This is a genomic window from Corynebacterium pseudodiphtheriticum DSM 44287 (genome assembly GCF_000688415.1).
Lineage (GTDB): Bacteria > Actinomycetota > Actinomycetes > Mycobacteriales > Mycobacteriaceae > Corynebacterium > Corynebacterium pseudodiphtheriticum.
In genome coordinates, this window is record NZ_JIAH01000005.1 from 461372 (window position 1) to 506402 (window position 45031).

A 45031-nucleotide genomic window follows, 5' to 3' on the forward strand; every position below is an offset into this window, starting at 1 on the left:
AACACCGCACTTAGCATGATCCCACCACCTGGGATTTAGCTGGTTTAGATAATTGTTCGTGCGGGACGTCGATACTTCGACTCGGAGGCTCCACCATCATCCTTTCTGCGTGTGGCAATCAGTCCAATAAATACGACCAGCGTACACCTTGGTTGGCAGCGCAAACAACTATTAGGCTGGTGCTATGCATTCGCAGTCGCCCAGTTCGCCGCCTAGTTCGTTACCTATTGCCTCGGCCCGTCAGCTGTCTAGTCAGTTGTCCACTCAACTCACCTGTGAGTCTTCTGCACCATTCGGCTTGTACATCCACGTCCCGTTTTGTGCTACGCGCTGTGGCTATTGCGATTTCAACACCTACACCCCGCGTGAAGCGGGCGGTGCAAACCCAGAAGGTTATTTGGATGCGTTGGATGTCGAGCTAGACCTGGCCGCCCAGCGCGTTAATCGCCGTGCGGACACAGTTTTTATTGGAGGCGGGACTCCGTCGCTGTTGGGCGCCGATGGGTTGAGCCGAATCTTGACGACGGTGCGCAACACTTTTGGTCTTGCCGACGGTGCCGAGGTCACCACGGAATCTAACCCGGAATCGACCTCGCCCGAGTTTTTCGCCGGGCTGCGCGAGGCTGGTTATACGCGCATTTCCTTGGGCATGCAGTCTGCTTCCCATGAGGTTTTGCAGGTGCTCGAGCGCGCCCATACCCCGGGCCGTGCGTTTGCTGCGGCTCGTGAGGCGCGGCAGGCTGGTTTTGAGCATGTCAACCTGGACATGATTTATGCGACGCCTACGGAAACCGATGATGATGTTGCCCGCACCTTGGATCGGGTGATCGAGGCCGATGTGGATCATGTTTCGGCTTATTCGTTGATCGTGGAAGACGGTACTGCGATGGCCCGTAAAGTCCGTCGAGGTGAGATCCCGTCCCCCCAAGAAGACGTGATGGCTACTCGCTACGAGATGATTGCGCAGCGCCTGGCCGAGGCCGGCTTGGAGTGGTACGAGGTGTCGAACTGGGCGCGACCTGGTGGCGAGTGTCAGCACAATTTGATTTATTGGCGCGACGGCGACTGGTGGGGAGCAGGCCCGGGTGCGCATTCACACTTGGGCATGCAGCGTTTTTCCAATGTGAAGCACCCGAACCGATATTCCGCGGTGCTTGCCGACGGCGAGTTGCCGATCAGTCAGGTAGAAGACCTAACCCCGGCTGATCGTCACACGGAGCTGTTGATGTTGGGCTTGCGACTGCGCGAAGGCATTGACTATTCGGCGGTTGGTGCCGGAGCTGCAGGCGTCGTCCAGAACTTTGTGGACCGTGGCTTGCTGCATTTCCCGCAGCCAGGGTGTTTGGCGTTGACGGATGCTGGTAGGTTGCTTGCCGACGGAATCATCACGGATATTTTGGTCGCCGAAGATGACACTACAGCGGATAGGGAAGCGAGGTCCTGATGGCTGGTACGACAGAAACGCGCCGGGCGGAAGTTCTGCGTGCGATCGTCACGGATTACATCGCGTCCCAGGAGCCTGTGGGATCCAAAGCACTGGTGGATCGACATCAACTGGGGGTTTCTTCGGCAACAATCCGTAATGACATGGCCGTGCTGGAATCGGAGGGCTTTATTGCCCAGCAGCATGCGTCGTCCGGAAGGGTGCCGACGGAGAAAGGCTACCGACGCTTCGTTGATGGTTTAGGTGAGGTCAAGCCGATGTCGGAGGCGGAAAAGCGCGCGATTCGTAGCTTCCTCGAAGACGGCGTTGACCTGGAAGATGTGCTGCGGCGCTCGGTGCGGTTGTTGGCGCAGCTGACCCGGCAAGCGGCGGTGGTGCAGTTGCCGACGCTGAATGTTTCGCACGTCAAGCACGTGGAGGTTGTGGATCTGACGCCGATGCGCTTGTTGTTGGTGTTGATTACGGATACTGGCCGGGTTGACCAGCGCAACGTGGAGTTGGATGCCCCGATCGGGGAGGCTGAAGTACACGAATTACGGCAACTTTTGAACCGTGCGCTGGCACGGGTGCCGGTAGGGCAGGCGGCAAACCGGGTGGCTGATTTGTTGGAGCATTCCCCGGCGGATTTGCGCCACCACATGATCCGCGTGGCCACGGTGTTGATAGAAACTTTGGTGGATCAGCCTAATGATCGTTTGCTGATGGCGGGTGCGTCGAACCTGACTCGGGGCGGTAGGGATTTCCCGCAGGGGCTGCCGCAGATCATTGACGCACTGGAAGAACAAGTGGTGATGTTTAAGCTGTTAGCGAACGTGCCACAGCTGGGGAACGTCGATGTGCTCATTGGTCGCGAAAATGAGGACGAAGAACTGCAGCAGGCGTCGATCGTTACCGCTGGTTATGGCAATGAATCCGCCACACTCGGCGGGCTTGGTGTGGTGGGCCCCACATTTATGGATTACTCGGGAACAATTTCTTCGGTTCGTGCTGTTGCACGGTATGTCAGCCAGATTCTGGCAGGCACGAATTAGCCTGTAGGCTGGTAGATCGATTAATGCACAAAGATGCATGTGCATGTGCAGTTGCAGATGCAGCGAGAAGCAGGTGCAGCGACAAAACAGAAAACCCTATAAACCAACTGACCCGAAGGAATCGATACAACAGTGGCTCGTGACTATTACGGAATTTTGGGAGTATCCAAAGACGCCAGCGAGGCGGAGATTAAAAAGGCGTACCGCAAACTCGCCCGTAAATATCACCCGGATGTGAACCCGTCCGATGAGGCCGCCTCGAAGTTTTCCGAAGCGACCGACGCTCACGACGTTTTGATGGATCCAAAGAAGCGCAAGATCGTCGACATGGGTGGCGATCCCATGGAGCAAGGAGGCGGAGCCGGGGGTGGTGGTGGCTTCGGCGGCGCCGGCGGCTTTGGCGATATCTTTGAAGCCTTCTTTGGCGGCGGTGCCGGGGGCGGTTCCCGTGGCCCGCGTTCGCGTGTGCAGCCGGGTAACGACGCGCTGCTGCGTACCTCGATCACGCTCAACCAGGCCTATACAGGCATGAAAAAACAAGTCACCGTGGACACCGCGGTGTTGTGTGATCGGTGCACCGGTTCCGGCTCGGCTGATGGTGAGAAGCCAGTGACCTGCGAGGTATGTAATGGTGCTGGTGAGATTCAGGAGATGCAACGCAGCTTCTTAGGCAATGTGATGACCACGCGTGCCTGCCACAACTGCCAGGGCTTTGGTGAAGTTATCAAGGATCCGTGCAATCACTGCGGCGGTGATGGCCGCGTGAAGAAGCGCCGTGATCTGACCATCAATATTCCGAAGGGCATCGACGACGGCATGCGCATCCGTATGGCAAGCCAGGGTGAAGTTGGTCACGGTGGTGGCCCCGCTGGTGACTTGTATGTGGAAGTCCGGGTGAAAAAGCACGATATCTTCACCCGCGATGCCGATACGCTGCACCTGTCCATCATCGTGCCGATGGTCGATGCTGCATTGGGCACCACCTGCAATGTGGAAGGCCTGGACGGTGAAGCGATCGAATTTGAGATCGCAGCCGGAACTCAGCCGGGTGGCCAGATTGTGAAGGAAGGCAAGGGCATGCCGCGCGTGCGGACCGACGGGCAAGGCAAGATGATTGCCCATGTTGACGTCGCCGTGCCGACGGACCTGGACAAAAAGACCCGCCAGTTGCTGGAGGAAGTCCGCGACAAGCGCGAGGAATCTTCGCGTGTGAATTCCGAAGCCGACGGCCATTCGGACGGATTGTTCAGCCGGTTGCGTGGACGCTTCGGATTTTAAGTTCGGCTTCTAGCGCACAAGGTTTTTGCCATGTCACTCCCGGTATTTTTTGCTTCCGCGCCGTTGCCACAGGTCGGTGAAGCCACGGAGCTCACTGGGCCAGAGGCCCGCCACGCCGTCACGGTCAAGCGTATCGGGCCTGGTGAGCGTATACAGCTGATTGATGGCGCGGGCCGCTGGGCCGAAATTGAGGTCACCGAAACAGTCGGCAAAGATCACCTGACTGGCGTGGTACTGACCGCTGGCGAATGTGAGCGCCCGGAACCCTACGTCATCGTCGTACAAGCAATCCCGAAGGCCGAGCGCAGTGAGCTAGCCGTGGACTTGGCGACGCAAGCCGGGGCCGACGAGATCATCCCGTGGCAAGCCGCCCGCTGTATTGCGAAGTGGCAGGGCGCGAAACGCAGCAAAGGTGTGCAGAAATGGCAGTCCGCGGCGGCTGCGGCGGCGAAACAATCGCGCCGGGTGACAGTGCCGGAAGTCTGGGAGCCGGTGAGCACCGCGCAGCTCGCGCAGCTGATCGACGGACACACCGCCGTCGTTTTGCACGAGGAAGCCAGCCAGCCGCTAGCCCAGCTGGCTCCAGAGTTTTCCGGGACGGTGTTTCTTATCGTCGGGCCAGAAGGCGGCATCGGCGATGACGAAGTAGCACTACTGCGCAGCGCCGGTGCGCAGCCAGTGGTTCTGGGGCCACAGGTGTTGCGCACGGCTTCTGCGGCGATGGTTGCGTTGTCCGTCATCGGTGCAGCCACTAGCCGCTGGGGTGGGTAACCCATGCGCTTATGAATTCTTATGAACTTTATGAAGTTTATGAATTTATGCGCTGAAGTGGGGAAACGGTGGCGAACAAGTGTTCGTGTGTCGCCAAACTATCCAAAAGTAAACGAATACAAGCTCAAACCGGGCGAGACCTCGACCTCCAGGATTCCTGCTTGTGCTTGGTCGGATTCCAGAAGATTTACTGTTCCGTCGTCGGTAACAGTGAACTCTTTCCCGTTGGCCTTGATGGTGCCCGTGCCAGACACCACTGCCTGCACCAAAGCTGCGCGGTAATTCAGTCGGATCTTGGCGTTGTCACCTGCCGTGATGTTTTCTCGGTCGATGGTCCAGTCGCCTTCCAAGGTGTATTGACCGATCTCCGGTTCTGGTCCAGACAAGGTGCCGGACTTGTAGGCCGAGTTGGCGTAGTAACGGGCACGCTGGCTGCCCAAATAGGTTTCTGGGTTGCGTTGCTGGGTGGTTTCGTCGTCGGAATCTTCCAGTGGGGCAGGAAGCTCCACCGATGGATCACGCTTCTGTAGTAATTCGCGCACGAGCTGCTCAGTGCGGGCGTAGGCACCCTCACCTTCGTGGATTTCCCGTACGGTGCCCTCAGCGTCGACAAGATAATGCGCTGGCCAATAATGGTTGTTGAAGGCCTTCCAGGTCGCGAAAGAATTGTCTTGGGCGACGGGGTAGTTGATGTTTTGCTCGGAAACCGCCTGGCGCACATTCGCGGTTTCCCGCTCGAAGGCATATTCCGGGGAGTGCACACCGATGACGGTGAAACCATAGTCGCGGTAGTGATCATAAAGTTTAGTGATGTGGGTGTTTGCTCGCTGGCAGTTGATGCAGGCATAAGCCCAGAAATCGATCAACGTGACATCACCAGAGGTACGCGGGTCGACGGGGGCGTCCGTGTTCATCCAGTTTTCCAGACCCACCAGCTCCGGGACGGTGCCGCAATTGCCAAGCTCACCGTTGCCGCGGCAATCTTCTAGTGAATCTGAACCCTCATTTTGTTGTGCCAGTTGTGCGGTGACCGTCTTTTCGGCATCGCCAGTCCAGTTAGGAAGCTTTTGTTGAATCCAGGCCGGTGCGCCCAGTGCCAGGGCACCGGCCATGGTGATGACGATGACGCCAGCGGTCGCGCGGAAGATGCGTTGACGCGACTGGAAGAAATCTACGCGCTTGCCCACTTGCTGGCCGCCCAGAGCGAAAGCCAACAGCGGGATGGCTACGCCAATGGCGAAAGAAACACACAGCACAGCGATGCGGGCATCGATTTCGCCCGTAGCACCCGCCACGGTGATTGCAGCCAATACTGGACCGGCGCAGGGCACAAAGACCACGCCCATCGCCAGGCCGACGGCGAACCCACCCTTATCGCGGGCGCGGGCCTGCAACTTGTGCGCCCGCGGCAGGAACTGGAACGGCCATTCCAATAGTTCCTGTAGCTTCGGGAAGATCATGCCCAAGCCGACGAGCACGAGTAGGGCGATGCCGAGCTTCCACAAGATATCCGCGGGTAATCCCAGGGCGTTGAGCAACGTGGTGGCAAAAAGCGTGACGACGGTAAAGCTGGTGACCAAACCGCCGATAACCAGCCATGGTCGAGATTTGGAGCCTTGGGATACCGCCAGCACAAGCGGCAGGATGGGCAATATACACGGTGAAATACCGGTGATTAGGCCACCGATAAAACCGATGGCGATGGTACTGAGCATGATTGTGCAGCCTTTCTCAATGGGGTACTCGCGCATTGGCGTCTGCGTAATACGTGCGAGCCCGCAATTTCTCGGTCATTGTCTAATCCGGAGCGAAGCGCTGGAGCGGATTGGTCTTTGGTGGTGTTGATCGTGTGATAAAAATTTTTTATTTTTTCCAATCCGGTCAGGCAGGTGGTTTCGCAGTAGTAGTTGAAGGCAGAAAAACTGCTGAAACCACTAGCTTTGAGGAGAACCCAATGCCTGCACATACTTCGATGAAGAAATTTTTAATCACCGTCGCTGCTGTTGCGATGAGTACGGTGGGCCTGGCTGCGTGCAGTAATGATTCTGCTGAGACTCCGACGAAGTCCTCAGAAACGAGCACTGAGATGACTTCAGAAAAGATGAGCTCAGAAAAGATGAGCGATGAGAAAATGTCTGACGATAAGATGCAGCACGACAAAATGGAAGGTGATTCCATGATGGGCGGTGACGGTGACAAGATGGAGCACGACAAGATGACTGGCGACAGCGACAAGATGGAGCACGATGACAAGATGAGCCAGTAGTATGTAATGCTGTGTCTAGTTGCAGCCCCGAAGAGCATGCTCGCCTCGACTCGCTCGTTGCGGGCGTGGCCAGCGGGGATCAGCATGCCTTTGCACAGCTTTATGATGCGCTTTCGCCGTTGGCCTTCGGTGTGATCATCCAGGTTTTGGGGGATAACTCGCTGGCAGAAGAAGTGCTTCAGGAAGTGTTCGTGGAAGTCTGGAATAAAGCAGATAGCTTTGATCCAGAGCGTGGTCATGCTCGCACGTGGGTGGGCCGGATTGCACATTCTCGCGGAATCGACAGATTACGCGCTCATAATGCTAGTGTTCGACGCGATGACGCCGAGTTTGTGCTTGGCGAGCGCATCCGAAGCATCGATGTGGAAAACGAAGCACTCGCCAATGTGGAAGGCAAGCGCCTGAGAGCAGCCGTCGACACGATTGGGGAGCCGCACCGCACGGCCGTGTTGCTGACCTTTTTCGACGGGCTTAGTCACGCGGAACTGGCAGAAACCACCAATGTTCCATTGGGCACCGCCAAAACGCGGGTGCGTGATGGAGTACGCAAATTAGCAGCTGTCTGGGGAAGGGGTGAAGCCCACCATGAGTGATCGCACCGTGAATAACACGGATGAATTCGATGATGAGACTTTCGAGTCCTTTCTCGACGCTGTCCCGGAACATACCCCACCGCCGGAAATAAAAAACCAGCTGCTGGCGAAACTTGGCCATTCGAATGCGGAAACAACCAACGTGGTGCCGTTGCACGCACGGACACAACCAGCGCAAACAGTGCAGAACCGTGGCCGCACCGCTTCGGAGACGTCGAGAAAACCCTGGGCGGTACTTGCCGGGGTCGCGGCCGCGGCACTGCTGGTGGGTATTACGGTGCTTACCCCCGTGCTCAACAACACTGCGGATGATGCTGGTGAGGGCGCCATTGTTGCGGAAGAAACTCAAACCACGCGCGACGTACCGTCGACGGATGGGCATGAGCAGATGCATGAGATCATGTCCGCTGCAGACATGGTCAGTGGTGCCACTACTGCGGAGGGAGCACGTCTAAAAATTGTTTCTTCCAATGAGGTGGGCAAAGCCGGTGCGATGGTGGATGGCCAGCCGGAACTTGCCGACGGCATGGGCGCGCAAGTTTGGGCCGTCGACAAGCATGGGGTGGTTCGTTCTGCCGGCGTTATCGGCCAGGATCCACACCAGGATGTATGGATGCCGTTCGACGCCGCAGCGCACAAGGTTATGATCACTGAAGAGCCTGCTGCTGGTAGCGCTAGCCCGAGCGGGCGGATGCTTGCCGAAGTTGAGTTGGAAGCCTAAACCCGGAACCGGAAAGCGCACAAGCAGAGAGCACAGAAGTGGAAAACTTCGTGGAAAACTCGTTGCAATTGGTAGGCTAGCGACGTGCACATTCAAACCCGCAAGATCGACCTGGACCCCGTTCACGCACGCACAGTATTAGGTAATACTGATGAAAACCTGCGCGTGCTGGGCAATCATTTAGACGCGGATATTTTTGCCCGCGGCACAATGGTGAAAATTACCGGCCCGGATTATGAGGTTGCGCGCGCCGTTAAGGCCTTCCATGAGTTGGAATCCATGGCCCGACGCGGGCATACCGTTAGCCCGGATGGTGTGAAACATGTGTTGTCACTGTTGAGCGAAGATTCACCGGTATCCGTTGCGCAGGCACTCGGCGGGAGCATTGTCTCGCGCCGGGGGAAAAAGGTTCGCGCGAAAACCGTTGGTCAAGCCGAATACGTGGACGCCATTGATGAAAACACCATTGTCTTTGGTTTGGGCCCGGCTGGTACGGGCAAAACCTACTTAGCGGTGGCAAAGGCGGTGCAGGCACTGCAGAACAAGCAGGTACAGCGCATTATCCTGACCCGCCCGGCAGTGGAGGCCGGAGAGAAGCTGGGGTTTTTGCCGGGCACGTTGAATGACAAGATTGATCCGTATCTGCGCCCGTTGCACGATGCTTTGCGGGACATGCTGGATCCAGAGGCTATTCCCCGTTTGATGGAAGCAGGGATCATCGAGGTGGCGCCGTTGGCGTATATGCGTGGCCGTACGCTGAACGACGCCTTCGTGATCTTGGATGAGGCGCAAAATACTACTGCGGCTCAGATGAAGATGTTTTTGACGCGTTTGGGCTTTGGTACCACCTTTGTGGTTACCGGCGATGAATCGCAGGTGGACTTGCCGCGTGGGCACAATTCAGGGTTGAAGACCGTGCGTCGTATTTTGGGCGGGGTCGAAGGGATTCACTTCGCTGAACTGGGAGCCGGCGATGTTGTGCGCCACTCGCTGGTGGGTCGCATTGTGGATGCTTATGACTATCACGAGCAGGCGGAAAGTTAGCTGGCTAACCAGCGGGCTGGGCAACTAATTAGCTCAGCAACTAGTTAGCTAGGCAAGAAGCGCACAGAGAAAGCACTGAGGAACCCGCATATGAGTATTGAATTTTTCAACGAATCTGGCTTCGATGGCATCAATGAGGACATGCTGCTGGATGTTGCTGCGTTTTCCCTGGCAGCCATGGATGTGAGCCCGGACGTGGAAGCCACGATTACGTGTGTGGATGAAGACACCATTGCTGAACTGCATATGCATTGGATGAACCTGCCAGGCCCAACGGATGTGATGAGCTTTCCGATCGATGAGCTGACGCCGGGGTTTCATACCCCACGGCCGGATGGGGAAGCCGTGGGCCCGGCGATGCTCGGCGATATTGTGCTGTGCCCGGAATTTGCGCAGAAGCAAGCAGATGCGGGCGGGCATAGTCTGGCGCATGAGCTAGCTTTGCTGACTACCCACTCTTGTCTGCATTTGTTGGGCTATGATCACGGCACTCCGGCAGAAGAAAAAGAAATGTTCGCCCTGCAAAACGAGATTCTCGCGGACTGGTACGACGACGTCTCTCGTCGTGGGAAGAAATTCCCGCCGAAGCCGACTGGCCCGCAGGCCTTCCCGTCGGCAGCGGATCGTGCTGATTTGGATGAGCAGTTGGCTAGCCAATCGCTTGCCGACGGCCACATCCCAGCCATTGCGCAGCCACAGGAAAAAGCAAGCGAGAAGCCTAATGGTGAATCCCGTGGCGCAGGCGAAGAAAACTAATCAAGCAGTATTGCAAGCGAATATTGCATTAGAAGATTGCAATAAAAGATTCTGCGCTATTTCAGGTTAAAGAGGTAACCGCTTATGAACATGAACACCGTGTTGTCGATTCAGTCGCACGTGAGCTTTGGCCACGTGGGTAATTCCGCAGCCGTATTTCCCCTACAGCGCGCTGGCTATGAGGTATGGCCGGTACACACTGTGAATTTTTCTAATCACACTGGCTACGGCGACTGGGGCGGTCCGTTGCTTCCCGCTGAGCAGGTTGCTGATGTTATCAATGGCTTGGAGCGCCGGGAAGCTTTCGACAAGATCGACGTGATCCTGTCTGGTTACCAAGGCAGCCCAGAAATCGCTGGCGTGATTACAGATGCGGTGCAGCGCATTAAACAGCAGAATCCGGATGCGTTGTATGCCTGCGATCCGGTCATGGGCAACGCGAAATCCGGTTGCTTCGTGGATGATTCGATCCCGCCGCTGCTGCGCGACAAGGTCATCCCGGTAGCGGATATCGCCACCCCAAATCAGTTTGAACTCGGGTACTTGACTGGCAAACCGGTAGAAACTTTTGCACAGGTGCTGGAGGCAGTGCGTGCGCTACAGAAAATGGGCCCGCGGGTGGTGCTGGTGACTTCGCTGGTGCGCCCAGAAAACCCGGCTGATGTCATCGAAATGCTCGCAGTTGATGGTGACGAGGCCTACCTGGTGCAAACCCCGTACCTGGATTTCAAACGGAACGGATCAGGCGATGTTACTGCGGCGCTGTTTAGCGCTCACTACGCCTACCATGGCGAGGTTTCACAGGCCCTGGAGGCCACCGCGGCTTCGGTGTATGAGTTGCTCGAGACCACTTACAAGCGCGGTTCTGCGGAACTCGACCTGATTTTTGCGCAGGAGTGTTTCGTGCAGCCCAAGCAGTATTTTGACGTCACGGCCGTAGACAATTTACCAGCAGGTGAGAAATAAATTATGAGTCTGGATAGCTACCTCGATGTGCCGGAAGGCTTCCGTTCTGGTTTTGTCAGCTTCGTTGGGCGCCCAAATACCGGAAAATCGACGTTGACTAATGCCTTGGTGGGGCAGAAGATCGCGATTACCGCCGACCAACCAGAAACCACCCGGCATGCTATTCGCGGGTTGATTCACCGCGATGATGCGCAGGTCGTGGTCGTAGATACCCCAGGTTTGCACCGCCCGCGCACGCTGTTGGGCGAGCGGCTTAATGAGCTGGTGAAAGACAATTATTCGGATGTCGATGTAATCGGTTTTACCGTGCCTGCCGACGAGAAAATCGGCCCCGGCGACCGCTGGATTCTGGAGAATATCCGCAATGTAGCGCCGAATGTACCGATCATTGGGATTGTCACCAAGCTGGATAAAGTGGGCAAGGATGCCGTCGGCAAGCAGCTTATTGCGCTGCATGAAATGCTTGGTGGTGACAGCGAGGTGGTGCCGGTTTCTGCGACGGAACGTACGCAGATTGATGTGCTGACGGACGTGATCGTGCAGCAGCTGCCGGAAGGGCACAAGTTTTATCCCGACGATCATATTACGGATGATGACAATTTCACCCGCATTAGCGAGCTGATCCGGGAAGCAGCTTTGTCGGGCTTGCGTGATGAGCTTCCGCACTCGGTTGCCGTGGAGATCGACGAGATTCTTCCCGACGAGGACCGCCCGGGTGTGAGCAACGTGCACGCGGTGTTGTATGTGGAACGCCCTGGCCAGAAGAAGATCATCGAAGGCAAAGATGGTCGCCGTTTTGGCCGCATTGTGCATAACGCGCGCAAGCAGATTATCGAGCTGTTAGGGCATAACGTGTTTTTGGATTTGCGCATCAAAGTGCTGAAGAACTGGCAATCGGATCCGAAATCGCTAGGTCGGCTGGGCTTTTAGACTGTGGCGCGGAGCAAGCCTTACCAGGAAGATGCCTTGGTCGTGCGCACCTATGATTTTGGCGAAGCCGACCGCATCATCGTGCTGTTGACGAAGCAGCACGGGGTGGTGCGCGCGGTGGCCAAAGGCGTGCGCCGGGCGAAATCACGTTTTGGCTCGCGCTTAGCACCGTTTGTGCACCTGAATGTGCAGTTGTACCCGGGCCGTAGCCTAGCGACCATCACTGGTGCGGATACCGTGGCGTTTTTCGCTACCGGCATTATTGACGACTATGAGCGTTATACCTCTGGTTGCGCCATGCTGGAAGCTGCCGAGCGCTTAGCCCAGCCAGCAGACACGGCGATGTTTGATGCCTTGCTGGAGGCCCTGGGGCTGCTTGCCGACGCCCGGGACCCGATTGCGGTACTGGATTCTTTTTTGTTGCAAGCAATGGATTTTGCCGGTTGGGCACCGGTGTTATTCGAGTGCGCCCAGTGTGGTCGCCCCGGCCCGCACCATGCTTTTCACCCTGGGGTCGGTGGCGCGTGCTGCCACGAGTGTCGCCCGAGCGGCTCGGCGGATATCAATGAGGAAGTGCTGCATTATATGTGGCTGCTTGCTGGACGACACTGGGAGAAAGCCGCAGAAATTGCTCGCGCACACCCGGATTATTCCAGCACTGCTCACCGGCTGGTGCGTACGCATTTGCAATGGCACATGGAGCAGAACGTAAAAGCGTTGCACATCATGGAACAATCGCTGTAGCCAAGCATTCCTTGCGCGCTACCCGCGCACTAGACTGTGATGCGATGAGTATTTTTGACACGGACCACCAGATCCCGCAGCAGTTTATTCCGCGTCACATTGCCCTGGTCATGGACGGAAATGGCCGGTGGGCGCAAGAGCGTGGCATGGAGCGCACCGAAGGCCACAAGCGTGGCGAAGCAGTGCTCATGGATGCCGTTGACGCGTGCCTGGAACTGGGGGTGGAATATCTTTCTGCGTACGCGTTTTCGACGGAAAACTGGCGCCGTTCCGCCAGCGAGGTGCGCTTCCTCATGGGCTTCAATCGAGATGTGCTGCGGCGTCAACGTGATGTGTTGCATGATAAGGGTGTGCGCGTGGTCTGGGCGGGGCGCCGTCCGCGGCTGTGGCGCAGCGTAATTAACGAGTTGCGTGCGGCTGAAGAGCTGACGAAGAACAATACTCGGATGACATTGGTCATGTGCGTGAACTATGGTGGTCGCGCTGAGCTTGCCGACGCTATGCAGTCAATGGCCCGGGATATCGAGGCCGGTACGTTGCGCGTCGGGGAGATCAGTGAGAAAACCATTGGGCGTTATTTGTATGATCCCGGAATGCCCGATGTGGATTTGTTTTTGCGCCCGTCGGGGGAGAAGCGGACCTCGAATTTTCTGCTGTGGCAATCGGCGTACGCGGAGATGGTGTATCAGGATAAGCTGTTTCCGGATTTCACCCCGCAGGATCTTTACGACGCCGTGGCGGAGTACGCGCGGCGTGACCGCCGCTTCGGGGGAACGAAGTGAATCCGGACAGCAGTGGTGGTCGGAGGCGACCAGCACTACCAGGACAGCAGGTGCAACATGCGCAGCAGGCGCAGCCGACGCGGAGAATGCGACCACAGCAAGCAGGACTACAAGCACAGTCTGTGTCTGCCGCCGCGCCCTCCGAGGAACAACTGGAACGCTGGCGTCGCTATCTAGCTAATGAGCGCTCGGAGGCAGCGGTGTATAAAACATTGGCTGCCCGGCAGAAGAACCCGGAAGATCGCGAGATTCTCAGTAAGATCGCGGAAGCGGAATCGCGGCATCAGCGTTATTGGCTCGATAAGCTCGGCGATCAACTTGGCGCACCGCGGAAAGCCGATTTTAATACTCGTTTATTAGGCTTTTTGGCGAAAGTTTTTGGTTCCGTGTTTACGCTCGCTTTGATGCAGTCTGCGGAATCGCGCAGCCCCTATCTTGCCGACGAAGACGCCTCTGATCAGTTGGCAATGGATGAAAAGGTCCACGCAGAAGTGGTGCGTGGCTTGGCGACGCGTTCGCGCGAGCGAATGTCAGGGACTTTCCGTGCTGCGGTGTTCGGTGTAAACGACGGATTGGTATCCAATTTGGCGTTGGTACTGGGGGTTTTAGGATCCGGTGTCGGCAGCACGGTGGTACTGATCACTGGTGTTTCCGGATTGCTCGCAGGCGCATTATCCATGGCAGCCGGTGAATTTATTTCTGTGAGGTCGCAAAATGAGTTGTTGGGTGCTTCCACCCCGCAGACGTCCTCGTCAGCGATGGCAGCCAACGTGGACGTGGAGGCTAATGAGTTGGCCTTAGTCTTCCGGGCCCGTGGCATGTCGGAGGCTGAGGCGCAGTACAAGGCGGATCAGCTGTTTGCGCGGATCTCCCATTCTGCAGAAAGTTATGCAGAAAGGTTTAGCGGTGGCGGGCACAGCCCGGAAAACCCCAGTCCGGAAAATCACAACCTAGAAAATCCCGGCTCGGAAAACCCGAGCACGAAAAGCGCCGGCCCGGAAAATCCGAGCGCGGAGGTCCGTGGTGGGGAAGCAGCAGAAGATGAGGAGTTCGCGGAAGCGCACACGCCAGGCGGTGCATGGGAAGCGGCTATCTCCAGTTTCTGTTTTTTCGCCGGCGGAGCTCTGTTACCGATCTTGCCTTTTATTTTTGGTGCCTCGACCACCCTGGGTGCCGTGATTGCTGTGGTGCTGGTGTCGCTAGCACTGCTGATCACAGGTGCGGTAACCGGGATCTTGTCCGGGAAACCGCCGGCCTGGCGCGCGTTGCGACAGCTGCTGATCGGGCTGGGTGCAGCTGGCATCACTTATTTGTTAGGCCTGGCCTTCGGCGGAGTGGTTGGCTAAAGCTGCAAGTCCGTCGCATGCGGAGGCAAGCTCGCCGCACGCTAAGACAGAGTCCGACAGAGTTGCGTACCGTGCGATAGCTACAGCACGATAGCGACGGTGGCTACCGCAACTATTTGTTGTTGCCGTCTTTCTTACTACTGCAGTCCGCACAGATGCCGAAGACTTCGGCATCGTGGCCAGTGAGCTGAAAACCGTAGTCGGCCACTACATCGCGTGCCCAGCTTTCTACTGGGCCGCCGTCGATTTCTTCGGTGCGGCCGCATTCGGTGCAGACTAAGTGGTGGTGATGATGATGAGATTCGCAGCTGCGGTACAGAGTTTCGCCGGATGGCATGTGCAGCACATCGACGGCATCGATTTCTGATAACGATTGCAGGGTGCGATAGACCGTCGTTAAGCCAACCTGGTTTTCGCGGTGCACTAATTCATGATGAATGGTTTTCGCGGACGCGAACTTGTCTAGGTCGTTTAACACCTGAATAACGGCGGTTCGCTGGCGAGTATTACGCGCGCCTAGTTTCGGGATGGCGGACTGTACGGAAGACATTGCTCCAGTCTATTTAAGGAGCGATGCTAGCCGCAATGGCTGCGATGTTGAGGGCTTCACGGCGGGTCAGTTGGTAGGTGACTTCGCGTCCACAGGCGTGAGAGCTGACCAGACCGGATTGCTTGAGGATGCGCAGGTGCTGGCTTATCAGTGGTTGCGAGCGTCCTAGTTCGCGGACGAGTTCATAGACACAGCAGTCGCGCTGGCTTAAGCAGTGCAGGATTTGCAGGCGTAGCGGGGAGTTGAGTGCGCGAATAATAGTCGCAGCAGCGGTGGTGTTCGCGATAACGTCGGTAGGCATCACGAGTCCTTCCTGGTGGTTCTTATCTGCCGACACCGATGTGACGAGAGATAGCAATCCCGTGCATAATGGGATCGATCTTCAATAAAAGTTATCTTAAATCTTAAGACACTTCAGACGCCTGAACAAAACTAACCAAGTGTTACCTTATATTTGCAGGGGGTTCGGGTTTTCGTCTCCACCCCCATACGGGGATATTTATGTATCGGGAAGGCGGCCCCGGCAAACCCGCCCCCGGTAATCCGCGCCTGGAAAACCCGCGCTCGGTAGCCCTGGTCCGGCAACGCTGGTTCGGCAGTGCTGGTTTGGCAAACTCATATCGGCGTTGTGCAGCGGCGGCTTGTCTGGCGCCGCGGACGCAAACACAAGAATCGAGAAGTTCGGCAGTCTGGACTACCTAACTCAGGTATGTTTTCCGATGCACGGTAGGATGGCCTGCGAGAACCGACTTATCCCCTACCAGAGGAGTCCTTTTACAATGGCGAATGTCATCGACACCGTCGTAAACCTATGCAAGCGTCGCGGCCTGGTCTATCAAGCAGGTGAAATCTATGGCGGCTCGCGCTCGGCATGGGACTACGGCCCGCTCGGCGTCGAATTGAAAGAAAACATCAAACGCCAGTGGTGGCGTCACATGGTGCAATCCCGCGATGACGTCGTCGGCATTGACTCTTCCATCATCCTGCCGCGTCAGACCTGGGTCTCGTCCGGCCACGTTGAAGTGTTTACCGACCCGTTGGTGGAATCGCTGTATACCCACAAGCGTTACCGTGCTGATCATCTGCTGGAAGCCTATGAGGAAAAGCATGGCCACCCACCAGAAAACGGCCTGGCAGATATCAACGATCCAGAAACCGGCCAGCCAGGTAACTGGACTGAGCCGCGCGCGTTTTCTGGATTGCTGAAGACCTTCCTAGGCCCAGTCGACGACGAAGAAGGCCTGCACTACCTGCGCCCAGAAACTGCGCAGGGTATTTTCGTGAACTTCAAGAATGTGCTGACCTCTTCGCGCATGAAGCCACCATTCGGCATCGCGAATATCGGTAAGTCCTTCCGTAACGAGATCACCCCGGGTAACTTCATCTTCCGCACCCGCGAGTTCGAGCAGATGGAGATGGAGTTCTTCGTCGAGCCTGGCACCGATGAAGAATGGCACCAGTACTGGATCGATGATCGGCACCAGTGGTACATCGACCTGGGCATTAAGCCAGAAAACCTGCGTTTGTACGAGCACCCACCAGAGTCGCTGTCGCACTACTCCAAACGCACCGTTGACGTGGAATACGCTTTCGGTTTCCAGGGCTCCAAGTGGGGCGAGTTGGAAGGCGTGGCCAACCGCACTGACTACGACTTGCGCGTGCACCAAGAAGGCTCGGGCGAAGACATGTCGTACTACGACCAGACCAAGGAAGAGCGCTGGATTCCGTACGTGATTGAACCTGCCGCTGGCCTGGGTCGTTCCATGATGGCTTTCCTTGTCGACGCCTACCACGAGGAAGAAGCACCTAATGCCAAGGGCGGAACCGACAAGCGCGTCGTGCTGCGCCTGGACCGTCGCCTGGCTCCGGTCAAGGTAGCGGTTTTGCCGTTGTCCAAGAAGGAAGAATTGACCGGCCCAGCCAAGGAATTGTCGCAGAAGCTGCGCCAGCACTGGAATGTTGATTTCGATACTTCCGGTGCTATCGGTCGCCGCTACCGCCGCCATGATGAGATCGGTACGCCGTTCTGTGTGACCTATGACTTCGATTCTTTGGAAGACGGAGCCGTCACCGTGCGCGAGCGCGACACCATGGAGCAAGAGCGCGTGGCCATCGAGGATCTGGAATCCTACTTGGCTGCACGCCTGGTCGGTTGCTAAACGCTTATAGCCCCGTAAACGGGGCTCGATAGAAAGGCACGCGCATGCGCTACACCAGTTGGGACCGTAATGACCGCAATACCCCGGTGTTGCTGGAAGAAGACGGGCCAAACCGTCTGGGAGTGTTCAGCGATGAGCTGGCGCAGCTGGACGGGGCCAACTGGCAGCTGCAGGTAGAGCAGTCTCGTGGGATTGAAGCCGTGGATGCTGAAAGCTCGCAGCTGAAGCTGTCTGTCGAAGGCAACCTAGCGCGTGCATCGCGTTTGCTTGCCCGCGTGGGCAAGCGCGAATTTACCTTGATCAATGAATCCGGCAAGAATTGGATCATTGACGACGAAAACGGCAACAAGGTTGCCCAATTCAGCGGTGCTAACCGGGGAGTGCGCCGCGCCATCTTGGAATTCGATGGACCTACAGCTGCTGGGGCAGCAGCCAGTGGACCAGCAGGTGCTGGGGTAGGAGCCAGTGGGGAAGAAACCCGTGGGGCAGAAGCATTGAGCCGCGACGAAATCATCGCGCTGAGTTTTAGCGCACGCATGATCCTGGAATCACGGCTGTCGTCGTCGGCAGTAGGCATCATCGCCACACTATTGTTATGCACAATCGTGGCGATCCTGGCCTTCTTGTTCTAGAACGAGCCGCCGGAGTGACCGCCACCGAAGCCACCACCCCCACCAAAGCCTCCGCCGCCACCGAAACCGCCGCCGAAGCCACTGCTGCCGCCGGATCCGCCCAAGATGGACCCCAGCACCATTCCGGTTAACAAAGAACCGGTGGAGCTGCGACCACGGCGGTAACCATAGCCACCGCGTCTGGTGGGGCCACCGGGGCCGCCAAAACCACCGTGCTCATTCATCGACCGCTGGTGGTCTTTCACGTCGTCTTCAGCGCGCTTAATCGCGGCTTGTGCCGCCTGACCGGCGCCACGGGCAGCCTCAATGCCTAAACGCGCATCCGTCTGACGCAACTGCAGGGCCTCGGCGTGCATGCGTTGGGCGTCGGCAAGCGCGGTCCGAGCCCCGGATTTCACGATTCGTCCGCGGGAAGAAATCAGATCCTCTGCAGCCTGAATTCGCGAATTCGCAGACTCTAGCTGTTGTTGCAAAAGCTGCAACGTGCGCTGGTGATCGGCGGATTTCTCGCGCACCCGGTCCAGCTTGTCGTCCAGTTCGGTATCAGCATCCAGTAGTTGGTTGTAGCTGCCCAGCGGATCACTGTCTTTATTTTCTTTGGCGTGCGCCAGCGCTTGTTGTGCGTTGTCGACGACGGAATCGAGCCGGTCCCAATCTGCCGGAGTACCATCGTGCGAGCCGCGTTGCTTCAACTGCGCCGCCTCGTCGATTTCTTCTTCTACTTCAGCAATCAGATCGTTGATACTGGATTTCGCGGTAGCAATATCTGAACGCGCGTTTTCCACGCCGTCGAGAAGCCGGGTGGTGACCTCCAGCGCATGTTCTGTTTCGCGGATGGTTTCTACTAATCCCTGCTGCTGACCAGCCGGCTTATCCTGCAGCTCGTTAGCGTGCGAGAGCAAATCCTCGGCTTCTTCCAAGGAAACCTCGGCCATCTCTGGGTTATCTGCGATGGTATGCAGTACTTCTGGAGAGTAGCTTTCCCGCAATGAGGCCATGGTGGATTGCGCGCGCTGCAACTGGGAGCGTGCAGCGACGCTGCGCTGGGTGAGCTCGGCAATCTTAGAATCCGCCTGCGCCAGCAAGTTGCGCATCTCCGCGAATTTTTCGGCCTGGGAATCCAACTCACGGTCGGCCTTGCCACAATCAGAGATGATTTCCACCAACCGTGCACGACGCTGATCTTCCGGCAGAGTGTTATGCGCGTCCAACTCTTTTTTCGTGCGGAAGGCGCGCTGCATGACAGATTTAGAATTGTTCATCGCGCGCGTGAATTGTCGGACACGGTCGGCACCGAATTCTGCGGTTGCCAAGTCCAGTTCTTCCTTCGCGCGCCGGATGGACTCATCAGTCGAGGTGATTTCTTCATCGGCGCGCTCTTCCAACGTCGCCACCGGCAGGCGCAGCAGCGAGCTGGTGTCGTCCGGAGAAATTCCGCGCGCATCGGAGAGCAGCTGGGAGGAATTTTGTTGGGTTTTCCGGCGGTTGTAATACCACACACCACCGCCACCTGCGACGGCTGCGAGACCACCGGCTGCAAGCCAGCCTGCCCCAGACGAGTCACTGCCGCCAGCATTACCAGCGCCGCCAGCAGAACCCGTGCGCACGGCTTGTGCAGCAGCGAGCCCGGCGCCGGCGAAGTTGTCGTTAATCAACTCGTCGTACGCGGCGGCGGAAGCAGCATCGAGTTTGTTTTGGCTCCAGGTGCCGCCCGGCGAGGCGTAGACATCGTATTGTCTGTCGTCCACGGCAATGGCCAGCACACCGACGTTGCTGCCCTGGCCGCCACCGTTGGCCGCGGCTGTGGTCTCTGCGTATTCCTGCGCGCTCATCCCGCCGAAGGTGTCGGTGTAGACGATATAGAACTGAATGCGATCCGACTGTTGCAACTGTTTGAGCTCGTCGTTAATTGCTTGCTCGTCGTCCGCGGACAGGATGCCGACGCCGTCGACCAGCTGGCTATTGAGCCGCCCCGCATCGACGGCCTGGGTAAGAACCGTGGTGTGGGCGGGTAATGGGCGCTCGGCGGTTGCTGCTAGGTGTGTTTCGGCTAACGCGGGGGATTCGGTGGCAGCGCTGGCGTCGGCAGCACCCATGCCGAACGACGCAGCCCAGCCTGTTGCCGCGAAAGCCGCCGCAATTCCAGCAGTAGTTCGAAATCCACCGCGGGCACCGGAGCCGAGCAGACGGCGTCGAAAAGCGATGGCCGGACGGGCACCGGAAGCCTGCGCGTGCGCTGTAGACGTTGAAGACTCGAGAGAAGTTGAATTCTGCCGCATGGCGACGATGATACCCGCGAAGCCAGGACGGTTAAGGCAGACTAGAGGGCGTGAATTCACTAAAAATTGCACGGAGGGGCCTGGCTGCGCTGGCGGGTACGTCGTTGCTAGGGGCGGTTGTACAGGCCAGCCGGGTGCTCACCGTGGCCTATCGGCGCCGTTACCTGCCGGTCTACGATCCCGAGGCCATCGTGGTTTTAGGCACTGCGCAGTACAACGGAACCCCGTCGCGGCAATTCGCAGCGCGTCTGGAACAAGCGGTGTTTGCTGCGCGTATTTTCCCCGACGCTCAGGTGTTCTGCGTGGGCGGCGCGCTGCCGGGCGATACCGAAACTGAGGCTGCGGTTGGTGCAAAATATTTGCAGGCACGTGGGATTGTCTGGGCGGAAGGCATTGGTGTGGGCTCGGATACTGCAGCGAGCCTGGCGGCGACGTTCCACCGCTACCCGGAGCTGCGGGGCCGTGATGTGTTGCTGGTGACTGATCCGAACCATAGCGCGAGGGCGGAAAAAATCGCGCGGCGTTTTGGTGTGTTACCGCAGGCTTTTCCCACACCGTATTCACCTTGCCAATTTCCGAGCTTGGCTTGGTGGAAATCGTTGTTACACGAGATCGGCGGGTTGACCGTGGCGGATGTGCATGTGCTGGCGGGAGCATCGGCGGCGGTTAGGCTAGAAAGTGTGCTGCGGAAAGCGCAGGCGCTGGTGTGGCCCTCGCGGCGCATGCGCCATGAGTATTTGCGTGCACAGCACGAGCATGAGCATGAGCATGAGCAGGCGCGGGTGCAGGTGCAACAGCAATGCGGAGAAAACGGGCAGGAGAGTAGCCAGTGACAGCAGCCGGGAAGGTCTACCGCTACGGCGTCGCAGATACGCAGCGTCGTTATGCAGAACAGGCGAAACAATCGCACTTGTCGACGGCTACTACCACCAGCACCGGTAGTTTGCTGGATCCGGCGAGCGTAGAAAACGCAGAACAGCGTGACGAGTTTTCCCGTGATCGTGCCCGCGCGCTGCACTCGGCTGCGCTGCGTCGGTTAGCGGATAAAACCCAGGTGGTGGGCCCACGCGATGGGGATACTCCGCGCACTCGCCTGACACATTCCCTGGAGGTTGCGCAGATTTCCCGTGGCATCGGCGAAGGCCTGGGCCTGAACCCGGATTTGTGCGAGATGGCAGGGCTCATCCACGATATCGGCCACCCGCCGTATGGTCACAATGGTGAGACCGCGCTCAACGAGCTTGCCGACGAATGCGGCGGCTTCGAAGGCAATGCGCAAACCTTGCGGATTCTGACGCTGTTGGAACCGAAGATTCTGGACGACGCTGGCACAAGCCGCGGGCTGAACCTGACCCGGGCGGCACTTGATGCGGCGTGTAAATATCCACGTACCAAGACCAATGCGGATGGCAGCACCAACCGAAAATATGGCTGCTATGACGAACAAGCCGACGTGCTCGATTGGATCCGCGCCCATGATCCGGCGGGAAACCACCGTAGCGGCCAGGCGCGGCCCACGATGGAAGCGCAAACCATGGACTGGTCGGACGATATTGCTTATTCCGTGCACGATGTCGAAGACGGCGTGGTCGCTGGGCGCGTGAACCTGGCGGTGCTGTGGGACCTGGTGGAGTTGGCCGCGTTGTCCGAAAAGGGAGCCAAGGCTTTCGGCGGGGATGCCGAAGAACTTCTCGACGCCGCCGGTGCGCTACGCGAATTGCCGATCATCAATGCCGCAGTAGATTTCACCCCGAGCCTGCACGGGTACGTACAGCTGAAAGCCATGACTTCCGAGCTAGTAGGCAGGTACGTTGGCGCGACTATTGCGGCGAGCCGGGAGCACAACGCGGAGCTCGTCGGCAAGGGCGAACTAGGGCGTTACCAGGGTGAACTGCTGGTTCCGCGACAGGCAGCCGCCGAGGTGAAGTTATTGAAAACCCTGGCTGTTCTGTACGTGATGGATGAGCCCTCGCACTTAGCGCGACAAGACCGGCAGCGCGAGCGGGTCTATAACGTTTACGACTATTTGGTGGCTGGCGCGCCGGGGTCGTTAGACCCGATGTTTGGGCTGTGGTGGCGGCAAGCAGAGAACTCAGCGCAGCGGCAGCGCGTGATCATTGACCAGATTGCCTCGATGACGGAATCGCGGTTGGAACGCTTGGCCCAGCAGGCCGCGCAGCTATCCGGGTTTTTGCACTAGCACTAGCGTGCTGCCCGGCTATCCGCGAGCAGTAGGCCCACTCTTGATGGCCAGTATCCTCGAGCATTCGGCCCAATCCTGGTGGCCAGCTACGCTGTCGCGCCCGGAAAAGGTAGTCTTTGGGCATGGCTCAAGGACGGATCCCCGATAGTGATATTCAGGCAATCCGCGAACGTGCAGCTATCGACGAGATCGTCGGCGAGTACGTACAACTAAAAAACGCGGGGCACGATTCACTCAAGGGGCTGTCGCCGTTTAAAGACGAAAAGACGCCGTCGTTTCATGTGCGTCCGCAGCGCGGCTATTATCACTGCTTTTCCTCCGGCAAAGGTGGCGATGTTTTCAGCTTCCTGATGGAAATGGAACAGCTGACATTCCCGGAGGCTGTGGAAGCCGTCGCGGAAAAGATCGGTTATCACATCACGTATCAGGGCGGAACCACTGGTGGTCGGCGGGAAAAACCTGGCACCCGCCAGCGCCTGATCCAGGCCAATCGTGTGGCGCACGAGTTTTATCGTGAGCAGCTCGAAACCGAGCAAGCGCGCACTGGGCGGGAATTTTTGCTGGACCGCGGGTTTTCCCGCGAGCAGATCTACGAGTTTGAAATCGGTTATGCCCCGGCAGGTTGGGACACAATGACCAAGCATTTGCTGCGCAAGGGCTTCGAGTTTGATGAGCTAGACAAGGCAGGCCTGTCGAAGATGGGCAAGCGCGGCCCGATTGACCGTTTCCACCGTCGGCTGTTGTGGCCGATCAAAGATATCGCCGGCAACGTGATTGGTTTTGGCGCCCGCAAGCTTTTCGACGACGACAAGTCGGGCAAGTACATGAACACCCCGGATACCATGCTGTATCACAAATCCAAAGTGTTGTTTGGCCTGGACATGGCGAAAAAGCATATCGCTGCTGGGCATCAGGCGGTGGTCGTGGAAGGCTACACGGACGTCATGGCGATGCATGCCGCGGGGGTGAAAACCGCGATCGCTGCCTGCGGTACCGCTTTTGGCCAGGATCACTTGCAGGTGATCCGCCGATTGATGCTGGACGATAACTATTTCAGCGGTGAGCTGATTTATACCTTCGACGGTGACGAGGCTGGGCAGAAGGCTGCGTTGCGCGCATTTTCCGGCGAACAGAAATTTTCGGGACAGTCTTTCGTAGCTATTGCTCCGCCGGGGATGGACCCGTGCGACCTGCGCTTGGAACGCGGCGACGCCGCGGTGCGGGATCTGGTGGCTGACCGGATCCCGATGTTTGAGTTCGTGATTCAGTCCATCCTGGCCAGCCACAAGCTGGATACTGCTGAAGGGCGCCTTCAGGCTTTACGACGCACCGTGCCGGTGGTTGCTGGTATTCGTGACAAACCGCTGCAGATGGAATACGCGCGGCGCTTGTCCGGGTGGGTCGGCTGGGATAGCCCGGATGAGGTCGTCGCGCAGGTGCGCAAGGAGGCGGCGAAGGCGCAGAACCCGCAGGAAACGGTGAAACGTGCGCGTCGGTTTGATAATGACAGCCAGCGTGATGCCCGGCAGGACAAGCCCGGCATCGTCGCGCCGAACCCGCGGGATACTTACTTGTGGCCGCAGCGGGAATCGCTGAAACTGGCGCTGCAGTACCCGCAGCACGTCGGCGAGTACTTCGACGGCTTGGGTGAAGATGTCTTCAGCAACGAGGCTTACCGCGCGGTGCGTGCCGCGATTTACCAAGCCGGGGGAGTAGCTAATGCCAGCGACGGCGTCGACTGGATCGCTGCGGTCGCTGAGCACATGGCGGATCTGGTGGGGCGTTCGCTGGTCTCAGAATTGGCGGTGGAAGAAATTCGCTATGCAAGTGCGGGACTGCAAGCCTACGTTGACATGGTTTTATCCCGGTTGCAGGAAGCTCGGGTAGGCGATCAGATCGCGCAGTTGAAAGCACAGTTACAACGCATGCGTCCGAGTGATGATGAGCAGACCTATCACTCGTTGTTTGCCGATTTGGTGGCCTTGGAGCAGGCGCGCCGGGACCTGATTGCTCGGGCTTTCCGGTAGCTAGCTACTTGCGGGTTGCGCGCGTCCCGGGGTAGTGGGCTGCTAGTTAGTCGCCGTCGCGCTCGCGCTAGTCTTTGTGGCTGGCACTAGTCTTCGTCGGCGCTCGCTATCCCTCGTCGGTGCGCTAGTCTTCGTCGTGTTCGTAGATACGGTCTGCTGCTGCGCGGCCGTCGTACTCAGCATCGTTGCGCTTGCCATTTTTGCCGGCGCGTAAGTCTTTGACCTCGCGCATGCGTGGTTCCGGGTCCAGCTTGTTGGCGATGGCCTTGCGGGTTGAACGAGCCACGGATTGGGTGACTGGGGAGTTGATCGCCTTTTCGTAGGCGCCTTTGATTTGGTGGAACCGCTTTCGGCCCGCCTTCGTGCCGAAGACGTATCCCGCGGTGGCACCGACGACGAACTGAATCATGGTGAAACGTTTCCCTTTTCCTCGCGTTTGTTGTGCACGTGCTCGCGCAGGGGCGTGCAATGAACTGTGCTCTAGCCTACCTGCCTCAGCTTACTAGTTTAGGTCTACTGACTTGGTCTGGTTGTTTCTTTGGTTGGCGCGGCCTAGTTGGTTCGGTCTAGCTGTTTAGGTTTACTGGCTTGGTCTGGTTGTTTCAACCTAGTTGTTTCGGTGGCTTTAGCTGGTGCGGGGGTGACGGGATTCTACCGCGGCGTGGTGGTGCGAATAAGGGGTTTTCTTGTGCACACTAGTTAAATCAGATTTTCTGGTTCGTGTGCCCAAAATCCTAGTTTTTTGAGCGTTACCTAGTAATTTTAAGGCAAGCGTAACCACCGTCACTAGGTAGCTTGCTGTGATATGTGCCCCACATTTTGGGGTTTAGGCACCTTGTTGACGTGTCACTATAGGTATACTCACTAAACGTGTCGAGCTGGAGTTCTCAGAGGTTAGACACCGCCTCCCCAGCAAACGCTGGGAAAACTCACAAGACTCACAAGAAGGGTTGAAGACATGAAATCGAATACTTTCCGCCGCGTTTCCATCGCGGCAGCCACCGCCGCTCTGGGCCTGACCCTGGCAGCCTGCAGCAATGGTGGCAATGGTGCCCCAGTGACCGTCACTGAAACCGCAGCACCAGCACAACAGAATAACCAGAACAACCAAAACAGTGGCCAGGAAACTGTCACCGTAACTGAAGGTGCTGGCGCTAACGCTGGCAACAACGCCGGTGCCGGTGCCGGAGCTGGCCAGGCGGGTGGCGGCGCTGCCACCAACAACCTGCCTACCGATATCACTGGCTACACCGGTGAAGCAGAGCGTGACCTGACCGAAGAGCGTCTGACTAAGGACGAAGTAGCTCAGGTTCTGCAGCGCGCCCACAATGGTCAAGCCAAGGTTAAGTGGGACAACGACGGCTACTGGGAAGTTGAATCTGGTGGCATCGACATCGACATCGACCAGAACGGTTTGATTCTTAACGTTGACCGTTAAATAGGTCACCTCGGCTTCTGCATAGCTTTTGTGACTATGCAGGGCATTCACTAATTGGTTCTTTTGGGAACCCAGCGAAACCGCCCGATGCGCGCATAGCGTGCCGGGCGGTTTTCTTATGTCGTGGTGGCGAGGGGGCCCATCGCCAGCAATCATTTCCCGCGGGAGTCATGTCGCCGGGGATCGTCGTGCGCGGGAATCATGTCGCCGGGAGGCATGTCTATTGTGTCTTTTTTACAAATAGGCCCGCTGAAAGAGGCCGTTTTCGTTCACTATTTGTAAAAAAGACACAAAATATCTAGATCCCGACACCGGGCAACAATCCCGGACACACTTTTGCTACTTAACCCCGCACTTTTGTGGCACAGCCCATTTGTCACATATCCCGTATATCCCGCCCTCGCATAAGCCTAGTCGGATTCAGGCACGGAAAAGCCCCGCAAGTCAGTGCATTTACTGACCCGCGGGGCTGAAATATTGCTCCTCCAACTGGGCTCGAACCAGTGACCCTTCGATTAACAGTCGAATGCTCTGCCAACTGAGCTATGGAGGATTATTTTCTACGTCTTCTGGCTTGACCTTTGGTTCTGATTTGCTCTGAACCTTTCGGCCTGTGCCTTCCGGCGCAACGATGATTAACTATATAAGTGTATTTGGTGTAGTGCAAATCGCCAGCGCATAGGCGTTTTTTGGCCGAGTTTGTAGCCTTCTTATCTGTAGCGTTCTTATCTATTGTGATGACTGTAACCTGCCAGGCGGGAATTATCTGGGATTCCTTGTCGTTGCGGAGGGTAGTAACACCGATTGGTGCCGATTGAAGGCAATCGGCGCTAATCGGACAGATTTACCGAATGAACGAAGAAAGGCCTAACAACGAATGACTGAAAACATGAAGGTCGACGTTCTGGTTATTGGTTTCGGCAAAGCCGGTAAAACCATCGCTATGAAACGAGCCGCATCAGGTGACCGCGTGGCGCTCGTTGAGCAATCCAGCGCCATGTACGGCGGAACCTGCATCAACATTGGCTGCGTGCCGACGAAAGCCCTGCTCACCGACGCAGAACGTCACCACGCCAAACCCACCACTGATGATTCCACGGCTTTTTCGGAAGCCATCCAGCGTCGCGGAACGCTGACGTCGAAGATGAACCAGGTGAACCTGGACCTCGCGGAAGGCAAAGGCGTCATTGTCGTCGACGGTCACGCTAGCTTCATTAGCGAAAAGACCGTGGAAGTCACCGGCGGCGAAGAGCGCATGGAAATCACCGGAGAGACGGTCATCATCAACACCGGCGCTGAGCCCGTCGTCTTGCCGTTGCCAGGCGCCGACCTGGAGCGCGTCATCGACTCCACCCAGGCACAGCGGTTGGACGAACGCCCAGACTCCCTGCTGATCGTTGGCGGCGGCCCTATCGGCATGGAATTCGCAACCTACTTCGCCAAGTTCGGCACGAAAGTGACCGTGGTCGATACCGTCGACAAGCCATTTGCCAACTTTGATCGCGACATTGCAGAACACGTCGGCACGATCATGGACAACTTGGGCATTACTTGGATCACGGGAGCCCAGGTCACTGAATTCCGCGAAAGCGGCGCCGATGCTGTCACTACTGTGTGGAAAGACGGTGACGGCAACGAACAAACCGCGGATACCGCGCAGGTACTGGTCGCCGTCGGGCGGAAACCAGCGACGAAAGACCTCGGTCTGGATAAGGCAGGCATCGAGCTCACTGAGCGCGGGGCAGTAGCCGTCGACAAGCACCTGCGCACCAACGTCGAAGGCATCTACGCCGCGGGTGACGTCAATGGTGGGCCGCAATTTACCTACGTGTCGTTTGATGATCACCGCGTAATTCTGTCGGACCGTTGGGGCGATGGCTCCCGTACGACGGACAACCGTGTGGTGCCGACGACGACGTTCATCGACCCGCCCTTGGCGACGGTTGGTTTGGGTGAAGATGCTGCCCGCGAGGAAGTCGAAGCACGCGGCAACACTCTGGACGTCAAGGCAGCGGATATCAAGGATATTCCGATCATGCCGCGCCCAAAGATCCTGGGTAAACCTGAAGGGCGCGCGAAGATTTTGGTTGAGCGCGAAACCGACCGCATCGTGGGAGCAACCTTGCTGTGCGTCGATGCCCAGGAGCTGATTAACACGCTGGCGCTGGCGATGTCTGCTGAGATTCCAGCAAGCACCGTCGGTGGTGGAATTTACACTCACCCAAGCTCAAGCGAGGTTTTCAACGCTTTGCTGGGGTAGTGGTAGACGGCGATTAATTTGCCGTTATACTTAAACGATAGTTTCGGTACTTCGGCTCGGCTGCTCCACCGCAGAGATTTTGCGGTAGAGTCCTCGGGCCGTGATGTGCGGGAACTGGAAGGGGCTATAGCTCAGTCGGTTAGAGCAGTGGACTCATAATCCATTGGTCGCGGGTTCGAGCCCCGCTGGCCCCACAGTATGGCATCAGTTGCGTCCTAGTTGACACTAGGAGTCACAACATGGTGGACATGCCGGCGGTATCTGTTTTGATTCAGGTACCGCCGGTTTTTCTCATTTTCGCCCAGATTTCCTGGGCGAGAGTTGAGCAGTCTATTGCTCGGTAGCAAGCAGGGTATTCCCAAAAGTTAAGGTTCTTATTCGCAGGCTACTCCGTCACCGTCGCGGTCCAACTTGGTGCTATAGCCTGGATTTCCTCGGTACAGTGGGGCAGCGCCAGCTGCACGTGCTGCAGCGCAGTTAGGGTAAAAGGCGCTCGGTGCTGGAGCTGGCGCTTCGGCTGGAGCTGGTGCTGGTGCAGGCGCTGGAGCTGGCGCTTCCGCAGGTGCTGGTGCCGGTGCCGGTTCAATATGCTGTTGTTGCTCTGCTGGCTCCGAAGGGAGTATTGGGCTTGGCTCGTCGACATATTTTTCAGGTACATGAGAACCACCAGTGGTGCTTGTCTTCGTGCTAGAAGACTTGGTGGAAGACTTTGTAGTTTTCCGAGTCGTGGAACTTGCGGAAGTTGTGGTCGTTGATTTTCTAGTAGAGGATTCCGTCGGGGTACTCGATGAACTAGTTGTAGTAGCAGGCTTGTTTTCTGGTTGCTTTGATTCTTCAGTTGACGGAAACAGAATCAATCCCAGTACAAATAAGAGAACGGATACAGGGGTGACGATCTTCCAATGCCGATTAAGTGCTGAGGACGGGTTTGAGCGATCTCGACGTTCATGCAACAAGAACCAGGCCCCGGGGATTGCGATTGCCAGTCCAATTAAGATGGCTGCGAAGAAGCCCGCAAACCCGCCGTACGTAGGTGAGGTGATAAAAAACAGGATTCCGAGTCCAACGGAAACCCAGGCAAGAGTCATTTTGATGCGAGAACCATTACCAGGTCGCTGGGTAGAAAATTGTCCAGGGGTGGTCAACGTAAGGCCTTTCAATTAATTGCCAGGAACTCGAACAGAATACCCTAGAAAGTAAAGCTAAAGTTACGTTTAGCTGATATTGGTGGACCAGGTGTGCACCGGCTCGCCGGATTTCTGATTGTCGATATAAGCGCTGAGCATGCGTGCGATGGCTTGCCGACGCAGCGTGCTATCCGGGCCGTCATGATCCTTGGCAGGCGCATCGGTAGTCGCATTGACCGTAGCATCGGCCGTGGAAACGGCGGCAGAAACATCGCGAGCATTAGCGTCGTGACCAGCCTCGGCCCTAAGGGCAGCGGTCGCGTTGTCGAGTGCTGCTAGCTGCCAGGTCGCACCATTCTGTCGGTTCCGTGCGCGCCCTTCGATGATCCCCAGATGCTTCTGAATCAATGCCGGGTTCACCTCGAGTTGCTCCAAGCCCTGCTCGGCTTGCTCCAACAAGTGCTCGGTCACCAATTCGGCGACGGGGATAGTTCCCAGTGTCGGCCAGGTCATGTTTGCGTGGATGCCATCGCGGGCTCCCGCGAAGAAGTTGTTCGCCGCGTTGTCGAAAGACAACCGTGACCACACTGGTCGTGTCTGGCCGACGAGGAAGTTCACCAGGCCGTAGTAAAAAGCAGCATCGGCGACGATATCCGCCACGGTGGGGCCGGCGGGCAACAAGCGGTTTTCCACGCGGATATGGGACAACTCGGTGTTCGGATCATAAATTGGGCGGTTCCAGCGCCAAATCGTGCCGTTTTGCATATTCAGGTAGTGCAAACCAGGCTTGCCATCGGTGACAATCGGAGTGCCGGATTCCACGCGATCTTCGGGCAACAGTGGAGAGAAGTAGCGCACGTTTTCTTCAAACAGATCGAAAGCGCTGGTGATCCATCGCTCACCGAACCACACGCGCGGGCGCACACCTTGCGTCACCAATTCTGGGGTACGGGTATCGATGGATTGCTGGAATACTGGGACGCGGGATTCATGCCAGAGTTTGTGCCCGGCGAAAAGCGGGGAATTCGCGCTCAGCGCGGTTTGCACACCCGCGATGGCTTGCGAGGCATTCCACGCGGCCGCGAAATGGTTCGGGGAAACCTGCAGGTGTAGTTGGATCGACGTGCAAGTGGATTCTGGGGCGATATCTTCGAAGCCGTGCCGGTATTTTTCCTGGCCTTCCAGCTCAATATGGACGAGCTCGCCACGTGATTCCAACACAGAATTCGACAGCGCTTTGTAACGGTTCTCCGAGGTCATCCAGGCTGGATCTTCCAGAAACTCCGTGGTTACGCTGGGTAGGGTGCCGATCATCGCGACTTCCGCACCAGCTTTGTTCGCGGCCATGCGCACAGTGTTGAGCCGCTGGTTCAGCCCGTCTTCCAGTTCTTGCAGGCCGGTGCCAGAAATCGATAGCGGAGGGTGGTTCATCTCCACGTTATAGGCGCCGATTTCCGACTGGTATTCGTCGTCAAGCGCAGCCAACACGTCGCCGTTACATGTCTTTGGCTGCATATTCTTGTCGACGAGGTTGAGCTCGAGTTCCAACCCGATGGTGCCCTGATCGATGAATTCGGCCTGTTGCAAATGGCGGTCGAAGACCTCGAGATCGTCGATCAAACGTTGGCGGTAGCGCGTGCGCTGGCGCGGCGTATAGGACTCGGAATTAACTGCATCACCCATGCTGGCCAAGTATAGACCGGTGTGCGCTGGGGATTCCGACTTTTATGCAGTGCCGGGAAGGGTGAGGTGGAATGGGGCGACCTTATACTTCTTTATACTTTCAGGCAATTTATAAATAAGTATAAAGTGGGGGCATGCAGGAAAGTCCATATACCCCAAGTTCAATTGCTCGTGATCTTGTTGGGCGCGAGCAGCAGCTTCGCCGTGCTCAGATGATGCTGACATCTGTCAGTAGCAATAAACTTGCGGAAGAACTGCAGATTTACGTTGGTCCTCGCGGGGTCGGGAAAACATCTTTACTGCGATCAATTCAATCTGCAGCCCAAAGCCAAAGCTTTGAAACTGTGTGGGTAACAGCAGGTGACGGTGTCGTAATTGACGAATTGGTGTCAGGTATTGAAAAGCTCTTGAACAATCATGCGCGACAAGTTAGCACTGCATTGTGGGACATGATTAAAAACATCAAAGTTAGTATTGCCGGAGTGAGTGTCTCTGGTCCTGGCTCGAGTGAGCTTAAAACTGCAAATATGGGGCCTTCTTCGCATTCGCTTGGTAGGCAATTGCAGGACATTCTCGTAGCGGTGGGTAAGGACTTACAAGGAACCGAGAAAAGTGCCGGACTTGGCATTTTTGTCGACGAGATTCAGCTTGCCGACGGCCCGAGCATCCGTGCATTGGCTTATACCTGGCAACATCTGCAATCAGAAGGTTCGGAATTGCCACTGTTTTGTTTAATGTCTGGTCTTAGCCACAGCCAAGATGTGATCACTGAATATGCGAGCTTTGGCGAACGGTTTAATTATATTAATCTCTCCAATTTGGATGAGGCTAGCTCAGCGGAAGTTCTGCGTCGGCCCGCTGAGAAAATGGGGGTGAAGTGGACGCCATCGGCATTGTTGGATGCTGCTAATACTGCCGCTGGCTACCCATATTTTTTGCAATTAATCGGGGAGTGTTCGTGGGAAGCTGCCGGCCTTCCAGAACCAGGTGGAGTGATTTCTCCTGAGGTGTTAGTGCAGGCAAAATCTATATTCCACAATCGATTGCAGCAATTTTATCGATCACGCTGGATGAAAGCCAGTGAGTCCGAGCAGGAGATCATGGCTGCTATGGCGCAGTATGGGGATGAGCCGGTGAGGCGAGGGAGTATTGCCCAAGAACTTGGGAAACCATCGTCAGCGCTAAGCATGCAGCGTCAGAGTTTGATGGATAAAGGCTTAGTAGAAAGTACAGGATGGGGCATGATGTCTTTTACGGCGCCTGGTTTCGGGGACTTTATCCGCAAGCTGATCGGCGCCGATGAATAAAAGCTGCCCAAAGTAGGTCGACGGTTGCTATCCCGACATCCCGGCGACATAAGTGGCTTGCGCTAGGTGTGCGGTGGCGTCGTCGATAATTGAAACTAAGCGGGTGCCGCGGCTGATCGGTTGGCCTTCATATTCGGTGATGATGTCACTGAGATCATTATCAGCGAGGCTGCCGCAGTAGGCGGCTAAGGCATCGAGCGTTGCGGCGACGTAGCTGCGCAGATGGTCGAAGTCTGCAGCATCATGGAGCTGGATCTGTGCGGCATCGTCGGCAGAATGACCGTAACCCAGGCTGTCGCCTACGTCGCCAAGCGACAGGGCAGCCCGCCACTGGCTGGAATGCCACAACTCGTCGTCGCCGGTAAGGGTCGACAGCTGTACATCAATCTCGCGGCCGGTGTGCCAGAGCAACCAGGCGATGGAATTGGGGTGCCCCTCGGGATGCTGGTTGAGCTGCTCGGCATTAAGGCTGGGTAGCGCGGTGAGCACGTCTTTCGGGCGGGCTGCGAAGTCAAGGAGTACGTCGATTCCGTTCATTCGCCCCATAGTAGTTCTGACTAGTTATCGCGGCAGCAACTCTGCAATGCCTGGGATTGTGGATTGGGGCAACCTTGGCAGCGATGAATTGGGCAGCCCTGCTGATGCCGAAGTTTTGCGGGCAATCGGCGGCAGCGGTTTGGGTGCGCGGCGGGAGTTCGTGTCCGCGCCGCGTTTGGGCGGGGGCGTGAGGTGTTTGGACAAAAGCGAAGCCGAGGGCATCACCGCTGAAATTTATTGCAGCGGTTCACCTGTCACTGGGTCTAACCCGTCGTACCGTGTTCCATCAGGTGCGACGTTGCAAAGCTCTGGTGGACCAACACACGACCGAGATTCTTCCTTGATGTACTCTGGCCCACCATTTTGGTGAAAGCACCAGTCGGAATACTGGGTCGAGCCATCTGACATTAATGCAGGCCCTGGGGTGCCTTCTAAACATTCGACGACAACAGGCTCTGCTGGAGCAACTGGTTGGGCCGGTTGCTGGACTGGTACAGAGCTTTGGGGAGCTTTTTGAGATGGTTCCGGCGGTGTTGCGGAACTAGAAAGTGATGCTTTCGGTGTGGCGTTTGTGCTGGTTTCCGAGGCCGTCGTTGTGCTGCTTGACGACGTCACGGTCGAGGTTGTGCTAGTGGCTGATCTGGTTGTTTGCGACGTCGAAGATGATTCTGTTTCCGCAGTACCATTGCTGCACGCTGCAAGTGTGAATGAGGCAGCTGCGAGAGTTATTATTAGCCGTTTCATCCTCGCACCCCTACGCCAGCAATCCCGTGGCAAAGGCAATGCCCACGATAATTACGGAGAACACCCACGCGATCGGGAAGGCCAGCTTCAGGTAGCGGCCCATCTGCGCGTTTGCCAGGCCGAGTGCCAGCCACAGAGCCGGGGAGAACGGCGAGACGAACGTACCAATCACATTGCCCAGAATTAGCGCGCTGGCAGCACCCAGGCCGGAAATATCGTAGACGGCGACGGTTTCTTGCACGATTGGCAGCACAGAGAAGTAATACGCATCAGTCGAGGTCAACAGATCCAGTGGCACACCCAGCATGCCGACGGCGACATGCAGGTACGGCCCGGCGGCTTCTGGCAGCACGTTAATCAGAGAAAGCGCGATGGCTTCCAGCATGCCGGTTTCGTTCAGCACGCCCAGGAACATTGCGGCGGCGATAATGATTCCGGCCATCGACAGCGCGTTTGGTGCGTGCCGCTTCAGTGCGTCTGCTTGCTCCGCCTGCGAGGTGAAGTTGATGATCAACGCTAGCGTGGCAGCAATCAGGAACGTCGGTGCAGGAGGCAACAGCCCAGCCAGCAACACCACCAGGGCTGCCAACACAACCAGCACATTCAGTACCGTCGGCATGGTGCCGGAGCGGAATTTGTAGCCTTGTTCGAGCTGTTTTTCGCGTTGTTTCTGCTCAAATTCGTCGGCAATGGCGTGCACGTCAATGTTGTCAGTTACAGGAAGCTCACCAGCAGCCTGCAGCGCGTTAATCCGGCGCTTTTCGCGCACACCCAGCGCAAAAGCGATCGTCACCACGAACAACAACGCCAGACCCTGCATTGGGATCAGGTGCATCCACACGGTGTTCGTGTCTTGTGAGATCACCGCACCCGCGCGCCCCAGCGGCCCGCCCCATGGCACCATGTTCATCACGGAAGCTGCCAGCGCGACGATGGTCAGCAGCACATACCGCGACATATGCAGCGCCTGGTAGAGCGGCAGCAGCGCGGGGATCGTGAGCAAAAACGTCGTCGAGCCTGAACCGTCCAGGTGTGCAACCACACCAATCAAGCCCGTGCCGACGGCTACTGCCACGACGTTTCCGCGCGTGGTTTTGATCAGCGTGCGAATGATCGGGGTGAACAGCCCGACGTCTTGCAGGATGCCGAAGAAGATGATCGCGAAGATGAACATCACGACGACCTTCATCACGGAACCCAGGCCCTCTTCGAAGAACGTCGAGAGGTCTTCCAGCCCAAATCCGGTGATAAACGCACCGATGACTGGTACCAGCGTCATTGGGATTAACGGGTGGGTCTTGCCGCGGATCAAAATGCCGACGGTAGTGCCTACAATAAGCAGACCCATTAGGGTCAGGCCGAGTTCTGATTGCATGGCATCAGATTAGCGGGATGGGATAGCCGAGGAGCCGAAAGTAGCTCAAGGGTGCTGAAAGTCTCAGATGGGGCAAGCACGTTGCCGCGGATACTGAAATTATCGTTGCTTTGCCAGCCGGATTGCCAGCCAGGTTCCTAGCCGCATTGCCAACCAGGCTGCCAGCCGCATTGCTGGCGGCTGCGGCCACCAAAACGTCGTATTCTGGTGGCCATGACTACTAGCGAAAACTTCACCATTGCAGGCCACAGTGGTATCCAGTTGGCGGCGCGGTTGGAAAGCCCAGCCAACCCGAGTGCGTATGCCTTGTTGGCGCATTGTTTTACCTGCTCAAAGGATTCCCCGGCGATGTCGCGCATCGCTAAGCAGTTGGTGCAGGAAGATATCGCGGTGTTGCGGATTGATTTCGCGGGCCTGGGGCATTCCGAAGGCAATTTCGAAGATTCCACGTTTTCTGGCGACGCCCAGGATGTGGTGGCGGCCGCGGAGTGGTTGGAGGAGCATTATCAAGCCCCACAATTGCTGATTGGTCATTCGCTCGGTGGTGCGGCAGCGTTGGCTGCGGCTGCCGATATTGATTCGTTGCGTGCGGTGGTCACCATCGCCGCGCCGTATGACCCGGAGCATGTCACAGGTTTGTTTGCTGGTGCATTGGACGATATCGCTGAAGATGGCTCGGCTTCGGTGAAAATTGGTGGCAAGACTGTCTGCGTGGGGCAAGGGCTTGTCGACGACCTGCGCGGATTTGATCAAAAAGAGCGCATTGCGGCGATTGATGTGCCATTGCTGGTCATGCATTCGAACGCAGATGAGTTGGTGGATATTCACAATGCGCAGGGGATTTATCGTGCGGCACGCACCGTGAAGTCGTTTATCATGCTGGACGGCGTGGATCACTTGCTCAACAAGGACAAGCAGGCACAGCACGCCGCGCAGATGTTGGCTGGTTGGGCTCGGCCATATTTGCCGGATACCCCGGATGTGGACCGCGACGACTGCGCCGATGAGCGCTACAGCTATACCAAGGAAGGCGTTGTTGAAGCGCGACTTACCGGTGATGGTGATTTCGCCACCGAGCTTCGCGCCGGAAATCATCGCTGGATCGCAGACGAGCCGAAGAGTGTGCCCGGGGCTAAGGACACTGGCCCGAACCCGTATGACATGCTGCAAGCGTCGCTGGCTACGTGCACCGCGATGACGATGGGCATGTATGCGCGCCGCAAGAAGTGGGACATGGGTGATACTAAAGTCACCGTGACCCACGAGCGCGATAAGCAGGGCGTGACGACGTTCACCCGCGTGCTGCATTTCGACCCTGCGCTGAGCAATGAGCAACAGGAAAAGCTGACCGCGATTTCCGAGAAATGCCCAGTGCACAAGACACTGCATGGCGAGATCCATATTGCGACGGAAACCAGCTAGTTACATATATGACCACGTTTCACAAGGAGGAGATCCTCATGGCTACAAACAACGGCATCACTGCACAGAACGATTCGGCTGCACAGAACGATTTTGAAACTATTCAGACGGAGACCCGCGGCCGAGTAGGCATCATTACGCTGGATCGCCCCAAAGCATTAAACGCTTTGAATCAGCAGCTCATGCTCGAGGTCATTTCCGCAGCACAAAAGTTTGACGGCGACGACGGCATCGGTTGCATTGTGCTCACCGGATCCGAGAAAGCCTTCGCAGCCGGCGCTGATATCAAAGAAATGGCAAATAAATCTGCCACTGAAATGTACATGTCGGATTGGTTTTCCGAATGGGAGCAGCTGACGCAAATACGCACACCGTTGATCGCGGCCGTGAATGGTTATGCGTTGGGCGGTGGCTGCGAGCTGGCCATGATGTGCGATTTCATTATCGCCGGGGACAAGGCAAAATTTGGCCAGCCAGAAATCAACCTGGGAGTCCTGCCAGGCATGGGTGGTACGCAACGGTTAACCCGCGCCGTCGGCAAGGCAAAGGCAATGGAAATGTGCCTGACTGGCCGCATGATGGAGGCAGAAGAGGCCGAGCGTGCTGGTTTGGTTGCCCGCGTGGTCGAGGCAGACAAGCTTGTCGACGAAGCCGTGTCGGTTGCCGAGACCATTGCGAATAAGTCGCTGGTGGCAACAACGATGGTGACAGAAGCTGTTGATGCAGCATATGAAACCACTTTGCGTCAGGGGCTGCTGCAGGAGCGGCGTTTGTTCCATTCTGCTTTTGCTTCGGAAGATCAGAAAGAAGGAATGGATGCCTTCGCCAACAAGCGTGATCCGGAGTTCAAGCACCGCTAGTGCGCGGCGCATGCTGCGTAATGTAATCGCCGCCCGCTGGATCTTCTGCTGAGGTTTACACTGGTGAGCATGACTAACCAGGAACCACTGACATCTTTCGAAAAAATCGCTGACTGGCCGGTTGATAATGTGGCTGCCGCGCTGATTCGGGACGGCGAACTCGCCCACACACTGGGCGACGACGAGCACGTTTTTGCTGTGGCATCGGTGACTAAACCGGTGGCCGCGTATGGCTTTGCCATGGCGGTCGAAGAAGGCGTGTTTGAGTGGGATACGCCGGTGGGCCCAGAGGGTTCGACCGTGCGGCACTTGCTCGCACATGCCAGTGGGATCGGGAAAGATGCAGCAAACCCGGATCGTGCCCCGGAGGACCGCCGCATTTATTCGTCGGCGGGATTCGAGGTGCTGCAGGAAAAGCTCGAGGAAGAAACCGGCATGGATTTTGCCGAATACCTCAAGTTAGGGCTGTTCGAACCGTTAGGCATGAACAACACTGTGCTGAAGGGGTCGTCTGGTTACGCATTGGAAACTACCGCGGCTGACCTGGCCCGATTTGCCCAGGAAGTGCTGGCCCCGAGTTTGCTGGACCCATCGACGGTAAAAGAGATGCTGACACCGCAATTTGCGGACTTGCGTGGACTTGTTCCCGGCTACGGGATGCAGAAACCATGCTTGTGGGGGCTGGGCTTTGAAATTCATGGCACGAAGGATCCGCACTGGATGGGCTCGGAGTTGCCGGACAATGCAGTTGGGCACTTTGGCATGAATGGCTCTTATATCTGGTTGCTGCCAGATGAAAAAATCGCGTTGCTCGCTCTCACCGACAAAGACTTCGGCGAGTGGGCCAAGCCGTTGTGGGCGGAAACGAACGACGCGATCTGGCAGGAGCTGCAGGGCTAGCTTCCCGGGGAGGTTTGGGCGGCTAGCGGCAGAGGCTAGGAGCAGGGGGCAGAACCGGGTGCTAGAAACCGGTGCTAGGCCTGGTTTTTAAAGAACTCCCACACCAGCAGGTTGGCTGATGGTACGGCCTTGAACCAGGTATGGCCGTTGTTCACCTGCGGGCTGACAACGGTGGCGAATTCCGTTGCAGCGCGGCAGTTGCTGCCGGAAACGGTGTGGGCACCAACGATCCAGTTGTTGACGTTGCCGCCTGGTGCGCAACCATTGCGGGTGGCGAATTCATCGAAAACTTGGCGTGCGGCTTTGTAGTGGCCGCCGTGATCATTGGCGCCACCGTTGATGTTGATGACGTGATCGTCTTTGTGGTGCATGATCAGTGTTGGCACGGCGGCGTCGGGCACGCAATTAGAGACTGTTGCGTCGTAGTAGGCGCCGGCAGAGCTGGCCACTCCGGCGACAAGATCTGGTGCATGACACGCCAGACTGAGTGCTGCACCGCCGCCGTTGGAAAGCCCGGTGGCGTAGATGCGGTTGGTATCCACGTTGTACTTCCCGGCTAGATCAGCGACGAGTGCACGGGCAAAAGCGGCGTCATCCTCGACACTTTGCGCGGCGTAGTGTGGCCCGCCCCAGGCTGGTTTGCCCTTGAGCTTATCGGTGACGCCTTGCGGGTAGGCGACGATGGCATCACTGCCCACGGCTTTGTTTAAAAAGGAATGCCCGCGGAAGGCGTCTGCCGTATCCCAGGCGCCGGAGTAACCAAGAACCACTGGGTAGGCGCGGTTCGGGTCGTAATTGGCGGGCAGATCCACGATGAAGTGGCGTGGGGTGCCGTTGACATCAATCGTCCGCGTTTCGGTGGGTTGCCCAGCGATGGCGGAGGAGATCTGCACCAGCGGGTCCGTTGTCGATTGTGCATGACTGACAGGGGCAGTGAGAGCCAGCAGGCCGCCGAGGGTGCCGGCAGCGACAGCGGCGCCGAGAGCGCGGAAGGATGATTTCATGAAACCGTAGCCTACGTTATGTTCTGGTCAGATACCAGCCTGAAAGTTCCCCAAAGCTGACTACCCACGTCAGGTGTGAATGTTAACTAGTGGGATTACAGTGATGTAAGTTTCTGAACTGCGCCGATGGAAAAACCTTCAAGCAGCACTTCAGAAAACGGGGGGTTCAATGGCAGCTTGAGGGTTGCTGGTGTGATTGGTGGGGTAGTTGAATCGTTTGTGGCGCAAGCGAGGGTGGGCACGTTGGGGAAGACGATGCTCGCTTAGTGAGCGACTGGTGCGCGCTGGCGTAGGGGGCTCGCTGCGATGGGGAAGTCGCGGTCGAGTGCCCTATTACCGTGGGCGTGCCTCCTGCAAAGTAGCCATCAAGGCGGTCATAAAGGTGGCCATCGACGTGGCCTTAAGGCGCCCTTCAGGGCTGGGCCGCCAGTGCTGGCTCGCTAGCGCCGAAATTTGGTTTGTTAGTTTGCTTTTTCGCCGTGCTCGTCAATATAGGCAATGACATCGGAGACGGTGTTCCAGTCCTGCACGATGTTTTCGTCGAGTCGCACCTTGAATTCGTCTTCAATCTTGACGACGAGCTCGATCATCGATAAAGAATCAATCGCCAGATCGCGGAGGGTGGCATCCCTGGTGATGTCGTCGGTATCTGCCCCGCTGGCGTCGTCTAGTAGGGGAACCAGGCGGGCGAAGGTGTCGAGTTTATCGGGGAGATCCATGTTGTCAGTCTAGAACAGTTGCGCTGCCTGGCGTGCTGCGACGCTTATACCACGAGTTTTAGGGCTGCAACGGAACGCGCAGTACGCTCAGCTTGCATCCGGAGATCGCCCCGGTTAGTACCACCCGTGGGGCGTTGGGGTGAGGGATGGTGTTATCCATCTCAACAGTGGAAGCCAAGTTCCGCATGCGGTTGTCCACGGCAACGCCGGGTGGGGCGATGATGCGTACGCTCGACATTTTCGCGTTGATATGGAACTCGACGACGGGCGTATCAGCGCGTGCCTGGCGGAGGTCAATATGGATCGTGCCGCCGGAGGCGATGAATTCTTGTCGTTCTGGAACGGTCCACCGGCCCGTCAGGCTGATGGTTCCCAGTGTCGTTTTCATTGGCGCCTGAGCAGAAAACTGCCCGGGACGATACGGTGCGGAATGATACGGTGCTGGCTCAGTGGGGCGAGAAACCCCCTGTGAGTGCCCGGGGCGCCGCATGCCGGGTGTGCCCTGTGCGTTACTTTGCCGGCCGTCCTGTGGTCCGTGTTGCTCCCGTTGTGTGCCAGGCGGGTACGCTCCGTGAGCAGGCCGCGGTGGTAGACCCTGCCCCAGATAATCCCGCCGGATAAAATCCAAATCTGCCATCGACTCTGACGACCACACGATGCCCATCAAATAATCGAATTGCTTGATGTTGATGCGCCCCGTGCCCACCGCGCGGGTGAGTTCATCCTGTAATTGTTGGCGCTGCTGCGGCGATGGGCTCGACATTATTCTCACCAATCCAATTCGTGAAGCTATCTGGGCAAAATACGTTGCTTTATATTACGGGGTGCAACGGCGTTTCATGGGCAGGGACAAGGCGGACTCTCGGCATAGTCCCGCGCGGGTTGGGCAGTCGGGTTTGTCCCGCGGATGGGGTAGTCAGTTTTAGCTCTTGGCACCTTGGCCGGAGATGTACCCGGAGATGTACATAGTAAAACCCCGGAAAGAGGACTCTACGCGGTGAATAACGCGAAAGCCTCCAGCCGGGGCGTAGCAACTTAGGCCTGGTAGCCAGCTCCAGCCGGGGAGCTACAACCTGGGCCTCAACAGCTTAGGCCTTGGTCGGATCATCCAAGTGGAACTTCTTGGCTGCCTTCTCGGCAACCTCTTCGTCCACGGTGCCTTCCTTGGCCAGGTTCAGCAGTGTAGCGACGACGATGGACTCGGCATCGATGTTGAAGTAGCGGCGTGCAGCCTCGCGAGTATCGGAGAAGCCGAAGCCGTCTGCACCCAGTGCGGTGTAGGTGCCCGGCACGTATGGACGTAGCTTCTTCTGCAGGTCGGTGCCGAAGTCGGAAACACCAACGAATGGGCCGTCGAAGCCTTCCAACTGCTTGGTCACGAATGGCTTTTCTGGGTTGATCTTGCCCTGCTGCAGCGCTTCTTTGTTGCGTGCGGCAGCTTCGCGGGCCAACTCGATCCAGGAGGTCACGGAGAATACGGACGCCTTGACGTCGAATTCTTCGGCCAGGATCTTCTGTGCGCGTAGGGCTTCGACCATGCCCACACCGGAGGCCAAGATGTTGGCTGGGATGGAGCCGGATTCTGCCGTGTTGTAGTGGTAGATGCCACGGTGCAGGCCTTCCACGTCCAGATCTTCTGGCTCGGCAGGCTGATCCATTGGCTCGTTGTAGACGGTGAGGTAGTAGATGACGTCCTCGCCGCCTTCTGGGCCGTACATCCGGTCGATGCCGCGGTGCACCAGGTGCGCGATTTCGTAGGCAAAGGCTGGATCGTAGGTAACCACAGCTGGGTTGGTGGCGGCCAACATTGGCGAGTGGCCGTCCATGTGCTGCAGGCCTTCACCGGTCAGAGTGGTGCGGCCTGCGGTGGCGCCCACCAGGAAGCCGCGGGCCATTTGGTCGCCAGCTGCCCAGATACCGTCGCCGGTGCGCTGGAAGCCGAACATCGAGTAGAAGATGTACAGCGGAATCATCGGCTCGCCATGGGTGGCATAGGAAGTACCAGCTGCGGTGAATGATGCCACCGAGCCGGCCTCGTTGATGCCTTCGTGCAGCATCTGGCCGTCTTTGGCTTCGGTGTAGGACAGCATCAGGTTGTGGTCCACTGGCACGTAGTTCTGGCCGTGTGGGTTGTAGATCTTCAGCGTTGGGAACCAGGAGTCCATACCGAAGGTGCGGGCCTCATCTGGGATGATCGGAACCACGCGCTTGCCCAGTTCTTTATCGCGCATGAGTTCTTTGAAGGTACGTACCAGCGCCATGGTGGTGGCAACCTGGTTCTTGCCGGAACCCTTGCGCACGCTGCGCAGTTTGTCCAGCGGTGGTACCTCGATTGGCGAATACTTCGTGCGACGCTCCGGCAGGTAGCCACCGAGTTCTTTCCGACGCTCCAGCATGTACTTGATCTCGTCGGAGTCTTTGCCTGGGTGGTAGTACGGTGGCAGGGCTGGATCCTTCTCCAGCTGCTCGTCGGTGAACGGGATGCCTTGCTTGTCGCGGAACTGCTTCAGATCGTCCAGGCCGATCTTCTTCATCTGGTGGGTCGCGTTGCGGCCCTCGAAGTTGTGGCCCAGGCCGTAGCCCTTGATGGTCAGGGCCAGGATGGCGGTTGGGCGGCCGTCCTTCTTCTCGGTGGCGCGCTTGTATGCGGCGTAGATCTTGCGGTAGTCGTGGCCGCCGCGGCGCAGGGCCCAGATCTCGTCGTCGCTCATGTCTTCAACCAGCTTGGCGGTGCGCTCGTCGCGGCCGAAGAAGTGCTCACGCACGTAGGCGCCGTCGTTGGCCTTGAAGGTCTGGTAGTCGCCGTCGGCGGTGCTGTTCATGATGTTGACCAGTGCACCGTCTTTGTCGGCGGCGAACAGTTTGTCCCATTCGCGTCCCCATACAATCTTGATCACGTCCCAGCCGGAGCCCAGGAAGAAGGACTCGAGCTCTTGGATGATCTGCGAGTTACCGCGCACTGGGCCGTCGAGGCGCTGCAGGTTGCAGTTGACGATGAACGTCAAGTTGTCCAGGCCGTTCAGGGCAGCGAAGTGCACCAGGCCGCGGGATTCGGCTTCGTCCATCTCGCCGTCGCCTAGGAAGGCCCAGACGTGCTGGTCGGAGGTGTCTTTGATGCCGCGGTTTTCCAGGTATTTGTTGAAGCGTGCCTGGTAGATGGCGTTCATTGGGCCCAGGCCCATGGATACGGTAGGGAATTCCCAGAACCAGTCCATGCCCTTTGGGTGTGGGTAGGAAGGCAGGCCGTTGTTTGGGCCACGGGAGACTTCCTGGCGGAAGCCGTCGAGGTCTTCTTCATCCAACCGGCCTTCCAGGAAGGCGCGGGCGTACATGCCTGGCGAGGCATGGCCTTGGAAGAAAACCTGGTCGCCACCGGATGGGTGGTCTTTGCCTTTGAAGAAGTGGTTGTAGCCCACCTCATAGAGTGGGGCGGCGCCAGCGTAGGTGGAAATGTGCCCACCGACGCCGATGCCTTCGCGCTGCGCACGGTGCACCATCACGGCGGCGTTCCAGCGCATCCAACGGCGGTAGCGTTTCTCAATCTCTTCGTCGCCCGGGAATTCTGGTTCCTGGTCGGTGGGGATGGTGTTGACGAAGTCCGTGGAAGTCAGCGACGGCAGCGGTACGCGTTTTGCCGAGGCACGCTCCAGCAGACGCAGCATCAGGTAGCGCGCACGGTCAGAAGACGCGTTTTCTAGCAGCCCGTCGAGAGAGTCCATCCATTCCCGGGTCTCTTCCGGGTCTTGGTCGTTCAGGTAGGAGGCGACGCCGTCCCGGATGAGTGGGTGGTTGGATTCGTCGCTGCCGAAATCCTGCGCGGGGTTTTTGCTGTTTGCAGAATTATCAGAGTGATCTGCCATGTGGTTCTCCTTGCACAGATATCTTGACCAGTTGTGTACCAGTACGGCGCGCGGGCGCCACCAATACTGGGGTATGCCCTGGAGAGGGTTACCAGCCAAGTTTTGGTCGATACACCGTTCCAGTCCGCGTTGCGAGAGCACGCGGGTGTTGTATACATGCTACCTGGCGCCACCGATGGTTGAACAACGCTAAGTAATTACGGCGCAATATCCACGCGTATCTCACATTTTCAGCGCTAATCGTTGTAGGGTGTGGCTTGAAGCGGTCTTCGGGCAGTAGCCGAGAAGATCGGGGGAAACCCAGACAACCGAGAAATCTCAGGAAGGATTAACACAGTGGTAGACACTCCGGGTGGCGAGGAGCGCACCCAGGACCTTGCACAGCGCCTTGGCATCGAAAAGGGCATGGTGGTGCAGGAAGTTGGTTGGGACGAAGATTGCGACAGCAGCATTTCTGAGGCCATTGAGGACGTAATTGGCGAGGAGCTGTTGGATGCAGATACCGATGAGCTTTGCGATGTCGTCCTGCTGTGGTGGCGGGAAGAAGACGGGGACCTTGTCGACGGTTTGGTGGACTCGATCACTCCGCTTGCCGACGGCGGCTGCATCTGGTTGCTGACCCCTGGCGCACAGAAGCCGGGCACTGTGGAACCTGGTGTGATCTCTGAATCTGCCCAGCTGGCTGGAATGGTGCAGACGAAGGCTGATCGCTTCGGTGATTGGCAGGCTTCGTGCTTGGTGGGCCGCGGCTATACCAAGTCCAAAGGCGCTGCAGTATAACGTTCTATAACCCCATAAAATGGCGCTTAACCTGGCGATTTGCCAAAGTTTATGATGATCATGTTATGGTATACCAGTACCTCGCACAGAGGGATGCGGCTTTAGCTCAGCTGGAAGAGCAACTGGTTTACACCCAGTAGGTCGGGGGTTCGATCCCCTCAGGCCGCACGATGCGAAGTCTCGAGACATCGTTCCTATTTCGGTGTCTCGAGATTTTCTTCGTTTTGGGGGTTCGTTTTCTAGATTTCACCGAGTTGGTTGCGGTGGTATTTTTTGGTTTTGTCTAAGTGGTATCGGCCCCAGATTTCGCCTGTGTGGGGGTTAATGGCGGTGATGTCGTTGTTGATGCAGATGAGCATGATTTCTTTGGTGCGGTGTTTTCTTCCGACGTAGAGTTTGCGCATGTTGCCGGCCCAGCGAAGGGTTACTTTTCCGTCGTTGTCGACTTTGTCTCGCCGTAGGCGATTGTCGGTGCCAATGGGGATGTCGAGTG

At 57.4% G+C, this 45031-nt stretch carries 42 protein-coding genes, 3 tRNA genes and 1 pseudogene (1 of these 46 only partly in view); 30 read left to right on the forward strand and 16 right to left on the reverse strand.

Annotated features, from left to right (window positions below; translation table 11 throughout):
• Positions 1–17: the 5' portion of a hemolysin family protein gene (locus O146_RS0102800; RefSeq protein ID WP_027017601.1), read on the reverse strand. The gene continues 1444 nt to the left of window position 1, outside the view; 17 of the gene's 1461 nt are visible here — the first part of the coding sequence; it begins with the start codon at positions 15–17; its stop codon lies off the left edge, out of view.
• Between the two features lie 167 nt (positions 18–184).
• On the opposite strand from O146_RS0102800, the gene hemW reads away from it, so the two are divergent.
• The 4 genes from hemW (at position 185) to O146_RS0102820 (ending at position 4524) form a co-directional block, all read left to right on the forward strand.
• On the forward strand, positions 185–1444 hold the full coding sequence (gene hemW, locus O146_RS0102805; RefSeq protein WP_244266795.1) for a radical SAM family heme chaperone HemW: 1260 nt from the start codon (positions 185–187) through the stop codon (positions 1442–1444).
• Positions 1444–2475 (forward strand): heat-inducible transcriptional repressor HrcA, encoded by a 1032-nt coding sequence (gene hrcA / locus O146_RS0102810; protein WP_021351798.1) that lies wholly within the window; start codon positions 1444–1446, stop codon positions 2473–2475. Before hemW ends, hrcA begins: the two co-directional genes overlap by 1 nt.
• Positions 2476–2607: 132 nt before the next feature.
• Positions 2608–3753, forward strand: a complete 1146-nt coding sequence (gene dnaJ / locus O146_RS0102815; protein WP_027017603.1) for a molecular chaperone DnaJ — start codon at positions 2608–2610, stop codon at positions 3751–3753.
• A 30-nt stretch (positions 3754–3783) separates the two neighbouring features.
• On the forward strand, positions 3784–4524 hold the full coding sequence (locus tag O146_RS0102820) for a 16S rRNA (uracil(1498)-N(3))-methyltransferase (RefSeq protein WP_027017604.1): 741 nt from the start codon (positions 3784–3786) through the stop codon (positions 4522–4524).
• A gap of 98 nt (positions 4525–4622) precedes the next feature.
• On the opposite strand, the gene O146_RS0102825 is transcribed toward O146_RS0102820, so the two are convergent.
• Positions 4623–6239 (reverse strand): cytochrome c biogenesis protein CcdA, encoded by a 1617-nt coding sequence (locus O146_RS0102825; protein ID WP_023019107.1) that lies wholly within the window; start codon positions 6237–6239, stop codon positions 4623–4625.
• Positions 6240–6478: 239 nt separating this feature from the next.
• On the opposite strand from O146_RS0102825, the gene O146_RS12115 reads away from it, so the two are divergent.
• The 10 genes from O146_RS12115 (at position 6479) to O146_RS0102875 (ending at position 14672) form a co-directional block, all read left to right on the forward strand.
• Entirely contained in the window at positions 6479–6790 is a 312-nt protein-coding gene (locus O146_RS12115; protein ID WP_244266796.1) for a hypothetical protein, read from the forward strand.
• A gap of 11 nt (positions 6791–6801) precedes the next feature.
• Positions 6802–7383, forward strand: a complete 582-nt coding sequence (locus O146_RS0102835) for a sigma-70 family RNA polymerase sigma factor (protein WP_023019109.1) — start codon at positions 6802–6804, stop codon at positions 7381–7383.
• Positions 7376–8104, forward strand: coding sequence for an anti-sigma factor (locus O146_RS0102840; RefSeq protein ID WP_238632406.1), 729 nt, complete (start codon positions 7376–7378; stop codon positions 8102–8104). The genes O146_RS0102835 and O146_RS0102840 overlap by 8 nt, the downstream gene beginning before the upstream one ends.
• Positions 8105–8188: 84 nt before the next feature.
• Positions 8189–9148, forward strand: a complete 960-nt coding sequence (locus O146_RS0102845; protein WP_021351791.1) for a PhoH family protein — start codon at positions 8189–8191, stop codon at positions 9146–9148.
• Between the two features lie 90 nt (positions 9149–9238).
• Positions 9239–9904 (forward strand): rRNA maturation RNase YbeY, encoded by a 666-nt coding sequence (ybeY, locus tag O146_RS0102850; RefSeq protein WP_027017607.1) that lies wholly within the window; start codon positions 9239–9241, stop codon positions 9902–9904.
• An 84-nt stretch (positions 9905–9988) separates the two neighbouring features.
• A complete protein-coding gene (pdxY, locus tag O146_RS10895) occupies positions 9989–10870 on the forward strand; it encodes a pyridoxal kinase PdxY (protein WP_021351789.1) in 882 nt (293 codons plus the stop codon).
• A gap of 3 nt (positions 10871–10873) precedes the next feature.
• Positions 10874–11800: a GTPase Era gene (gene era, locus O146_RS0102860; protein ID WP_021351788.1), complete on the forward strand. Its 927-nt coding sequence runs from the start codon at positions 10874–10876 to the stop codon at positions 11798–11800.
• 3 nt (positions 11801–11803) lie between these two features.
• Complete coding sequence (gene recO, locus O146_RS0102865) at positions 11804–12544, forward strand: DNA repair protein RecO (RefSeq protein ID WP_035000480.1); 741 nt, start codon at positions 11804–11806, stop codon at positions 12542–12544.
• A gap of 44 nt (positions 12545–12588) precedes the next feature.
• Positions 12589–13326: an isoprenyl transferase gene (locus O146_RS0102870; RefSeq protein ID WP_027017608.1), complete on the forward strand. Its 738-nt coding sequence runs from the start codon at positions 12589–12591 to the stop codon at positions 13324–13326.
• A gap of 86 nt (positions 13327–13412) precedes the next feature.
• Positions 13413–14672 carry a VIT1/CCC1 transporter family protein gene (locus O146_RS0102875; protein ID WP_027017609.1) on the forward strand — a complete coding sequence of 420 codons (1260 nt, stop codon included), beginning with the start codon at positions 13413–13415 and terminating at the stop codon, positions 14670–14672.
• A gap of 112 nt (positions 14673–14784) precedes the next feature.
• On the opposite strand, the gene O146_RS0102880 is transcribed toward O146_RS0102875, so the two are convergent.
• Positions 14785–15222, reverse strand: coding sequence for a Fur family transcriptional regulator (locus O146_RS0102880; RefSeq protein WP_023019117.1), 438 nt, complete (start codon positions 15220–15222; stop codon positions 14785–14787).
• Between the two features lie 13 nt (positions 15223–15235).
• Positions 15236–15523, reverse strand: coding sequence for an ArsR/SmtB family transcription factor (locus O146_RS0102885; protein WP_021351783.1), 288 nt, complete (start codon positions 15521–15523; stop codon positions 15236–15238).
• 478 nt (positions 15524–16001) lie between these two features.
• Between O146_RS0102885 and O146_RS0102890 the strand changes: the two genes are divergently transcribed.
• The gene (locus tag O146_RS0102890; protein ID WP_023019118.1) at positions 16002–17381 is read left to right on the forward strand and encodes a glycine--tRNA ligase; all 1380 of its coding nucleotides are present in this window, start codon (positions 16002–16004) and stop codon (positions 17379–17381) included.
• Positions 17382–17425: 44 nt separating this feature from the next.
• Positions 17426–18013: a hypothetical protein gene (locus tag O146_RS0102895; RefSeq protein WP_027017610.1), complete on the forward strand. Its 588-nt coding sequence runs from the start codon at positions 17426–17428 to the stop codon at positions 18011–18013.
• On the opposite strand, the gene O146_RS0102900 is transcribed toward O146_RS0102895, so the two are convergent.
• Positions 18010–20292: a TPM domain-containing protein gene (locus O146_RS0102900; protein WP_051619213.1), complete on the reverse strand. Its 2283-nt coding sequence runs from the start codon at positions 20290–20292 to the stop codon at positions 18010–18012. The two genes, O146_RS0102895 and O146_RS0102900, sit on opposite strands and share 4 nt — an antisense overlap.
• A 50-nt stretch (positions 20293–20342) precedes the next feature.
• On the opposite strand from O146_RS0102900, the gene O146_RS10900 reads away from it, so the two are divergent.
• The 3 genes from O146_RS10900 to dnaG all read left to right on the forward strand — a co-directional run bounded on the left by O146_RS10900 (position 20343) and on the right by dnaG (position 24522).
• Entirely contained in the window at positions 20343–21125 is a 783-nt protein-coding gene (locus tag O146_RS10900) for a YdcF family protein (protein WP_051619214.1), read from the forward strand.
• A complete protein-coding gene (locus O146_RS0102910) occupies positions 21122–22492 on the forward strand; it encodes a deoxyguanosinetriphosphate triphosphohydrolase (protein ID WP_023019122.1) in 1371 nt (456 codons plus the stop codon). The genes O146_RS10900 and O146_RS0102910 overlap by 4 nt, the downstream gene beginning before the upstream one ends.
• 125 nt (positions 22493–22617) lie before the next feature.
• Positions 22618–24522, forward strand: coding sequence for a DNA primase (gene dnaG, locus O146_RS0102915; RefSeq protein ID WP_027017612.1), 1905 nt, complete (start codon positions 22618–22620; stop codon positions 24520–24522).
• 124 nt (positions 24523–24646) lie between these two features.
• Here the strand turns inward: dnaG and O146_RS0102920 are convergent, their stop codons facing one another.
• Positions 24647–24931 (reverse strand): hypothetical protein, encoded by a 285-nt coding sequence (locus O146_RS0102920; RefSeq protein WP_023019123.1) that lies wholly within the window; start codon positions 24929–24931, stop codon positions 24647–24649.
• A 549-nt stretch (positions 24932–25480) separates the two neighbouring features.
• On the opposite strand from O146_RS0102920, the gene O146_RS0102925 reads away from it, so the two are divergent.
• Positions 25481–25960, forward strand: a complete 480-nt coding sequence (locus O146_RS0102925; protein WP_023019124.1) for a hypothetical protein — start codon at positions 25481–25483, stop codon at positions 25958–25960.
• A 480-nt stretch (positions 25961–26440) separates the two neighbouring features.
• On the opposite strand, the gene O146_RS0102930 is transcribed toward O146_RS0102925, so the two are convergent.
• A tRNA-Asn gene (locus O146_RS0102930) sits at positions 26441–26513 on the reverse strand.
• A gap of 324 nt (positions 26514–26837) precedes the next feature.
• Between O146_RS0102930 and O146_RS0102935 the strand changes: the two genes are divergently transcribed.
• Entirely contained in the window at positions 26838–28220 is a 1383-nt protein-coding gene (locus O146_RS0102935) for a dihydrolipoyl dehydrogenase family protein (protein WP_023019125.1), read from the forward strand.
• 120 nt (positions 28221–28340) lie between these two features.
• A tRNA-Ile gene (locus tag O146_RS0102940) sits at positions 28341–28414 on the forward strand.
• Positions 28415–28594: 180 nt separating this feature from the next.
• Here O146_RS0102940 and O146_RS12965 read toward each other — a convergent pair.
• Positions 28595–28807 (reverse strand): excalibur calcium-binding domain-containing protein, encoded by a 213-nt coding sequence (locus tag O146_RS12965; RefSeq protein WP_232218039.1) that lies wholly within the window; start codon positions 28805–28807, stop codon positions 28595–28597.
• Here O146_RS12965 and O146_RS12970 point away from each other — a divergent pair.
• Complete coding sequence (locus O146_RS12970) at positions 28717–28911, forward strand: hypothetical protein (protein ID WP_023019127.1); 195 nt, start codon at positions 28717–28719, stop codon at positions 28909–28911. The genes O146_RS12965 and O146_RS12970 overlap by 91 nt on opposite strands.
• Positions 28912–29434: 523 nt before the next feature.
• Here the strand turns inward: O146_RS12970 and O146_RS0102960 are convergent.
• Positions 29435–31030, reverse strand: a complete 1596-nt coding sequence (locus O146_RS0102960; RefSeq protein WP_023019129.1) for a glutamate-cysteine ligase family protein — start codon at positions 31028–31030, stop codon at positions 29435–29437.
• A 134-nt stretch (positions 31031–31164) separates the two neighbouring features.
• Here O146_RS0102960 and O146_RS0102965 point away from each other — a divergent pair, with 134 nt between their 5' ends.
• Complete coding sequence (locus O146_RS0102965; protein WP_023019130.1) at positions 31165–32337, forward strand: AAA family ATPase; 1173 nt, start codon at positions 31165–31167, stop codon at positions 32335–32337.
• Between the two features lie 27 nt (positions 32338–32364).
• Here O146_RS0102965 and O146_RS0102970 read toward each other — a convergent pair whose 3' ends face one another.
• A complete protein-coding gene (locus O146_RS0102970; protein WP_023019131.1) occupies positions 32365–32874 on the reverse strand; it encodes a DinB family protein in 510 nt (169 codons plus the stop codon).
• A gap of 46 nt (positions 32875–32920) precedes the next feature.
• Here O146_RS0102970 and O146_RS0102975 point away from each other — a divergent pair, with 46 nt between their 5' ends.
• The gene (locus tag O146_RS0102975) at positions 32921–33244 is read left to right on the forward strand and encodes a hypothetical protein (RefSeq protein WP_023019132.1); all 324 of its coding nucleotides are present in this window, start codon (positions 32921–32923) and stop codon (positions 33242–33244) included.
• A gap of 384 nt (positions 33245–33628) precedes the next feature.
• Here O146_RS0102975 and O146_RS0102985 read toward each other — a convergent pair whose 3' ends face one another.
• Positions 33629–34993, reverse strand: a complete 1365-nt coding sequence (locus O146_RS0102985) for a CitMHS family transporter (protein ID WP_027017614.1) — start codon at positions 34991–34993, stop codon at positions 33629–33631.
• A 213-nt stretch (positions 34994–35206) separates the two neighbouring features.
• Between O146_RS0102985 and O146_RS0102990 the strand changes: the two genes are divergently transcribed.
• The 3 genes from O146_RS0102990 (at position 35207) to O146_RS0103000 (ending at position 38175) form a co-directional block, all read left to right on the forward strand.
• Complete coding sequence (locus O146_RS0102990) at positions 35207–36415, forward strand: bifunctional alpha/beta hydrolase/OsmC family protein (RefSeq protein ID WP_027017615.1); 1209 nt, start codon at positions 35207–35209, stop codon at positions 36413–36415.
• A gap of 38 nt (positions 36416–36453) precedes the next feature.
• Positions 36454–37275, forward strand: a complete 822-nt coding sequence (locus tag O146_RS0102995; protein WP_174232174.1) for an enoyl-CoA hydratase — start codon at positions 36454–36456, stop codon at positions 37273–37275.
• Positions 37276–37344: 69 nt separating this feature from the next.
• Positions 37345–38175 carry a serine hydrolase domain-containing protein gene (locus O146_RS0103000; RefSeq protein WP_021352385.1) on the forward strand — a complete coding sequence of 277 codons (831 nt, stop codon included), beginning with the start codon at positions 37345–37347 and terminating at the stop codon, positions 38173–38175.
• Between the two features lie 74 nt (positions 38176–38249).
• Here O146_RS0103000 and O146_RS10905 read toward each other — a convergent pair whose 3' ends face one another.
• The 4 genes from O146_RS10905 to aceE form a co-directional block, all read right to left on the reverse strand.
• Complete coding sequence (locus O146_RS10905) at positions 38250–39179, reverse strand: CE1 family esterase (protein WP_051619215.1); 930 nt, start codon at positions 39177–39179, stop codon at positions 38250–38252.
• Between the two features lie 461 nt (positions 39180–39640).
• A complete protein-coding gene (locus tag O146_RS0103010; protein ID WP_027017616.1) occupies positions 39641–39898 on the reverse strand; it encodes an acyl carrier protein in 258 nt (85 codons plus the stop codon).
• 58 nt (positions 39899–39956) lie between these two features.
• A complete protein-coding gene (locus O146_RS0103015; protein WP_027017617.1) occupies positions 39957–40661 on the reverse strand; it encodes a hypothetical protein in 705 nt (234 codons plus the stop codon).
• Between the two features lie 325 nt (positions 40662–40986).
• The gene (gene aceE, locus O146_RS0103020) at positions 40987–43758 is read right to left on the reverse strand and encodes a pyruvate dehydrogenase (acetyl-transferring), homodimeric type (protein ID WP_027017618.1); all 2772 of its coding nucleotides are present in this window, start codon (positions 43756–43758) and stop codon (positions 40987–40989) included.
• Positions 43759–44094: 336 nt separating this feature from the next.
• Here aceE and O146_RS0103025 point away from each other — a divergent pair, with 336 nt between their 5' ends.
• Both O146_RS0103025 and O146_RS0103030 read left to right on the forward strand, forming a co-directional pair.
• Positions 44095–44538 carry a DUF3052 domain-containing protein gene (locus O146_RS0103025; protein WP_018120400.1) on the forward strand — a complete coding sequence of 148 codons (444 nt, stop codon included), beginning with the start codon at positions 44095–44097 and terminating at the stop codon, positions 44536–44538.
• Between the two features lie 95 nt (positions 44539–44633).
• A tRNA-Val gene (locus O146_RS0103030) sits at positions 44634–44706 on the forward strand.
• A gap of 71 nt (positions 44707–44777) precedes the next feature.
• Here O146_RS0103030 and O146_RS12810 read toward each other — a convergent pair.
• A pseudogene (locus O146_RS12810) lies at positions 44778–45031 on the reverse strand (IS481 family transposase); the annotation flags it as partial.

Coding starts and splice junctions, on each gene's coding strand:
- O146_RS10905 (WP_051619215.1), bottom strand. CDS start 39,179: ATGAAATCATCCTTCCGCGCTCTCGGCGCCGCTGTCGCTGCCGGCACC.
- O146_RS0102925 (WP_023019124.1), top strand. CDS start 25,481: ATGAAATCGAATACTTTCCGCCGCGTTTCCATCGCGGCAGCCACCGCC.
- O146_RS0102920 (WP_023019123.1), bottom strand. CDS start 24,931: ATGATTCAGTTCGTCGTCGGTGCCACCGCGGGATACGTCTTCGGCACG.
- O146_RS0102820 (WP_027017604.1), top strand. CDS start 3,784: ATGTCACTCCCGGTATTTTTTGCTTCCGCGCCGTTGCCACAGGTCGGT.
- O146_RS0102870 (WP_027017608.1), top strand. CDS start 12,589: ATGAGTATTTTTGACACGGACCACCAGATCCCGCAGCAGTTTATTCCG.
- O146_RS0102990 (WP_027017615.1), top strand. CDS start 35,207: ATGACTACTAGCGAAAACTTCACCATTGCAGGCCACAGTGGTATCCAG.
- O146_RS0102935 (WP_023019125.1), top strand. CDS start 26,838: ATGACTGAAAACATGAAGGTCGACGTTCTGGTTATTGGTTTCGGCAAA.
- dnaG (WP_027017612.1), top strand. CDS start 22,618: ATGGCTCAAGGACGGATCCCCGATAGTGATATTCAGGCAATCCGCGAA.
- O146_RS0102875 (WP_027017609.1), top strand. CDS start 13,413: ATGCGACCACAGCAAGCAGGACTACAAGCACAGTCTGTGTCTGCCGCC.
- O146_RS0102960 (WP_023019129.1), bottom strand. CDS start 31,030: ATGGGTGATGCAGTTAATTCCGAGTCCTATACGCCGCGCCAGCGCACG.
- aceE (WP_027017618.1), bottom strand. CDS start 43,758: ATGGCAGATCACTCTGATAATTCTGCAAACAGCAAAAACCCCGCGCAG.
- hrcA (WP_021351798.1), top strand. CDS start 1,444: ATGGCTGGTACGACAGAAACGCGCCGGGCGGAAGTTCTGCGTGCGATC.
- O146_RS0102895 (WP_027017610.1), top strand. CDS start 17,426: ATGCGCTACACCAGTTGGGACCGTAATGACCGCAATACCCCGGTGTTG.
- O146_RS0102970 (WP_023019131.1), bottom strand. CDS start 32,874: ATGAACGGAATCGACGTACTCCTTGACTTCGCAGCCCGCCCGAAAGAC.
- O146_RS0103015 (WP_027017617.1), bottom strand. CDS start 40,661: ATGTCGAGCCCATCGCCGCAGCAGCGCCAACAATTACAGGATGAACTC.
- O146_RS0102880 (WP_023019117.1), bottom strand. CDS start 15,222: ATGTCTTCCGTACAGTCCGCCATCCCGAAACTAGGCGCGCGTAATACT.
- O146_RS0102995 (WP_174232174.1), top strand. CDS start 36,454: ATGGCTACAAACAACGGCATCACTGCACAGAACGATTCGGCTGCACAG.
- O146_RS12115 (WP_244266796.1), top strand. CDS start 6,479: ATGCCTGCACATACTTCGATGAAGAAATTTTTAATCACCGTCGCTGCT.
- O146_RS0102900 (WP_051619213.1), bottom strand. CDS start 20,292: ATGCGGCAGAATTCAACTTCTCTCGAGTCTTCAACGTCTACAGCGCAC.
- hemW (WP_244266795.1), top strand. CDS start 185: ATGCATTCGCAGTCGCCCAGTTCGCCGCCTAGTTCGTTACCTATTGCC.
- O146_RS0102825 (WP_023019107.1), bottom strand. CDS start 6,239: ATGCTCAGTACCATCGCCATCGGTTTTATCGGTGGCCTAATCACCGGT.
- O146_RS0103000 (WP_021352385.1), top strand. CDS start 37,345: ATGACTAACCAGGAACCACTGACATCTTTCGAAAAAATCGCTGACTGG.
- ybeY (WP_027017607.1), top strand. CDS start 9,239: ATGAGTATTGAATTTTTCAACGAATCTGGCTTCGATGGCATCAATGAG.
- O146_RS0102975 (WP_023019132.1), top strand. CDS start 32,921: ATGCCTGGGATTGTGGATTGGGGCAACCTTGGCAGCGATGAATTGGGC.
- O146_RS0102985 (WP_027017614.1), bottom strand. CDS start 34,993: ATGCAATCAGAACTCGGCCTGACCCTAATGGGTCTGCTTATTGTAGGC.
- O146_RS0102890 (WP_023019118.1), top strand. CDS start 16,002: ATGGCGAATGTCATCGACACCGTCGTAAACCTATGCAAGCGTCGCGGC.
- pdxY (WP_021351789.1), top strand. CDS start 9,989: ATGAACATGAACACCGTGTTGTCGATTCAGTCGCACGTGAGCTTTGGC.
- era (WP_021351788.1), top strand. CDS start 10,874: ATGAGTCTGGATAGCTACCTCGATGTGCCGGAAGGCTTCCGTTCTGGT.
- O146_RS0102840 (WP_238632406.1), top strand. CDS start 7,376: ATGAGTGATCGCACCGTGAATAACACGGATGAATTCGATGATGAGACT.
- O146_RS0102965 (WP_023019130.1), top strand. CDS start 31,165: ATGCAGGAAAGTCCATATACCCCAAGTTCAATTGCTCGTGATCTTGTT.
- O146_RS0103010 (WP_027017616.1), bottom strand. CDS start 39,898: ATGGATCTCCCCGATAAACTCGACACCTTCGCCCGCCTGGTTCCCCTA.
- O146_RS0102885 (WP_021351783.1), bottom strand. CDS start 15,523: ATGCCTACCGACGTTATCGCGAACACCACCGCTGCTGCGACTATTATT.